This window comes from Burkholderia sp. ZZQ-2 (assembly GCF_050768715.1).
GTDB lineage: Bacteria > Pseudomonadota > Gammaproteobacteria > Burkholderiales > Burkholderiaceae > Burkholderia > Burkholderia cepacia.
Map to the genome: position 1 here is coordinate 56,702 of NZ_LDVA01000260.1, position 57,671 is coordinate 114,372.

At 67.3% G+C, this 57,671-nt stretch carries 44 protein-coding genes, 1 tRNA gene and 2 pseudogenes (1 of these 47 cut by a window edge); 33 read left to right on the top strand and 14 right to left on the bottom strand.

Features of this window, described 5'->3' with window-relative positions; translation table 11 throughout:
• Positions 1 to 109 precede the first annotated feature (109 nt).
• Together ABY44_RS18450 and ABY44_RS18455 are read left to right on the top strand one after the other, a co-directional pair.
• Positions 110 to 601 carry a hypothetical protein gene (locus ABY44_RS18450; RefSeq protein WP_155637962.1) on the top strand — a complete coding sequence of 164 codons (492 nt, stop codon included), beginning with the start codon at positions 110 to 112 and terminating at the stop codon, positions 599 to 601.
• A gap of 524 nt (positions 602 to 1,125) precedes the next feature.
• Positions 1,126 to 1,488, top strand: a complete 363-nt coding sequence (locus tag ABY44_RS18455; protein ID WP_431641551.1) for a hypothetical protein — start codon at positions 1,126 to 1,128, stop codon at positions 1,486 to 1,488.
• A gap of 186 nt (positions 1,489 to 1,674) precedes the next feature.
• Here the strand turns inward: ABY44_RS18455 and ABY44_RS18460 are convergent, their stop codons facing one another.
• Positions 1,675 to 2,298, bottom strand: a complete 624-nt coding sequence (locus ABY44_RS18460; RefSeq protein ID WP_081072856.1) for a hypothetical protein — start codon at positions 2,296 to 2,298, stop codon at positions 1,675 to 1,677.
• 26 nt (positions 2,299 to 2,324) lie between these two features.
• Between ABY44_RS18460 and ABY44_RS18465 the strand changes: the two genes are divergently transcribed.
• The 6 genes from ABY44_RS18465 to ABY44_RS18490 all read left to right on the top strand — a co-directional run bounded on the left by ABY44_RS18465 (position 2,325) and on the right by ABY44_RS18490 (position 8,092).
• Positions 2,325 to 2,684 carry a hypothetical protein gene (locus ABY44_RS18465; protein ID WP_431641553.1) on the top strand — a complete coding sequence of 120 codons (360 nt, stop codon included), beginning with the start codon at positions 2,325 to 2,327 and terminating at the stop codon, positions 2,682 to 2,684.
• A gap of 424 nt (positions 2,685 to 3,108) precedes the next feature.
• Positions 3,109 to 4,227 carry a branched-chain amino acid ABC transporter substrate-binding protein gene (locus tag ABY44_RS18470; protein WP_027789675.1) on the top strand — a complete coding sequence of 373 codons (1,119 nt, stop codon included), beginning with the start codon at positions 3,109 to 3,111 and terminating at the stop codon, positions 4,225 to 4,227.
• 184 nt (positions 4,228 to 4,411) lie between these two features.
• The gene (livH, locus tag ABY44_RS18475) at positions 4,412 to 5,338 is read left to right on the top strand and encodes a high-affinity branched-chain amino acid ABC transporter permease LivH (protein WP_027789674.1); all 927 of its coding nucleotides are present in this window, start codon (positions 4,412 to 4,414) and stop codon (positions 5,336 to 5,338) included.
• An 11-nt stretch (positions 5,339 to 5,349) separates the two neighbouring features.
• Entirely contained in the window at positions 5,350 to 6,621 is a 1,272-nt protein-coding gene (locus ABY44_RS18480; RefSeq protein WP_060086185.1) for a high-affinity branched-chain amino acid ABC transporter permease LivM, read from the top strand.
• Complete coding sequence (livG, locus tag ABY44_RS18485; protein ID WP_027789672.1) at positions 6,618 to 7,391, top strand: high-affinity branched-chain amino acid ABC transporter ATP-binding protein LivG; 774 nt, start codon at positions 6,618 to 6,620, stop codon at positions 7,389 to 7,391. Before ABY44_RS18480 ends, livG begins: the two co-directional genes overlap by 4 nt.
• Positions 7,391 to 8,092 (top strand): ABC transporter ATP-binding protein, encoded by a 702-nt coding sequence (locus ABY44_RS18490; protein WP_011694813.1) that lies wholly within the window; start codon positions 7,391 to 7,393, stop codon positions 8,090 to 8,092. The genes livG and ABY44_RS18490 overlap by 1 nt, the downstream gene beginning before the upstream one ends.
• A 115-nt stretch (positions 8,093 to 8,207) precedes the next feature.
• Here ABY44_RS18490 and ABY44_RS18495 read toward each other — a convergent pair whose 3' ends face one another.
• Positions 8,208 to 9,059, bottom strand: a complete 852-nt coding sequence (locus tag ABY44_RS18495; RefSeq protein WP_060173672.1) for a LysR family transcriptional regulator — start codon at positions 9,057 to 9,059, stop codon at positions 8,208 to 8,210.
• Positions 9,060 to 9,258: 199 nt separating this feature from the next.
• On the opposite strand from ABY44_RS18495, the gene ABY44_RS18500 reads away from it, so the two are divergent.
• Together ABY44_RS18500 and ABY44_RS18505 are read left to right on the top strand one after the other, a co-directional pair.
• Positions 9,259 to 10,182, top strand: a complete 924-nt coding sequence (locus ABY44_RS18500) for a DMT family transporter (protein WP_060173671.1) — start codon at positions 9,259 to 9,261, stop codon at positions 10,180 to 10,182.
• Positions 10,183 to 10,248: 66 nt separating this feature from the next.
• Positions 10,249 to 10,599 (top strand): VOC family protein, encoded by a 351-nt coding sequence (locus ABY44_RS18505; RefSeq protein ID WP_027789668.1) that lies wholly within the window; start codon positions 10,249 to 10,251, stop codon positions 10,597 to 10,599.
• A 27-nt stretch (positions 10,600 to 10,626) separates the two neighbouring features.
• Here ABY44_RS18505 and ABY44_RS18510 read toward each other — a convergent pair whose 3' ends face one another.
• From ABY44_RS18510 to ABY44_RS18520, 3 genes are all read right to left on the bottom strand, one after another.
• Positions 10,627 to 11,034, bottom strand: a complete 408-nt coding sequence (locus ABY44_RS18510; RefSeq protein WP_021161420.1) for a DUF2000 domain-containing protein — start codon at positions 11,032 to 11,034, stop codon at positions 10,627 to 10,629.
• A 44-nt stretch (positions 11,035 to 11,078) separates the two neighbouring features.
• Entirely contained in the window at positions 11,079 to 11,936 is an 858-nt protein-coding gene (locus tag ABY44_RS18515) for an AraC family transcriptional regulator (protein ID WP_060173729.1), read from the bottom strand.
• A gap of 62 nt (positions 11,937 to 11,998) precedes the next feature.
• Entirely contained in the window at positions 11,999 to 12,976 is a 978-nt protein-coding gene (locus ABY44_RS18520; RefSeq protein WP_060173670.1) for an AraC family transcriptional regulator, read from the bottom strand.
• 41 nt (positions 12,977 to 13,017) lie between these two features.
• Between ABY44_RS18520 and ABY44_RS18525 the strand changes: the two genes are divergently transcribed.
• Positions 13,018 to 13,767 (top strand): SDR family oxidoreductase, encoded by a 750-nt coding sequence (locus ABY44_RS18525; RefSeq protein WP_060173669.1) that lies wholly within the window; start codon positions 13,018 to 13,020, stop codon positions 13,765 to 13,767.
• An 81-nt stretch (positions 13,768 to 13,848) separates the two neighbouring features.
• On the opposite strand, the gene ABY44_RS18530 is transcribed toward ABY44_RS18525, so the two are convergent.
• On the bottom strand, positions 13,849 to 15,150 hold the full coding sequence (locus ABY44_RS18530) for an aspartate aminotransferase family protein (RefSeq protein ID WP_060173668.1): 1,302 nt from the start codon (positions 15,148 to 15,150) through the stop codon (positions 13,849 to 13,851).
• 78 nt (positions 15,151 to 15,228) lie between these two features.
• On the opposite strand from ABY44_RS18530, the gene ABY44_RS18535 reads away from it, so the two are divergent.
• Entirely contained in the window at positions 15,229 to 16,113 is an 885-nt protein-coding gene (locus tag ABY44_RS18535; RefSeq protein WP_080981877.1) for a LysR family transcriptional regulator, read from the top strand.
• A 25-nt stretch (positions 16,114 to 16,138) separates the two neighbouring features.
• Here ABY44_RS18535 and ABY44_RS18540 read toward each other — a convergent pair whose 3' ends face one another.
• Genes ABY44_RS18540 through ABY44_RS18555 form a run of 4 tightly spaced genes read right to left on the bottom strand, consistent with a single transcriptional unit; the run spans position 16,139 to position 20,311 of the window.
• Positions 16,139 to 17,590 carry an isochorismate synthase gene (locus ABY44_RS18540; RefSeq protein WP_060173667.1) on the bottom strand — a complete coding sequence of 484 codons (1,452 nt, stop codon included), beginning with the start codon at positions 17,588 to 17,590 and terminating at the stop codon, positions 16,139 to 16,141.
• Positions 17,587 to 17,892 (bottom strand): isochorismate lyase, encoded by a 306-nt coding sequence (locus ABY44_RS18545; RefSeq protein WP_060173666.1) that lies wholly within the window; start codon positions 17,890 to 17,892, stop codon positions 17,587 to 17,589. The genes ABY44_RS18540 and ABY44_RS18545 overlap by 4 nt, the downstream gene beginning before the upstream one ends.
• Complete coding sequence (locus ABY44_RS18550) at positions 17,889 to 18,662, bottom strand: thioesterase II family protein (protein ID WP_060173665.1); 774 nt, start codon at positions 18,660 to 18,662, stop codon at positions 17,889 to 17,891. The genes ABY44_RS18545 and ABY44_RS18550 overlap by 4 nt, the downstream gene beginning before the upstream one ends.
• Entirely contained in the window at positions 18,659 to 20,311 is a 1,653-nt protein-coding gene (locus tag ABY44_RS18555) for a (2,3-dihydroxybenzoyl)adenylate synthase (protein WP_060173664.1), read from the bottom strand. Before ABY44_RS18555 ends, ABY44_RS18550 begins: the two co-directional genes overlap by 4 nt.
• A gap of 217 nt (positions 20,312 to 20,528) precedes the next feature.
• Here ABY44_RS18555 and ABY44_RS18560 point away from each other — a divergent pair, with 217 nt between their 5' ends.
• The 11 genes and pseudogenes from ABY44_RS18560 to ABY44_RS18610 all read left to right on the top strand — a co-directional run.
• A complete protein-coding gene (locus ABY44_RS18560) occupies positions 20,529 to 21,470 on the top strand; it encodes a helix-turn-helix transcriptional regulator (protein WP_021163802.1) in 942 nt (313 codons plus the stop codon).
• Between the two features lie 123 nt (positions 21,471 to 21,593).
• The gene (locus tag ABY44_RS18565; protein WP_060173663.1) at positions 21,594 to 26,003 is read left to right on the top strand and encodes a non-ribosomal peptide synthetase; all 4,410 of its coding nucleotides are present in this window, start codon (positions 21,594 to 21,596) and stop codon (positions 26,001 to 26,003) included.
• On the top strand, positions 26,000 to 31,474 hold the full coding sequence (locus ABY44_RS18570) for a non-ribosomal peptide synthetase (protein WP_060173662.1): 5,475 nt from the start codon (positions 26,000 to 26,002) through the stop codon (positions 31,472 to 31,474). Before ABY44_RS18565 ends, ABY44_RS18570 begins: the two co-directional genes overlap by 4 nt.
• Positions 31,471 to 32,523, top strand: coding sequence for a Gfo/Idh/MocA family oxidoreductase (locus ABY44_RS18575; protein WP_027789652.1), 1,053 nt, complete (start codon positions 31,471 to 31,473; stop codon positions 32,521 to 32,523). Before ABY44_RS18570 ends, ABY44_RS18575 begins: the two co-directional genes overlap by 4 nt.
• The gene (locus tag ABY44_RS18580; RefSeq protein ID WP_431641558.1) at positions 32,520 to 34,241 is read left to right on the top strand and encodes an ABC transporter ATP-binding protein; all 1,722 of its coding nucleotides are present in this window, start codon (positions 32,520 to 32,522) and stop codon (positions 34,239 to 34,241) included. Before ABY44_RS18575 ends, ABY44_RS18580 begins: the two co-directional genes overlap by 4 nt.
• Positions 34,238 to 36,004 carry an ABC transporter ATP-binding protein gene (locus tag ABY44_RS18585; RefSeq protein WP_081072855.1) on the top strand — a complete coding sequence of 589 codons (1,767 nt, stop codon included), beginning with the start codon at positions 34,238 to 34,240 and terminating at the stop codon, positions 36,002 to 36,004. The genes ABY44_RS18580 and ABY44_RS18585 overlap by 4 nt, the downstream gene beginning before the upstream one ends.
• A 113-nt stretch (positions 36,005 to 36,117) precedes the next feature.
• Positions 36,118 to 38,340, top strand: coding sequence for a TonB-dependent siderophore receptor (locus ABY44_RS18590; protein WP_060173660.1), 2,223 nt, complete (start codon positions 36,118 to 36,120; stop codon positions 38,338 to 38,340).
• On the top strand, positions 38,340 to 38,603 hold the full coding sequence (locus ABY44_RS18595) for a hypothetical protein (RefSeq protein ID WP_060173659.1): 264 nt from the start codon (positions 38,340 to 38,342) through the stop codon (positions 38,601 to 38,603). The genes ABY44_RS18590 and ABY44_RS18595 overlap by 1 nt, the downstream gene beginning before the upstream one ends.
• Position 38,604: 1 nt before the next feature.
• The gene (locus ABY44_RS18600; RefSeq protein WP_431641561.1) at positions 38,605 to 40,116 is read left to right on the top strand and encodes a PepSY-associated TM helix domain-containing protein; all 1,512 of its coding nucleotides are present in this window, start codon (positions 38,605 to 38,607) and stop codon (positions 40,114 to 40,116) included.
• Positions 40,117 to 40,138: 22 nt separating this feature from the next.
• Positions 40,139 to 41,383, top strand: a complete 1,245-nt coding sequence (locus tag ABY44_RS18605) for an MFS transporter (protein WP_060173727.1) — start codon at positions 40,139 to 40,141, stop codon at positions 41,381 to 41,383.
• Position 41,384: 1 nt separating this feature from the next.
• Positions 41,385 to 41,462, top strand: a pseudogene (locus tag ABY44_RS18610) (biopolymer transporter ExbD); the annotation flags it as partial.
• Between the two features lie 57 nt (positions 41,463 to 41,519).
• Here ABY44_RS18610 and ABY44_RS18615 read toward each other — a convergent pair.
• On the bottom strand, positions 41,520 to 42,287 hold the full coding sequence (locus ABY44_RS18615) for a hypothetical protein (RefSeq protein WP_155637960.1): 768 nt from the start codon (positions 42,285 to 42,287) through the stop codon (positions 41,520 to 41,522).
• Between the two features lie 232 nt (positions 42,288 to 42,519).
• Here ABY44_RS18615 and ABY44_RS18620 point away from each other — a divergent pair, with 232 nt between their 5' ends.
• Positions 42,520 to 43,302 carry an Lnb N-terminal periplasmic domain-containing protein gene (locus ABY44_RS18620; RefSeq protein ID WP_060173657.1) on the top strand — a complete coding sequence of 261 codons (783 nt, stop codon included), beginning with the start codon at positions 42,520 to 42,522 and terminating at the stop codon, positions 43,300 to 43,302.
• 69 nt (positions 43,303 to 43,371) lie between these two features.
• Positions 43,372 to 44,745, top strand: coding sequence for an HdeD family acid-resistance protein (locus ABY44_RS18625; RefSeq protein ID WP_060173656.1), 1,374 nt, complete (start codon positions 43,372 to 43,374; stop codon positions 44,743 to 44,745).
• A 117-nt stretch (positions 44,746 to 44,862) separates the two neighbouring features.
• Here the strand turns inward: ABY44_RS18625 and ABY44_RS18630 are convergent, their stop codons facing one another.
• Positions 44,863 to 46,206 (bottom strand): helix-turn-helix transcriptional regulator, encoded by a 1,344-nt coding sequence (locus ABY44_RS18630; protein ID WP_027789644.1) that lies wholly within the window; start codon positions 46,204 to 46,206, stop codon positions 44,863 to 44,865.
• A 488-nt stretch (positions 46,207 to 46,694) separates the two neighbouring features.
• Between ABY44_RS18630 and ABY44_RS18635 the strand changes: the two genes are divergently transcribed.
• The 4 genes and pseudogenes from ABY44_RS18635 (at position 46,695) to ABY44_RS18650 (ending at position 52,432) form a co-directional block, all read left to right on the top strand.
• Positions 46,695 to 47,816 carry a glycosyltransferase family 4 protein gene (locus ABY44_RS18635; protein WP_060173655.1) on the top strand — a complete coding sequence of 374 codons (1,122 nt, stop codon included), beginning with the start codon at positions 46,695 to 46,697 and terminating at the stop codon, positions 47,814 to 47,816.
• A complete protein-coding gene (locus ABY44_RS18640; protein WP_060173654.1) occupies positions 47,813 to 48,574 on the top strand; it encodes a polysaccharide deacetylase family protein in 762 nt (253 codons plus the stop codon). The genes ABY44_RS18635 and ABY44_RS18640 overlap by 4 nt, the downstream gene beginning before the upstream one ends.
• A pseudogene (locus ABY44_RS18645) lies at positions 48,574 to 50,393 on the top strand (ArnT family glycosyltransferase). Before ABY44_RS18640 ends, ABY44_RS18645 begins: the two are co-directional and overlap by 1 nt.
• A 143-nt stretch (positions 50,394 to 50,536) precedes the next feature.
• Positions 50,537 to 52,432 (top strand): clostripain-related cysteine peptidase, encoded by a 1,896-nt coding sequence (locus tag ABY44_RS18650; RefSeq protein ID WP_081072854.1) that lies wholly within the window; start codon positions 50,537 to 50,539, stop codon positions 52,430 to 52,432.
• 390 nt (positions 52,433 to 52,822) lie between these two features.
• Here ABY44_RS18650 and ABY44_RS18655 read toward each other — a convergent pair whose 3' ends face one another.
• Entirely contained in the window at positions 52,823 to 54,064 is a 1,242-nt protein-coding gene (locus ABY44_RS18655) for an MFS transporter (RefSeq protein WP_060173652.1), read from the bottom strand.
• A 138-nt stretch (positions 54,065 to 54,202) separates the two neighbouring features.
• On the opposite strand from ABY44_RS18655, the gene ABY44_RS18660 reads away from it, so the two are divergent.
• The 3 genes from ABY44_RS18660 (at position 54,203) to ABY44_RS18670 (ending at position 56,092) form a co-directional block, all read left to right on the top strand.
• Complete coding sequence (locus ABY44_RS18660; protein WP_059686884.1) at positions 54,203 to 55,093, top strand: LysR substrate-binding domain-containing protein; 891 nt, start codon at positions 54,203 to 54,205, stop codon at positions 55,091 to 55,093.
• A gap of 101 nt (positions 55,094 to 55,194) precedes the next feature.
• Positions 55,195 to 55,350: a hypothetical protein gene (locus tag ABY44_RS18665; protein ID WP_155639455.1), complete on the top strand. Its 156-nt coding sequence runs from the start codon at positions 55,195 to 55,197 to the stop codon at positions 55,348 to 55,350.
• A 256-nt stretch (positions 55,351 to 55,606) separates the two neighbouring features.
• On the top strand, positions 55,607 to 56,092 hold the full coding sequence (locus tag ABY44_RS18670) for a hypothetical protein (RefSeq protein WP_060180913.1): 486 nt from the start codon (positions 55,607 to 55,609) through the stop codon (positions 56,090 to 56,092).
• Between the two features lie 383 nt (positions 56,093 to 56,475).
• Here the strand turns inward: ABY44_RS18670 and ABY44_RS18675 are convergent.
• A tRNA-Leu gene (locus ABY44_RS18675) sits at positions 56,476 to 56,560 on the bottom strand.
• 151 nt (positions 56,561 to 56,711) lie between these two features.
• Here ABY44_RS18675 and ABY44_RS18680 point away from each other — a divergent pair.
• Positions 56,712 to 57,671, top strand: the 5' portion of a protein-coding gene (locus ABY44_RS18680) for a leucine-rich repeat-containing protein kinase family protein (RefSeq protein WP_060173726.1). Its footprint extends 366 nt past the window's final position; 960 of the gene's 1,326 nt are visible here — the first part of the coding sequence; it begins with the start codon at positions 56,712 to 56,714; its stop codon lies off the right edge, out of view.

Here is a 57,671-nt window from a genome sequence, read left to right on the forward strand (position 1 = left end):
GGGTGGCTGGAAATCGGTGATCGCGTCACGATTTGAGAATTTTGCATGTTCACGGCGTTCGCCGCTGGTTCGTCATGGTGAAAGATAACGGTTGAGGGAATCTGTTCGAATGAGAAAGGTGAAAATGGAGGAGGTGCTAAATCTCCTGGAGGGTGGGAGGAAGTCGAATCCAGAGAGGGGGGATCTATTTGTTATGCATATAAAGGGAGTCGGATTCATACCTGGCCTCGTTGTGAAGGATGATTTCAAGTATGGTGTGGAACGGCTTTGTATAATCTATCTCTACAATGAAATTTCGGATTCTAAAAAATCGCAATTTATACTGAATAAGGATAATATGATCGCACCTCCCGCGCTTGTCTCGGCAATGGATTGGCGGGAAAAGGGGGGCTTTGAGAACGTAAGGCGCCTTGATGATTCAGATATGGATATTTTCCAGAATCACTGCTTTTATGATAGGCTGAGGAGGCGCTATGTTGATGAGAATAATGAAGTGTGTGAGAGATTCGAGCCGTGTGGAATTCGTTCAATTTCAAATATCGGATCGGAGGCTATCGGTATTTACCGGAAATTAAATCAAGATGTTGAAGTTGTCGAATAATTGCGCTTTCCGATGATGCGAACATCGACTCGACATTAGCATGGCGCGTACAGGCGTGGTGCATACAATGGGTTGGTGAGTGGAAGTTTCAGTGGGATCGGGTGAACGCTAATTGAATCACTCAACAGGATTCGAGTGCGATTCATGGTTTTTAAGGGGGCTCTTGCAACCTGGATACTTGAATACAATAGACAATGCTGCCTGCCGTCACTGCCGTTGAAAGAAGGATGGTGTTTTGACCACCAAGATGCCGACGTTGCAGATATTCATGACTGATGTCGATGAAGTGGTGTTCTCGGGTCTGTTGAAGGCACATATACCAAGTATCAAGTTTATCGACTCATTTCTTTGGAGTTCCCCGGTTCCGGCTGCTCATGACAGCATGGCGGAATGTCATGGACACCCATTCTCAAATGCCGTGATCCTTGACGGAGCGATTTGCACTGTCTAGCGGTACACACGAGAGTTTGTTGCTCCTCACCCGGGAGGCGGTAGTTAAATGGGGGGGAAATGTCGGACCTGGAATGATTCAGGTTCTTCGATCAAGAGAAGCTGGTTATGCCCCTCAATCTCTACGTGACGGAAGGTTGACGGCATCCTATGATCCTAACGCTGAGCCAGTCATGGATGCTTTTGTTAAAGCAGTCTGGAAAATATTCAAGAAATTTTCACAGAAAACATACTTGGTCAACCCCGAGACTGGAGTTGTAAGCGAAGAACCGGAAACCCGCTTTTTTGCCGGGCCAGATGCTGCAGCGCAGTTCGACGGCTCAAGCGGGAACTATCTAACGAACAGTGCATTTGTGTATTTTGTAGCCGAATCCGTCAAATGTGGGGTTCCCCGAAAAGGATGGAACCCAGGCCGGAAAAGTTCTTTCCGTACATGAAGATTGGTGGAATGTGGCTGGTCACCGATGCGTGTTTCGTACCGGGCCGCAAGGCACAGTTCCTGATCGACCCCGGCAGCCTGATCATCACGCAGTTATAAAAGGCAACGCCGCAGGATGCGGCCGCGCTGCGCGAACTCGCGCAGCGCGCTGGGCAGGGCTGCGGCTACCACCCGCTCCGACGCATCACCAGGCAATATTGCAAGACGACCGCGACGTCCCCGCCCCGCCGGTAGCCGTGCAATGCGTCCCCGCTCCATTGTCATAGAACGTCCGCGTCTCCGGCTGCGGCACGGACGGATCGAACGGATTCGGCGCACCATGCGGCCCGCGCGGCGCGTCGTACGGCCGCTGCGCCGCATACGATCCGCCACTCCCCGCCGGCCGTGAGCTATTCGCCCGCAGGTATTCATTCCAGTTCTGTTCACGCTGCTCGTATCCAGGCACCGCGCGACCAAAACTATCGCTGCCACCCGCCCCGAGCGCGACCCGATTCGCGGGCAATACCAAATCGGGTTCGTGTTCCGACGAAGGCGGCGGTGCCACAAGCGCATCGCCCGTTACACGCAACGGACGCGTATCCGGCGTATCGAACGGACTGCGCTCCACGGGTGCGGCGTACTGCGAGCGGCGGCGGTTCATGCGTGCCGTATGTCCATCATCGCGAATGGCAGCGCGCCGCTCGGAACGAAAGACATTGGCACCGGCCGACCGATCGGTCAGCGTATCGCGGCCGGACGCATGGGCGGTAGAAACAGAAAGCGCGCACGCGATCGCGGCGGCGGAGGAAAGGCGAAACGGATGATTCATGAGCGATCCCAATCAGGTGATGTGCAATGAAAAAGACGGCAGATCACTGGCTGGCGGCTGGGCGACGGGCGGGCGTTGAAGTGGCCCTGAAGCGACTGCGAGGCGCGGTGGACGCGTCTCGCAGGAAGGCTGGCTGGATTGCAGAGGCGAATTCGTATTATTTCACATCATTAACAATTACCTTTCCAATTAACGAAAACCGTCGGCAAATAGAAGGCTTGAGCGTCTCCACCCAACGCACTGCAATGGTGCTCACCAAACCAATCATCAGTCGATTGAAGAACGACGATGCGACCCTTTACGGCCCCACCACACCCTACGAAAAATCGCCTATCACCCGATCCCAATCCCGACAAGGCACAGCGCCGAAAAACCTCCGCCAATAGCAACCAGATTGCACTCCCAGCCCCCGCCCCAGCGCCCCGAGGTTGCGCCGTCATTGCTACCGACTGTCACAACCTCTCTACGTGTTTTCCCTCGGTAGACCGGCATTTTTGACAGACGATTTAAAAACGCCCATATAATTTCGACTGCCTTGCCAACGGCTGTCGGACCACCCCTCCGATCAAGCGGTTTGGCAAGCGGGGCAGGCGAAACGCTTGCGCAATGCAAGACGCATCACGATGTCTTTCCGAACCAGACGTCCCCTTCGGGGACTGCAAGAGCCGGGCCCCGCTACGCAACATTCCGCTGGAGTTCCGTCTTCTATGTGTCTCGGGCGTGTCCCATGTCCTCGCCCCGGGTGCTGTTCGATTGCGCAAGTCATGCCGCCTTTGCCCGTATGACTAAACAACATCGAGGAGCTCCCAGATGACGCTGTCCCGTCTTACGTCCATTTCCGTCGCCGCCGTGCTGTTCGCCGCCGGCGCGGCCACCGCGCAAGCGGAAACCGTGAAGATCGCCATCGCTGGTCCGATGAGCGGCTCGGTCGCCCAATACGGCGACATGGTGAAGGCCGGCGCGCTGACCGCGATCGAGCAGGTCAACGCAGCAGGCGGTGCGGGCGGCAACAAGTTCGAAGTGGTGATGATGGACGACGCATGCGAACCGAAGCAGGCCGTCGCTGTCGCCAACAAGATCGTCAGCCAGAAGATCAAGTACGTGATCGGTCACGTGTGCTCGGGGTCGACGATCCCGGCCTCCGACATCTACGAGAACGAAGGCATCGTGATGGTCACGCCGTCGGCCACCGCACCGCAGCTGACGGAAGGCAAGAAGCGTCACTTCATCTTCCGCACGATCGGCCGTGACGACCAGCAAGGTCCGGCCGCCGCGCACTTCATCATCAACAACGTGAAGCCGAAGAAGGTCGCGGTGCTGCACGACAAGCAGTCGTACGGCCAGGGCATCGCGTCGTCGGTGAAGAAGGACCTCGAGGCCGCGAAGATCCCGGTCGTACTGTTCGAAGGCATCAACGCCGGCGATTCGGACTACTCGGCGATCATCACGAAGCTGAAGTCGCAAGGCGTCGATTTCGTCTACTTCGGCGGCTACCACCCGGAAATGGGCCTGTTGCTGCGCCAGGCGCGCGAGCAGGGCGTGAAGGCCACGTTCATGGGGCCTGAAGGCGTGGGCAACAAGGACGTGACGGCAATCGCCGGCCCGGCCTCGGAAGGCATGCTCGTCACGCTGCCGGCCGACTTCTCGGCCGATCCGGCCAACGCAGCGCTCGTGAAGGCGTTCGCGGACAAGAAGCGCGATCCGAACGGCCCGTTCCAGATGCCGTCGTACGCCGCGGTGAAGATCATCGCCGACGCGATCGCCGGCGCGAAGACGACCGACCCGACCAAGGTCGCCGCGTACATGCACAAGACGACGTTCGACACGCCGATCGGCAAGGTCGCGTATGACGCGCAGGGCGACCTGAAGGCGTTCAAGTTCGTCGTGTACACGTGGCACAAGGACGCGACGAAGACCGCCGCCAAGTAATACGGAGTACCCGCCCACGCATCCGCCCTGTCCGAAACCCGGACGGGGCGGGTGTGCATTCGCGCCGCGCGTGTCCCCAGTGCGCGGCCGGCAGGCGGCCCGAGACGACACCGTGCGTTGCGCGCGGCCGAATGCCGTGATCCGGCGCGGTACGCGACACAGCGCCAACGGGAGCTTCCCGCACATGACTGACTTCTTTCCGCAATTCGCCCAGCAGCTGGTCAACGGCCTGACGCTGGGTGCGATCTATGCGTTGATCGCCATCGGCTATTCGATGGTCTACGGCATCATCGGCATGATCAACTTCGCCCACGGCGAGATCTACATGATCGGCGCGTATGTGGGCCTCGTCACCCTCACGGCCATCGGCATCTCCGCCGGTTATCCGCTGCCGCTCGTGCTCGGCGCCGCACTGATCGTGTCGGTGATCGTCACCGGGCTGTACGGTTTCGCGGTCGAGCGCGTCGCGTATCGGCCGCTGCGCGGCGGCCCGCGCCTCGTGCCGCTGATCTCCGCGATCGGCATGTCGATCTTCCTGCAGAACTACGTGCAGATCGGCCAGGGCGCGCGCGACGTGTCGGTACCGGTGCTGATCTCCGGTGCATTCGACATCCATCTCGGCGGCGACTTCGACGTGACGATCCCGTATGCGCGCCTGCTGATCGTCTGCGTGACGGTCGTGCTGATGATCGCGCTCACGCTGTTCATCTCGCATTCGCGGATGGGCCGGGCGTGCCGCGCATGCGCCGAGGACATGAAGATGGCGAACCTGCTCGGCATCGACACGAACCGCGTGATCTCGTTCACGTTCGTGCTCGGCGCGATGCTGGCGGCCGTCGGCGGCGTGCTGATCGGGCTGACGATCGGCAAGCTGAACCCGTATATCGGCTTCGTCGCGGGTATCAAGGCGTTCACGGCCGCGGTGCTCGGCGGGATCGGCAGCATCCCGGGCGCGATGCTCGGCGGTGTGCTGCTGGGCCTCGCTGAAACCTTCGCCGCAGGCTACATGCCGGCCGAGTACAAGGACGTCGTTGCGTTCGGCCTGCTCGTGCTGATCCTGCTCTTCCGCCCGACCGGCCTGCTCGGCAAGTCGGACATCGAAAAGGTTTGAGGGAGACGCAGATGAGTACAGTCATTTCCGTTCGCCGCCCGGCCGCCGACGCTTCGATCGGCCAGGCGCTGAAAAATGCCGTGGCCGCCGCGTTCCTGACGGCGATCCTCACGATTCCGGTGCTCGGGCTGCAACTGAAGCTCGACGGCTATCAGGTGGTGCTCACGCCGCACTGGCGGCCGGTGTGGATCGCGGTCGCGGCCGTGTTCCTGTTCCAGCTGTTCAAGCCGTGGCTCGTGCGCGCGAAATCGGCGGTGAAGCTGCCGGCGATGCCCGCGATGGGCGCGCGGCAGCAGCGCGCGGTCGTATGGGTGCTGCTCGCGGTCGGGCTCGTGTGGCCGTTCTTCGGCTCGCGCGGCGCGGTGGACGTCGCGACGCTCGCGCTGATCTACGTGATCCTCGGCCTCGGGCTGAACATCGTGGTCGGTTTCGCGGGGCTGCTGGATCTCGGCTACGTCGGGTTCTACGCGGTCGGCGGCTACACGTACGCGATGCTGAACCAGTACTTCGGGCTGTCGTTCTGGGAGTGCCTGCCGCTCGCCGCGATCGCGGCCGCGACGTTCGGCTTCCTGCTCGGCTTCCCGGTGCTGCGGCTGCGCGGCGACTATCTCGCGATCGTCACGCTCGGCTTCGGCGAAATCATCCGCCTGCTCGCGAACAACCTGACGAGCCTCACGGGCGGCCCGGACGGCATCTCGGGCATCCCGAAGCCGACCGTGTTCGGCTACGAGATGACGCGCAGCGCGAGCGTCGAAGGCGCGAAGACGTTCCACGAACTGATCGGGCTGGAATACAGCGGCGACCACGTGGTGATCTTCCTGTACCTGCTCGCGCTCGTGCTGGTCGGCTTCACGCTGTTCGTCACGAGTCGCCTGATCCGCATGCCGATGGGCCGTGCGTGGGAAGCGCTGCGCGACGACGAGATCGCGTGCCGTTCGCTGGGCCTGAACCCGACGCGCATCAAGCTGTCGGCGTTCACGCTCGGCGCGGCGTTCGCGGGCATCGGCGGCGCGTTCTTCGCGGCGCGCCAGGGCCTCGTGAATCCTGAATCGTTCACCTTCATCGAATCGGCGCTGATCCTCGCGATCGTCGTGCTCGGCGGGATGGGTTCGCAGCTCGGCGTGATTCTCGCGGCGATCCTGCTGACCGTGCTGCCGGAAGTCGCGCGCGGCTTCGCCGAGTACCGGATGCTGATCTTCGGTCTGGTGATGGTGTTGATGATGATGTGGCGTCCGCAGGGCCTGCTGCCCGCGAGCCGTCCCCACGTGGAGCTGCCGCAATGAGCGCACATGCAGAACTGTTGAAGGTCGCCGGGCTGCAGATGCGCTTCGGCGGGTTGCTCGCGGTGGACGGGATCGATTTCGACGTGCGCCGCGATGAAGTGTTCGCGATCATCGGGCCGAACGGCGCGGGCAAGACCACGGTGTTCAACTGCGTCGGCGGCTTCTACAAGCCGACCGGCGGCGATGTCGTGCTCGACGGCCATGCAATCGCGGGGCTGCCGAGCCACAAGATCGCGTTGAAGGGCCTCGTGCGGACGTTCCAGAACATCCGCCTGTTCAAGTCGCTGACCGTCGTCGAGAACCTGCTCGTCGCGCAGCACCGCAAGGTGAAGGCGGGGTTGCTGCCGGGCCTGTTCTCGACGCCCGCGTATCGCCGTGCCGAGAAGGAAGCGCTCGAGCGCGCGGCGGTGTGGCTCGACCGGATGGGGCTGACGTCGGTCGCCAACCGGCCGGCCGGCACGCTGTCGTACGGGCACCAGCGGCGCCTGGAGATTGCGCGCTGCATGATCACCGAGCCGCGCCTGCTGATGCTCGACGAGCCGGCGGCCGGCCTCAACCCGCAGGAGAAGGTCGAACTGCAGCACCTGATCGACAAGCTGCGCCGCGAGTTCGGCGTGTCGGTGCTGCTGATCGAACACGACATGAGCCTCGTGATGGGTGTGTCCGACCGCATCCTCGTGATGGAGCACGGCCGGCCGATCGTGATCGGCACGCCGGAAGCGGTCCGCAACGACCCGCGCGTGATCAAGGCGTATCTGGGGGAAGAGTGATGCTGAAGCTGGAACAGGTCCATACGCACTACGGCGCGGTCGAGGCGCTCGCGGGCGTGTCGATCGAGGTGAACAAGGGCGAGATCGTCACGCTGATCGGCAGCAACGGTGCCGGCAAGACGACGCTGATGATGACCGTGTGCGGCACGCCGCGCGCATCGTCGGGCCGCGTGCTGTTCGAGGGCAACGACATTACCGCGATGTCGACGCACCAAATCATGCGGCAGGGGATGGCGATCTCGCCGGAAGGGCGGCGCGTGTTCCCGAGCCTGACGGTGCTCGAGAACCTGAAGATGGGCGGCTTCTTCGCGAGCCGTCACGAGATCGACGACGGCATCGAGCACGTGTTCAAGCTGTTTCCGCGCCTGAAGGAGCGCGCGACGCAGCGGGCCGGCACGATGTCGGGCGGCGAGCAGCAGATGCTGGCGATCGGTCGTGCGCTGATGAGCAAGCCGCGCCTGCTGCTGCTCGACGAGCCGACGCTCGGCCTCGCGCCGCTCGTGATCGCGCAGATCTTCGACATCATCCGGACGATCCGCGACGAAGGCGTCACGGTGTTCCTCGTCGAGCAGAACGCGAACAAGGCGCTCGGCGTGGCCGATCGCGGCTACGTGCTCGAAACGGGGCGCGTGGTGCTCGCGGATACGGGCGCGAACCTGCTCGCGAACGACCGGATCAAGCAGGCGTATCTCGGCGGTTGACGCCGGAAAGCCGCCGGCCTGCAACGGGCCGGCGGTCTACGCCTGGCGACGACGCGAAACACCGCTATCGGCAGCGGTTCGGCCTCGACCTCGACCTGCCGATGACTTTTCTACCCTAGCCGATCCTGAACGTACTTTTCAGCACGTCGCGCAAATGCAGCGCGGCGCGATTGCCGTCGTCCGTCAGGATCGTGATCAGGTGCGGCGGAAGATCGGGCAGTGCGATCCCCGCGACGTTGCTCGTCAGGTTGCCGGACACGCGCTCGTGCTCGATGATGCCGACCGCGAGGCCATTCGCGATGCACGCTTCGACCGCAGGCGAACTCGCGCTCTCGAGCAGCAACCGGTGCGCGATCTTCGCCTTCTTCAGCGCGCTCAGCGCGGTGTCGCGGTACGGGCAGCCCTGCAATTGCACGGCGATCGGCAGCGGCGCGTCGGGATTGAACTTGAAGGTCCGCGCGGCCACCCACACCGGATGTGTCTTGCCGAGCAGCTCGCCGTGCGGCGGCGCTTTCGGTACGACGGCGATCGTGATGTCAAGCTGGCCGCGGGAGAACAGCGAGAGCAGCTCGTCGCTGGAACGCGCTTCGACCGTCAGTTCGAGCAACGGCCGATCGGCCGCGAAGCGGGGCAGGAATTCCGCCATGAAGTGCGCGGCGTACGAATCGGGAATGCCGAGCCGCAACTTGCCGGTCAGCATCTGCGGCGACAGCGATTCGACGAGCCGGTCGTGGCTCAGCAGAAACTCCGTGGTGTCGCTCAGCAGCTTGTGGCCGAACTGCGTGAGTTCGACCGCCTGGTTGTTTCGCGTGAACAGGCGCTGCGCGACCATTTCCTCGAGCTTCTGGATCTGCGCGGTGACCGACGACGGGCTGCGATTCACCTGGGCGGCCGCATCCTTGAAGCGGCCCAGCTTCGCGACGGCGTGGAAGGTACGCAGCAGGTCGACGTCCAGGGTACGGGGCATGATTTTGAAATTCCGAATCAGTGATTCAGGTAATGTCGATTGACGGAATTATTGGGCCTGCCTATTCTCGGGTCAACCGACAGGCCAACCGGCAGACAACGGCAGGCAGCCGGTCGGGCGTTGCGCGTATCCGGGGAATGATTCACGTCGATCAAGAACCCGCGCCTGTCCCCGGCAACCTTCCGAGAGCCGTCGCCCCATGCAGCTATTCCTGCTTCAGCTCGTTTTCGTGTTGTCGTGGAGTTCCGGCTTCATCGGCGCCAAGCTCGGCGCGGAGACGGCCGGCGCGTTCAACCTGCTGTTCTGGCGGTTCCTGCTCGTCACGCTGTGCCTGGCGATCGTTCTCAACCGGCAGCTCGGGCGCCTGACGTGGGAGAAGCTCCGCTACCACGCGGTGATCGGCTTCCTGTCGCAGTTTCTCTATCTGGCCTGCGTATACGTCGCGATCCAGCACGGCCTGCCGCCCGGCATCGCCGCGATCGTCGCCGCGTTGCAGCCGCTCATCACGGCCGCGATGACGGCGCTGGAGGGCAGCGAGCGCAGCGGGGCGCGCCAGTGGGCCGGCCTCGTCGTCGGGTTCGTCGGCGTGGGCATCGTGATCGGCGGGCAATATGCGCTGCCGGCCGGATCGGTCGGGCTCGTCATGTACCTGCTGCCGCTGGTGTCCGCGTCGGGGCTGTCGATCGCGACGATCTACCAGCGGCGCCGCGCGCTGACGGTCGCGCGCAGCAACGGGGACGGGTTGTGCCTGCCGCTGTTCGTGCAAGGCTGCGTGAGCCTGGTGCTGTTCGCGGCGAGCGGGATCGTCACGGGCGATCTGCACGTGCCGACCCAGCCGGACGTGTGGGTGTCCGTCGTGTGGCTGACGGTTTTCTCGACCTTCGTGGCCTACCTGTCGTTGTGGGCGCTGCTCAAGCGCATGCCCGCGACGCGCGTGGCGACCCTCGTCTATCTCGAACCGCCGGTGACGCTGACCTGGGCCGCGTGGATGTTCGGCGACAGCATCGCGATGTCGACCTATCTCGGCATCGTCGTCGTCGCGATCGGTGTGTGGCTGGCCGGCAAGCCAGGCGAGCGGGCCACCCGGGCCCGGCGTGCCGGGATGGAAGCGGCCGGGCGCTGATGCGCTGGTTGTGCACGCGATTCCGGTGTAGCGTCGCGGTACTGTCACGACCTGTGAAGGAATCCGATGAAGGTCAAACGGATCGTCGCCAATATCGACACACGATCAATCGACGACGCAAAGCGCTTCTACCAGCGGATCTTCGGCCTCGACCTGCTGATGGACCACGGCTGGATCGCAACCTATGGCAATGCCGAGCAGATGGACGTGCAGATCAGCTTCGCATCGCAGGGTGGGGCGGGTACGCCGACGCCCGATCTGTCGATCGAGGTCGACGACGTCGACGAAGCGCTCGCACGCGTGCATGCCGCCGGGATTCCCGTCGAATACGGCCCGGCTGACGAGCCTTGGGGCGTGCGGCGGTTTTACGTGCGCGATCCGTTCGGCAAGCTCGTCAACGTGCTCGCGCATCGTTGATAGGGGATGCGGGGGCGGCCGGGGTGTTCACGTATGCAGCGCCAGCCCCTTCACGGCCTTGTCGACTGCTTTCTTCGGCCCGCGCAACGCCAGCCCGACGAGGTCGGGATGCTCCGCATCGCCGGCACGAAAGACTTCGCGGTTGGCCGCGTCGTGTCCGGTCGAAAACATCGCGTGCACGTAGGGCACGATCGTGAGTTCGCGCGACAGCGCCTGCCGGTGCGCGGCCTGCAGGCCGTTCAAATCGGCCGCGAACACCAGCATTGGCTGGCCCAGCATGCGGCCGTAGCGGCGTCCCGCCGCATCCTCGTAAGGCTCGCCGAGTGCTTCGGGCGCTTCAGCCGCGACGCCCGTCGCGAGAAACGCGACGACATTGAGTTTCTGCCACGCCGCGAGATCGTCGCGCACGATCAGCGCCACCTTGGTATCGAACATGATTGCTCCTCGTTGAAGCGCACATGATCGGATGCCGCGTGGGATCAGTCTGGAACGTTTGTGCACATTTGCCGGTACGCGGCCGGCGTGATCCGGTATGCGCGGCGGAACCAGCGGCCGAGGTGGCTCTGGTCGGCGAAGCCGACGTCGGCCGCGACCTGCGCGGGTGTGCGGCCGGCGGCCAGCAGGCGGCGCGCGGCGCGTAGCCGCAAGCGCACCAGGTACGCGTGCGGCGACGTGCCGTACGCGCGCTGGAACAGCCGTGTCAGCCGGAACCGGTCGATTCCGGTGAGATCGACGAGTGCGTCGAGGCCGATATCGTCGCTCATGCGCGCATGCAGCAGATCGCGCGCGCGGGCAATCGCGGGCGCGACGGCATTGCCGCCGGTCGCGAGCGGGGCGCGCAATTCGCCGCCCAGCCGCGTCAGCAGGCGGTCGAGCGCCTGGTCGCGTGCGAGCTTGCCCTCGTTGCCGTGGAGCGCGACGAACGCCTGCCGGATCGTGTCGACGAGGCCGCGATCGTCGACCAGCGTGTGGCCGAACGCGGCTTCGACGCCGCCGAGGCCCGGCAGATCCAGCCGGCGTGCCGCTCGCTCGACCCATGCCTGCGGGAGGTACAGCATTCCATACGTGAAGCCGCCCGCTTCGGGCGCGTGGCCATCGTGCAGCGCGCCCGGCTCGATCAGGATCGCACGGCCCGGCACGCTCGTATGCACCGACCGGTGGCACTGGAATTGCTGCACGCCCTGTTCGGTGAAGCCGACCAGCATGTCGTCGTGATCGTGCGCATCGTATGCATGGCCGCTGAAATGCGCATGCAGGCTTTCGATGCCGGTGTCTGCATCGCGCCGAGCGACGAGCCAGTGGTCGCGCGTGTCGCTGCCGTTCGTCGCCGTGTCCATCTCCATCGCTCGTTTCGTGCCGCGTCGTGACGTGTCCTGCAGTGTACGCCGATGCCGCCCGCTCACGCGTCGTTCGCCGCCGCCTGTTCGTCCCGCGCGTATTGCGCCGGCGGCCGCCCGACGTGGCGCGTGAACGCGACCGTGAACGTGCTCGCCGAACTGTAGCCGACGCGCCCCGCGATCTCGGCGATGCGGCCTTCATTGCGCCGGAGCAGGTTCTTCGCGAGCGCCATGCGCCACGTGAGCAGGTATTCCATCGGCGCGACGCCGACCGCGCGGTTGAAGCGTTCGAAGAAAGTCGAGCGCGACAGTGCCGCTTCCTTCGCGAGTTCGACGACCGTCCACGGATGCGCGGGGCGTGCGTGCATCCCGCGGAGCGCGGCCGCGAGCCGGTTGTCGGCCAGCCCGCGCATGAGGCCGGGCGACGCGTTCGTGTCGGTCGTGAACCGCAGCGCCTCGATCAGCAGCACCTCCAGCAGCCGCGCCAGCACGATTTCGCGCGCGGGCCGCTGTGCGCGCGATTCGTCGCGCACCAGTTGCACGAGCGTGGTCAACCGCGGTTCGCCGCGCACGTGCACGAATTGCGGCAGCAGCGACACCAGCAGTGCCGCGTCGGGTGAACCGAAGCTGCAGTTGCCGGCCATCATCCGCGTGTCGACCGGGTTGCCCGGATCGCCGATCCGGTATTCGCCGTTGTCGAGCGCGACCGGCGGCGCGGTTTCGACGCCCGGCGGCGGCGGTTCGAGGCTCGACATCGCGACGCCGTAGGCGGCCGGAATCAGCACGAAATCGCCGGGCAGCAGTTCGATCGGCGCGTGCCCGTCGATCGCGATCCGGCACCCGCCATCGAGGATCGCGCAATAGAACGGCTCGCCGGCGACCGTGCGGCTGATCGACCACGGGCTCGCACCGTGAACGGACTTGGAGTACCGCGCGCCCGGTTGCAGCAGCGTCACGACTTCGGTCAGTGGGTCGATCATTACCGGACGCTCGCAAAAGAAAATCGGATTTCCGATTGTAGCGAATACGGATCCGGCCATCTATCGTACGGACACATGCCCAACACACCTCAGGAGTTCGCATGAAGACCGTACTGATCACCGGCTGTTCCTCCGGCTTCGGCCTCGAGATCGCCCGCCATTTCCTCGCACGCGACTGGCAGGTCGTCGCGACGATGCGCACGCCGGACGCGGCCGTGCTGCCGCCTTCGGCGCACCTGCGCGTGCTGGCGCTCGACGTGACGAACGCGGACAGCATCCGTGCCGCGATCGACGCGGCGGGCCCGATCGACGTGCTCGTCAACAACGCGGGTTTCGGCGCGGCCGCGCCGGCCGAGCTCATGCCGTTCGATACGGTGCGTGCGCTGTTCGAGACCAACACGCTCGGCACGATCGCAGTCACGCAGGCCGTGCTGCCGCAGTTTCGCGAGCGCGGGGCCGGGGTGGTCGTGAACGTCACGTCGAGCGTCACGCTGAAGGTGTTGCCGCTGGTCGGCGCGTATCGCGCGAGCAAGGCGGCAGTCAATGCGTACACCGAATCGATGGCGGTCGAACTCGAACCGTTCGGCGTGCGCGCGCATCTGGTGCTGCCGGGCCGGGCGCCGGACACGCGTTTCGGCGACAACGCGCGTGCGCACATGCATGGCTTCGAACACGACGCGTATGCGGAGTTTGTCGGGAAGGCCGTCGCTCGGATGCTCGATGCATCGGGGCCGATCACCCATGCGCAGGACGTCGCCGAAGCCGTGTGGCGCGCGGCGACCGATCCGTCGAGCCCGATGCGCATTCCGGCCGGCGCGGATGCCGAAGCGTGGGCGGCCGAGGCGCGTTGATCGATCGGAAATTTGTCGCGCCGGTCGGTCGAGCCGGCGCGACGGATTGCGTGGTGCGGGGAAGGGCGTTACCGCGCGCCGTCACAACGCCCGTCCGATCGCCTGCCCCAGCAGCGCCAGGCCGAGGTCGATCTCTTCCTCGCTGACGGTCAGCGGCGGCGCGATCCGGAACACGCCGCCCATGCCGGGCAACTGCACGATGTTCATGCTGAGCCCGAGGTTCATGCATTCGCGCGTGATTTTCGCGCCGAGCCCGTCCGCCGGTTCCTTCGTCCGGCGATCCTTGACGATCTCGACACCGAGCAGCAGCCCGCGTCCGCGCACGTCGCCGATGCAGTCGAAACGCTCCATCAGGTCGAGCAGGCCGCGCCGCAGCCGCTCGCCCATCACGTTCGCCCGAGCGACGAGCCCGTCGCGCTGAACGACGTCCAGCACGCGCAGGCCGACGGCCGCCGGCAGCGGGTCCGACACGTGCGTCGTGTAGAACAGGTAGCCGAGTTCGTGCGCGCGTTCCTCGATCGCCGCGGACGTCACCATGGCCGCGAGCGGCAGCCCGGCGCCGAGCGTCTTCGACAACGTCAGGATGTCGGGCGTCACGCCGTCGCGCTGGCACGCGAACATCGTGCCGGTGCGCCCGACGCCCGTCTGCGCTTCGTCGAGGATCAGCAGCATCCCGCGTTCCTCGCACTTGCGCTTGAGCGCCGCCATATAGCCTTCCGGCAGCTCGATGATCCCGCCCGAACTGAGGATCGGCTCCGCGATGAACGCGGCGAGGTTGCCGCTCGACTGACGGTCGATCAGGTCGAACGCGTAGTCGAGTTCGGCGAGATAGTCGTACGTGCCGTTGCGCTCGAAGCGCGGCCGGTAGGTGAACGGTGCGGGAATCGCGAACGAGCCGACGGCGGCCGGGCCGACGCCCTTGCGGCCGGCGCTGTACGTGGCCGATGCGGCGGCGCCCGTCATCCCGTGCCACGACTGCGCGAAGCCGACGATCTCGTACTTGCCGGTGACGAGCTTCGCCATCCGGATCGCCGCTTCGTTCGATTCCGCGCCGGTGCTGAGCAGCAGCGCGCGATCGAGCCCGTCGGGCGTGATGTCGGCGAGGCGCGTCGCGAGGTCGACGACCGGCCGCGACAGCATCCCGCTGAACAGATGGTCGAGCTTGCCCGCGTATTCGCCGATCACGGAGACGATCTCCGGATGGCTGTGGCCGAGCACTGCGCTCATCTGGCCCGACGTGAAATCGAGGATCGCGCGGCCGTCGGCGTCGTAGACGAAGCTGCCTTTCGCGCGCTCGATGATCATCGGCTCGAACGTGCCGCCATAGCGGACCAGGTGCTGCCTGGCGTTGCGCCAGAAGGTCGGGTCGTCGTTCAGGGACATCGGGCATCTCCGGGTAAAAGGGCAGGGGGCGCTTGCAGTCTAGGCGTGCGTCTGGTTTGATGGAAACGAATAGTTCTTATGCAAGGTAGAAAAGGAGCTAATACCTTGGGGCTTTCGCTTGAAATCGACCTGCTGCGCTCGTTCGTCGTGATCGCGGAGGTGCGTGCGCTCAGCCGCGCGGCCGCGCGTGTCGGCCGCACCCAGTCCGCGCTCAGCCAGCAGATGAAGCGGCTCGAGGAGGCCGTCGACCAGCCGCTGTTCCAGCGCACCGGGCGCGGCGTGGTGCTGACCCATCCGGGCGAGCGGCTGCTCGTGCATGCGCAGCGCATCCTGCGGTTGCACGACGAGGCGATGGCCGACCTGTGCGGCACGGGGTTGTCGGGGACGATCCGCTTCGGGTGCCCGGACGATTACGCGGAGGTGTGGCTGCCGTCGCTGCTGCGGCAGTTTTCGAGCCAGCATCCGCAGGCGATCGTCGAGGTCGTGTGCGGGCCGACGCCGCGGCTCGTCGAACAGCTGGAGAAACGTGCGGTCGACCTGGCGATGATTTCATTGCCGGACGACGGCGCGAACGACGACATCATTCGCCGGGAGCAACTGGTCTGGATCGGCTATCCGGGGCTGGAACCCGGGCATTTCGATCCGCTGCCGCTCGCGTTGTCCGATCGCGACACGCTTGACCACATCGCGGCCTGCGAGGCGCTGGAGCGCGCCGGCCGTCATTACCGCGTCGCCTACGCGAGCAGCAGTCTCGCGGGGCTGATCGCGCTGGTGCGTTCGGGGCAGGCGTTCGCGGTGATGACGCAGACGGCGGTACCGGCCGACCTGGCGATCGTCACCGGCGATCCGCGCCTGCCGCCGTTGCCTGCCGTGGGCATTACGCTGAGGTTCGATCGCAAGCGGCCGTCGCACCTGACGGCGGCGTTCGCCGAGCATATCCGGCTCACGCTGCCGCTGTTGTGATGCGCGCGGCCGCTGCGCCGCGGCGTCACTCGACCGTCGACGAAGCCGACACCCGTGCCGGGTCATGCGCATCCGGTGCCGCCTCCACCCCCGCCTCCACATCACGCACGCGGATCGCCGCCTGCATGCCCGACAGCTTGAGTTCGGTCTCCTGATATTCGTTGACCGGCTCGGAATCGGCGACGATGCCGCAGCCCGCGAACAGCCGGCAGGCCCCGCCGTCGACCAGCGCGGAGCGCAGCGCGACGATGAAGTCGCCGTTGCCGTGCGCGTCGATCCAGCCGACGGGCGCCGCATACCAGCCGCGATCGAATCCTTCATGCGCGCGGATGTGGTCGAGCGCCGCGTCGCGCGGATGGCCGGCCACCGCCGGCGTCGGGTGCAGCGCCGCGATGACCTGCAAGAGCGTCGCGTCCGCGTTCAGCGTCGCGCGGATCGGCGTGCTCAGGTGCTGCAGCCTCGGCAGCCGGTGCAGCGACGGTTCCGGGGGCACGTCGAGCGCGTGCGACAGCGGCGTGAGCGCGGCGCGGATCGCGTCGACGACGAGCGCGTGTTCGAGCCGCTCCTTGGCGGAAGCCATCAGGGCCGCGCCGAGTGCGCGATCGTCGTCGGGCGTGGCGCCGCGCCGGATCGTCCCGGCCAGCGCATGCGTGCGCACGTCGCCGGCCGCGACACGCGCGAGCCGTTCCGGCGTGGCGCCGACGAAGCAGGCGCCTTCACGGCGGACCGCGAACAGGTGCGCGTGCGCGTCGCGCTTGCGCAACCGGCGCAGCAGCGGCGCGATGGCAACGGGCCGCGCGTATTGTTCGAGCACGTCGCGCGCGAGCACGACCTTGCCGAACGCGCCGCCGTGGATCGCGTCCACCGCGCGCCGGACTTCGTGCTGCCATTCGCTCGCCTGCAGCGCCTGCGTGTGCAGCAGATGCGGTGCAGCGTCGTCGCGGGCGGCCGCGAGCGTGCCGAGCGACTCGATGCGCGCGAGACACGCATGCGCGAGCGCGGCAGGATCGTCGTGCGCGGCGACGACGTGCTGGCAGACGGCCCAATGCGCGTCGCCTTCGCGCACGATCAGCAGCGTCGCCACCGTCATGCTGGCGTCGGGAAACGGCGCCCAGTGCGCGCTGCGCGCGCCGCGCGGATCGAACCGGAAGCCGCCGACGGCGCGCGGCGGCTGCGGGCCGGCCGTCACGGCATCGCGAACGAGCGTGCGCCAGCGCGCATCGATCTGCGCGAAGCGCGTGTCGCCGGCGGCGGTCAGTTCGAGCGTGCTGTCCCAGCCGAACAGCGTGACGGATGCATCGCCGGCTTCGTGGAAGAACCACGGCGTGGCCCCGTCGTCCCACGCGGCGATCAGGTCGAAGAAGTCGAGCGGCCGCACCGGCACCGACACCGACGCGAGCGTCGGCGTGCCGGTGTCGGCGGCGCGGCGGGCCGCACGGGCGAACGTGTCGTGCAGCAGCGGGAGGCCGGCGTTCATGCGAGCCCCCGTTGCCGGCGCCAGTGCTGCGTTTGCTGCGCGATGTACCACGCGATCAGGCTGGAGAACAGCGTCTCGACGTAGTCGCCGTCGAGGCCCGCCTGTTCGGCCCAGCGGCGCCGGTCGGGCAGCATCGCGGCCACCCGTTCCGGCGCGGCGATGCTCGCTTCGTCGGGCTTGAAGCGCGATGCGGCCTTCACGTATTGCATGCGCCGGCCGAGCGCGTCGATGATGTCGGCGTCCAGGCGATCGATGGCTTCGCGAATGTCGGGCAGCCCCGTGCAGGCGTCCGGTGTTTTCATGTGTACTCCTTTCCGTAACGAAGGGATTGGTCGATCCGTTCGACCAGATGCGCGATCAGCGCCGGGTACTGGTGCCGCAGGTAGAAGTGGTCGCCGCTGAACGTCTCGATGCGGATCGGGCGCGACGCGACGTCCTGCCACGCGCGCGCTTCGTCGTCGTCGAGCTCGGAATCGGCAAGCGGCAGCATCACGCCGAGCGGCGTGTCGAGCCGCGGCGGCCGGTCGCGGCGATACGTCTCGATCGCACGGTAGTCGTGGCGGATCATCGGCAGGTAGATCGCGCGCATCTCCGGATCGGCGAGCAGCGCGGCGTGCTCGCCGGACAGCCGCGCGACATCGGCCACGAGCGCGTCGTCGGATTGCTGGTGCAGATCGGACAGGCGCTGACGATGCGGCGGCGGCAACGCGGATACGGCCAGGTAAAGCGGTGCCGCGCCGCGCGCCTCGAGCCGCACCGCCACCTCGTACGCGAGCGCCGCGCCGAGGCTGTGCCCGAACAGCACGAGCGGCGCGTGCGCATAGCGTTGCAGCGCGTCGGCGGCGGGGCCGGCGAGGGCGTCGATCGTCGTCAGGCACGGTTCGCCGAAGCGTTCCTCGCGGCCCGGATACTGCAGCGCGAGCAGGTCGACGTCCCATGGCAGCGCGCGGCTCCAGTTGCGAAAGAAATTCGCGGTGCCGCCTGCATGCGGGAAACACACGAGCTGCGCGCGCGGGCACGGCGACAGGCGCAGCTCGCGGATCCAGTTCGAACCGGTCGGTCGCGCGCTCATGCGGCCGCCGCCTGCAACTGGCGGCGCAGCAGGTCGCGCAGCGATTTCTTGCTGGTCTTGCCGATGCCGGTTTCCGGGAAGCGCGGCATGAACTCGATGCGATCGGGAATCTTGAAGGCGGCGAGCCCGCAGTCGCGCAGGTAGCGTTTCAGCACCAGTCTGGACGGCGCGGGTGCGCGTGCGACGACGAATGCGCACGTGCGCTCGCCGAGCAGCGGGTCGGGCATCGCGACCACCGCCGCGTCATGCACTTGCGGGTGCGCGAGCAGCAGGTTCTCCACTTCCTCGGCGGAGACCTTCTCGCCGCCGCGATTGATCTGGTCCTTGTCGCGGCCTTCGACGACGAGGTCGCCGTCGGCGGTGCGCCGCACGCGGTCGCCGCTGCGATAGAAGCCGTCGGCCGTGAACGCGGTTGCATTGTGCTCGGCGAGCCGATAGTAGCCGCGTATCGTGTACGGGCCGCGTACCTGTAGTTCGCCGATCTCGCCGGGTGCGACCGGTTCGCCGGCGTCGTCGACGATACGCACTTCGTCGCCGTCCGACACGGGTCGGCCCTGCGTATGCGCGATCCGTTCGGGCGAATCGTCGAGCCGCGTGCAGCAGATGAGCCCTTCGGCCATCCCGAACACCTGTTGCAGCCGGCAGCCGAGCACGGGCGTCACGCGCGCGGCCGCGTGGTCCATCAACCGCGCGCCGCCGACCTGCAGCACGCGCAGGCTCGACAGGTCGGCCCGGCGTTGCGGCTGTTCGTCGAGCCACAGCAGCGCGAGCGGCGGCACGAGCGCGGTATGCGTGACGCATTCCTGCGCGATCAGCGCGAAGCTCTGTTCGGGCTCGGGCCGCTCGGTCGCGACCACGCGGCCGCCCGCGAGCAGCGCACCGATCGTGCCGGGGCAGCACAGCGTGAAGTTGTGCGCCATCGGCAGCGCGGCGAGGTAGACGGTACCGGCGTCGAATCCGCTCGCGACGCTGCACGCACGCACGTTGTACAGGTATTCGCGGTGGCGGCGCGGGATCAGCTTCGGCGTGCCGGTCGTGCCGCCCGACAGCTGGAAGCATGCGATGTCGTCGGCGCGTGCCGCGCATTCGCGCAGCGGCGGCGCGTCGTACAGCCCGTCGAATGGTGTGAACGCGTGATCGTCGCCGTCCATCACGACGTACTCGAGCGTCGGGCAGTCGGCCTGCAACGCGGCCGCGAGCGGCCGGCAGTCGAACTCGCCGAGTTGTGCCGCGCACAGATACGCGCGCGCGCCGGCGAAGCGGCAGAACGCGCCGATCTCGTAGTGCCGGTGGGCAGGCAGCGCGAGCACCGGCCGCACCCCGAGCTGGAACAGCGCGAAGCAGGTTTCGATGAAGCGTGCGCCGTTCGGCAGATGGACGACGACCGCGTCGCCGCGCGCCAGGCCCAGACGCGCGAGGCCGCCCGCAAGCTGGCGGATGCGCGCCAGCAGGTCGCGATAGCCGAGCCGGCAGGTGCCGTCAACGACCGCGAGCGCGTCGGGCGCGCGCTGCGCTTGCGCGTCGAGCGCCTCGAAGAACGTCGTGTCCTGCCAGTAGCCGGCGTCGCGATAGCGGTGCGCGAAGTCGTCGGGCCAGTCGGGCGCGTCGGCCGGAATGGCCGGCGCCTCGGAGGGAAGGGAAGAGTGCATGCGCTGACCTTGGGTTCCGGCAAGTTGTCAAAAAATGTAAATGAGAGGTATTATCATTTGTAACAAGTGCCGCGATAACGTCGTTTCTTTCGATATCGCGGCAATTTCATTCGATCGGGCGCCTGTCGCGCGGCGCCCGCCCGGCCCGGCCGGAGAATCGGCCGGTTGCCGCCGGCGCGCGCCGGGCCGCGCGTGCCGCCTAACCAACGGACCTCCGATGAGCTCGACCTCCTTCGCTTCGTCACGACGTCACCCGCCGGTGCTCGTGCCCGGCAATCATCCGGGCGTGGTGCACATCGACGCGGGCATGAAACTCATGAGCGGCACGCTGTGCTCGGACAGCCGCGACTGGTACGAGGAGCCGCTCGAAAAAGGGCTGAAGCTCGTCCTCGTGCAGAGCGGGCAGTTGCGCTGCCGCGTGCCGGGCCAGCCCGAGCAGTGCATCAAGGGGCCGGGCCTGTGCGTGATCGCCAACGACGGCGAATTCACGACGCACCAGATCTACGACCGCGACGTGCCGCTGCGCTACACGATCGTGCAACTCGGCCTCGATGCGCTCGACCGCAACCTGAGCCTGTTGCCGGAGAAGATGCTCGCGCCGACGGGCGGCGATCCGCGCATCGTCAGTTGCCCGGCATCGAAGGCGCTGCAGGCGCTCGCGGTACAGATCGCGACGTGCCCGTTCGAGGGCGCGGTGCGCGAGTACTACCTGAAGGCCAAGGCATTCGAACTGACCGCGCTGAGCGCGCAGCTGCTGGCGACGCAGCGACAGTTCGCGCCGGCCGACGTGCGCGTCACGTCGTCGGACGTCGAGCGCGTGTACGCGGCGAGCGACATCCTCACGCGCGAGCTCCAGCAGCCGCCGACGCTCGATGCGCTCGCGGGCCGGGTGGGGATGAATTCGCGCAAGCTGACGGCCGGCTTCCGCAAGGTGTTCGGCACGAGCGTGTATGCGTACCTGCAGGAATACCGGCTGCGGACCGCGCACGCGATGCTGTGCGCGGAGGACGCGAACGTGTCGACCGTGGCGTACCGCGTCGGCTACAGCCCCGCGCATTTCTCGATCGCGTTCCGCAAGCGCTACGGCATTTCGCCGAGCGACATTCGCGCATCGTCGAACGCGATCGACGATGCCGAACTGGAGAGCGCGGCAATCTAAAACAACTGACCGGCCGCCTAAAGCAATCGACCGGGCTCACGGACGTGAATGAGATAGATTCTCATTCACGGGTGGCCGCCGCCGCGCGGATCCGCCATCGAACGACCCATACAAGGCGTGCCCATGAGCCAGACCGCTGTCGATTCAACCATCGATCATTCCGATCCTTCCTGTTTTTCTCCCATTGCCTTTCGCTCGCAGCTCGTCGCGATGATCGCGGCGCTGCTCGACGAGCCCGTCGACGAAATCGCGTCGCTCGACGATGACGAGGACCTGCTGAGCTGCGGCCTCGATTCGATCCGGCTGATGTATCTGCAGACGCGCGTGAACCGGCTCGGCTACGCGCTGACGTTCGATGCGCTCGCGCGTACGCCGACGCTCGGCGCGTGGGCCGAGCTGCTCGCGAATGCGCCGCGCGGCGCATCCGCGGCGCCCGACGTCGAAGCCGCCGAGGGGGGCGATGTCGACGTGCATGCGCCGTTCGACTTGTCCGCGGTGCAGCAGGCGTACTGGCTCGGCCGCGGCGACGGTGAAGTGCTCGGCAACGTGAGCTGCCACGCATTCCTCGAGTTTCGCAGCCGCGCGATCGATCCCGTTCGTCTCGACGCGGCGTGCCGACTCGTGCGCGAACGCCATCCGATGCTGCGTGCGCGCTTTGCCGGCGGCCGCCAGCAGATCGTCGCGGCACCGGAGGCGCCGGTGTTCGCGCATGCGGACTGGCGCGACCGGACGCCCGCCGAAGCGGAAACCGAATGGGAGTCGCTGCGCGCGTCCCGGTCGCACGAATGTCTCAACGTCGAGCACGCGCAGGTCTTCGTGATGGGCCTCGCGCAGATGCCCGGCGGCGAGGATCGCGTGTGGCTGAGCGTCGACCTGCTCGCGGCCGACGTGGACAGCGTGCGGCTGCTGATGCAGGAGATCGGTGCCGCGTATGCCGAGCCGTCGGCGTTGCCCGACGCGCCGTCGACGTGGTTCCCGACCTGGCTCGCGCGTCGCGCGGCCGATACGCGCGATGCGCGGGCCGCGGCGCGCGACGCATGGCAGGCGCGGCTCGCGACACTGCCGGAAGGGCCGGCGCTGCCGCTCGCCCGTGCGCCGGAAACGATCCGCGCGCCGCGTTTCAGCCGCGTCACGCATACGCTGAGCACGGCCGAACTGACGCGCCTGCAGGCGCGGGCCGCGCAGCATGGCGTCACGCTGTCGTCGGTGTTCGGTGCGGCGTTCGCCGCGGTGCTCGCGCGCTGGAGCGGCCGGCAGGCGTTCCTGCTCAACGTGCCGCTGTTCGACCGGCACGGCGATGCGCCCGATCTCGGCCGCGTGATCGCCGATTTCACGACGCTGCTGCTCGTCGAATGCGACATGCGCGCCGACGCGAGCGCGGCCGACACGGTACGCGCGTTCCAGCAGCGGCTGCACGGCGCGATCGCGCAGGCTGCGTATCCGGCGCTCGACGTGCTGCGCGATGCACGCAGGCAGGGCGCGCCGCGCGCGGCGCCCGTCGTGTTCTCGTGCAATCTCGGCGACGCGCCGTTCGTGCCCGACGCATTCGCGCGCGTGTTCGGCGATCTGCACGACATGATTTCGCAGACGCCGCAGGTGTGGCTCGATCACCAGCTCTATCGCGTGCCGGACGGCGCGTTGCTCGCATGGGACAGCGTCGACGGCCTGTTTCCCGACGGGATGGTCGATGCGATGTTCGGCGCGTATGTCGCGCTCGTGCAGGCGCTGTGCGATCGCGACTGGCGGCTGCCGATCGCGGTCGAGCTGCCGTCCGCGCAGCGACGCGTGCGCGATGCGCTCAACGCGGTGCCCGCTCCCGCGCGGCCGCGCACGCTGCATGCCGACTTCTTTGCATCGGCCGCGCGCGAGCCGGCGGCCGTCGCATTGCGGTGCGCCGAGCGCGTGGTGACGCGCGGCGAACTGGCCGCGCAGGCGCTGGCGATCGCGGGTGGCCTGCGTGCCGCCGGCATCGGTCACGGCGATGCCGTCGAGATCAGTCTGCCGCGCGGGCCGGAACAGGTGGCCGCGGTGTTCGGCGTACTGGCCGCCGGCGCGTGCTACGTGCCGCTCGACATTGCGCAGCCGGCCGCGCGCAAGACGCTGATCGAACGCGCGGCCGGCGTGAAGGCCGCGATCGGCGACACGGCGCACGCGGATGCGCCGCTGCCGCGCTTCGATGTTGCGTCGCTGATGAAACATGCGCCGCTGGCCGCGCCGCTCGCGGTGGCGCCGCAGGCCACCGCGTACGTGATCTACACGTCCGGTTCGACGGGCGTGCCGAAGGGTGTCGAGATGACGCACGCGGCGGCGCTCAACACGATCGACGCGATCGATGCACTTCTCGGCGTACATGCGCACGACCGGCTGCTCGCGGTATCGGCGCTCGATTTCGACCTGTCGGTGTACGACCTGTTCGGCGTGCTCGGTGCCGGCGCCGAGCTCGTGCTGCCGACCCAGGACGACGCGCGCGACGCGGCGCGCTGGATCGACCTGATCGCGCAGCATCGCGTGACGCTGTGGAATTCGGCGCCCGCGCTGCTCGAAATGGCGCTGGCGGTGCCCGCCGCGGCCGACGCATGCCGCAGCGTGCGCGCGGCGCTGCTGTCCGGCGACTGGATCGCGCTCGACCTGCCGGCGCGCCTGCGCGAACGATGCGGCGACGCATGTGCGTTCCATGCGCTCGGCGGCGCGACCGAGGCCGGCATCTGGTCGAACGTGCAGACGGTGCGCGACGTGCCGCCGCACTGGCGTTCGATTCCGTATGGCCGGCCGTTGCCGGGGCAGGCCTATCGCGTCGTCGATGCCGACGGCCGGGATGTGCCGGATTACGTGCCGGGCGAACTGTTGATCGGCGGCGACAGTCTCGCGCGCGGCTACCGGAACGATCCCGAGCTGACCGCGCAGCGCTTCGTGCAGCACGCGTCGGGCCGCTGGTATCGCACGGGCGACCGTGGCCGCTACTGGCCCGACGGTACGCTCGAATTCCTGGGGCGCGAGGATCGCCAGGTGAAGGTGCGCGGGCACCGGATCGAACTGGGCGAGATCGAGGCCGCGCTGGCCGCGCATCCGCAGATCGACGGTGCGTGCGCGAGCGTCGTGAATGGCGAAGTTGCGCGCATCGTCGCCGCGTTCGTGCCGGCCGATTGCGGTGCCGCTTGCGGTGCCGATGCCGCGCCGTCGTCGCTCGCGGAGACCGACCTGGCCGATACGGATCAGGCGGAAGCGGCCGTTGCGCGCGCCGTCGCCGATCGGCTGCTCGATGGCGGCGCGGGCCTGCTGTCGTCGTTGCGTGCGCACCGGCACGCGAAAGGCGATGCGTCGATCCCCATCGACGGTGCGCTCGATCGACTCGACTGGTATGCAACCGATCTCGACGATCTGACGGCGTCGCTGCGCGCGCTCGCAGCCGATCCGGATACCGCCGCGCAGCGCGTGCCGCTGGACCCGTGCGTGGCACCGCTTGCGTTCGCGACGCGTTTGCCGGACGGCGCCCGCGCGCTGCGCGAGTTTGCCGGCGCGCTGGAGGCACAGGCCGCTGCACGCACGGGTGTGCTGCGGGTCGCGGTGGTCGACGCCCGCGCCGGGCAATGGTTCGAAGCGGGCCTCGGCGTGCTCGACGACCCACGTTTCGACGTGACGCTGTTCGACGTGTCGCCGGGGCTGCTGCACACCGCACAGGCACGCTTCACCCTTACGAGGCCCGCGCTTCAGACGATGCAGGACGGCTTGTTGCCCGCGCGGCATCTCGGCGAATTCGATTGCGTGATCAGTTTCGCGGCCGCGCATCTGCGCGACGATCCGCGCGATACGTTCCGGATCGCGGCAGCGTTGCTGGCGCAGGACGGCCGTTTGCTGTTCGCCGACGTGCTGCGCGACTCGCCGCTGCGTGAACTCGTCGCGAGCGTGGCGGGTGATGCGTCGTTGCCTCGGCCGTTCACGCCCGATGCGATCGCCGCCGCCGCGCATGCGTGCGGTTTTGCGCTCGACTCCCGAAGCTGGCGTTCGACCGCATTCGCGTGCATCGACGCGCGCCGTACCGGCGAACCGGCCGCGCAAGCGGCGCTGGCCGACTGGCTGCGTGATCGCTTGCCCGACGCGATGCGCCCCGATGCGCTGTGGTGCATCGCGCGCTGGCCGCTCAACGCGAACGGCAAGATCGACCGGCGGGCGGTGGGCGAGGCGCTCGCGCGCGCGCTCGGCGACGCACCGGCCGCCCACGATGCATTCGTGCCGGCCGACGAACGGCAGGCGACGCTGCTCGCGTGCTGGGAGCACGCGCTCGGCCGCCCGGCGAACGCGCGCGATGCGACGTTCTTCGCGCTCGGCGGCGACAGCCTGCTCGCGACGCGCCTGCTCGCGCAACTGCGCGAGCGGCTCGGCGTGCGGGTCGGGATGGCGGCGTTCTACAGGCAGCCGACGCTCGCGGGTCTCGCCGCGCAGCTCGACGAGGCCGCACTGGCCGCGCCGGCCCTGCAAGCCTCGCAGGCCGCCGGCGACACGCCGGTTGCGACGATCGAGGAGGGCGTGCTGTGAGCTTCGATGACGTGCTCGATCTTTGCCGCGAACGCCAGATCGAACTGTGGTGCGACGACGGCGGCCAGTTGCGCTATCGCGCGCCGGCCGGCGCGCTCGATGCGGACCTGGCCGCGCGCATCAAGGCCGAACGCGACGCGTTCGTCCGCTTCCTGCAGGACGGCGCATGGCGCTGCGATCCGGTGCGCCGGCACGAGCGGTTCGCACTGACGCCGGTGCAGGCCGCGTACGTGCTCGGCCGCCACGAGTCGTTCGAGTTCGGCGGCAATGCGTGCCATCTGTACGTCGAATACGGCGAGCCCGCGAATCTCGACTGCGTGCGCTTCGAGGCGGCGTGGAACGCGTGCGTCGCGCGGCATCCGATGCTGCGCGCGATCGTCGAGGACAACGCATGGCAACGCGTGCTGCCCGACGTGCCGTGGCAGCCGCTCACGGTGCACGACCTGCGCGATGCCGATGCGAACGCGTTCGACGCCCACGTGAAGCGCGTGCGCGAGCGTCTCGACCATGCGGTGCACGCGCTCGACCGCTGGCCGGTGCTGCAGCCGGAAGTGAGTCTCGGGCCGGACGGTGCGGTGCTGCACCTGTCGGTCGATTTCACGCTGATCGATTATGCGAGCCTGCAATTGCTGCTCGCCGAATGGCGGCGCCGCTACGACGACCCGCAGTGGCAGCCCGAGCCGCTCGACGCGACGTTCCGCGACTACGTCGTCAATGAAGCCCATGCCGGCACGCGCGCGGATCATGCACGCGACAAGGCGTGGTGGCTTGCGCGCATCGACGATCTGCCGCCGCGCCCCGATCTGCCGGTGGTGCCCGCGATGCCGTCCGGCGCACGGCCGCGCTTCACGCACCGGCATGCGCGGCTCGATCGTGCGCAATGGGCCGCGCTGAGCGGCCACGCGAGCCGCTTCGGCTTGAGCGCGGCGAGTGTCGCGCTGGCTGCGTTCGCCGAAGTCGTCGGCCGCTGGAGCCAGTCGCCCGCGTTCTGCCTGAACCTGACGGTGCTGAACCGGCCGCCCGTGCATCCGCGCATCGACGCGGTGCTCGGCGATTTCACCGCGCTGAGTCTGCTCGCGGTCGACGCGACGCACGGGCGCGATTTCGTCGAGCGTGCCCGCACGATCGGCGCGCGGATGTTCGACGACCTCGACCATCGTGCGTTTACCGGTGTCGACGTGATGCGCGAACTCGCGCGACGGCGCGGCAAGGATGCGGCGCTGATGCCGGTGGTGTTCACGAGCGGCATCGGCAGTGTCGGCCGGCTGCTCGGCGAGCACGCGGCCCGCGCCGAGCCGCCGCGCTACATGATCAGCCAGACGCCGCAGGTGTGGCTCGACTGCCAGGTGACCGATCAGTTCGGTGGGCTGGAAATCGGCTGGGACGTGCGTGACGACCTGTTTCCGGACGGGATGCCCGCGGCGATGTTCGACGCGTACGTCGCCCTGCTGGGCCGGCTCGCCGCCGACGCGGCGTGGTGGTCGCGCGCGGGCGACATCGTGCTGCCGTCCGCTGCGCCCGCCGCCGGGATCCATCCGGATGCGGATACGCACATCGCGGCCGGCTTTGCCGCGCAGGCGTTGCGTACGCCCGATGCGCCGGTGGTGATCGATGCGCAGGGGGCGCGCACGTATCGCGACGTCGCGCAGCACGCGGCGGCGCTGCGGTCGGCGCTCGAGCAGGCCGGCGTCGCCGCGGGCGATACCGTCGCGGTGCTGATGCCGAAGTGCGCGCACCAGCTCGTGGCCGTGCTCGCGATCGTCCAGGCGGGCGCCGCGTACGTGCCGGTCGACAGCCGCCAGCCGGCGCTGCGGCAACAGGCGATCCTGCGCAATGCGCGGGTGCGTGCGGTCGTCAGTGTGCAGGCGCTCGGGTTCGAACACGACGGGTGCGTGCGCATCGATGTCGATGCAGTGCCGGTCGATCCGCAATGGCCGCCGCGCGCCGCGCGCGACATTCCCGGCGACGCACTCGCATACGTGATCTATACGTCGGGCTCCACCGGCGAGCCCAAGGGCGTGATGCTGAGCCACGCGGCCGTGTGCAACACGCTGGCCGACATCAGCGCGCGCCATGAAGTCGGCGACGGCGACGTGGTGCTCGGCCTGGCCGAATTGAGCTTCGACCTGTCCGTCTACGACTTCTTCGGCGCGACCGCGCGCGGCGCGTGCATCGTGCTGCCCGATCCGGCACGCGGCAACGATCCGTCGCATTGGGCCGCGCTGATGGCGCGCCATCGCGTGACGCTGTGGAATTCGGTTCCCGCGCAAGGGCAGATGCTGATCGATTACGTCGAAAGCGAACCGGCGCTCGATGTGCCGGGCCCGCGCCGCGTGCTGTGGTCGGGTGACTGGATTCCGGTGACGCTGCCCACCCGCTGGTGGCGGCGCTGGCCCGACAGCGCGCTGTTCAGCCTCGGCGGCGCGACCGAGGCGTCGATCTGGTCGATCGAGCATCCGATCCGTCCGGCGGACACGCAGCTGGCCAGCATTCCCTACGGCCGCGCGCTGACCGGGCAGACGATGGAGGTGCTCGACGCGCTCGGCCGGCCATGCCCGCCGGGCGTGCGCGGCGAGATCCATATCGGCGGCGTCGGGCTGGCGACGGGTTACGCGAACGATCCCGTGCGAACGGCCGAACGCTTCATCCGTCATGGCGACGGGCGGCGACTCTATCGCACCGGCGATCTCGGCCGCGTGCGCGCCGACGGTTCGCTCGAATTCCTCGGGCGGCAGGACGATCAGGTGAAGATCCGCGGCTACCGGATCGAGCTGGCCGAGATCGACGCGGCGCTGACCGCGCATCCGCTCGTCGGCGCGGCAGCGACGATCGTGCTCGGCGACGGCACGGAGCGCCGGCTCGCGAGCTTCGTCTCGCTGCACGGCGCTGAGCCGCCGCAGCAGGACGACGCGCTGCACGAGATCGCGGCGCACGTGCGCACGGCGTTCGACGCCGCGCGCTGGCCCGCGCATGCGGACGTGGCGCGGTCGGTTGCCCGGCTCGAAGCGGCCTGCGTTGCATCGCTGGCAGCGTGGATCGTGCCGGCAGGGGCGCTGACCGAGGAGCAGGCGACGGACTTCGCGACGTTGTGCGAACGGTTGCGCGTGCCGGCGGCGCGACAGCATCTGCTGCGTCACTGGCTGGCGATGCTCGACCGGCACGGCGTGCTGCACGCGGATGCCGAACGCGGCTGGCGCAGGCGGCCCGATGCCGGCCATGCCGATGCGCATGCCTGCTGGGACGCATTTGCGCAGGATGCGTCGCCCGATCTGTGGCCGGCCGTCCTCGTCGACTACTTCCGCGACAGCGCGGGATGCATCGACGTGCAGGTGGACGGCACCGTGTCGCCCGCCGGTCTGATGTTCCCGGAAGGCGCGTCGCATATCGCCGACGCGATGTACAGCGACGGCGAACATGCGCGGGCCCTGCATGACGGAATGGCACAGGCGGTGCGTGCGATCGTCGCGCGCGAGCCGCAGCGCCCGTGGCGCATCCTCGAGATCGGCGCGGGCACGGCCGCGGCGACGCGGGCGATCGTCGACGCGCTCGCGCCGCTGGTCGAAGCGGGCGCGCGAATCGACTACCTGTTCAGCGACGTGTCGAGCTATTTCCTCGCGGCGGCACGCGAGCGCTTCGCCGCGTATCCGTGGATGCGGTTCGAGCGGTTCGACATGAACGCGGCGCTCGACGCGCAGGGTATTGCGCCGCATTCGATCGACATCACGATCAGCTCCGGCGCGCTGAACAATGCACGCGACACGGTCGCGCTGGTCGCCGGATTGCGTGCGCTGTCGGCGGCCGATGCGTGGTGGGTGATCCAGGAACTGACGACCGAGCATCCGGAGATCAGCATCAGCCAGGGGTTGATGATGGAAACGCCGCACGACGCGCGCGTCGAATCGGCGCGTCTGTTCGTGCCGCGCGCGCAGTGGCTCGAATGGCTGCAAGAGGCGGGCGGCGATCGCGCACTCGGCTGCGTGGCACCCGGCACGCCGCTCGACGCACTCGGCTACGACATCCTGCTCGCGCACGTGAAGCGCGGCGCGGCGCGCATCGCGCCGGACGCGCTGCTGGCATGCGTCGCGGAGCGCGTGCCGGGCTACATGGTGCCGTCGCAATTGCGCGTGCTCGACCGCCTGCCCGTGACCGCGAACGGCAAGATCGATCGCCGCACGCTGGCCGGCATCGCCGACATCCGCGAACCGGAGCCGGCGGCCGCCCGGCCGGCTCACGCGCAGGCCGCCGCCGATCCGCTGCTGGCACGGCTGATCGGCTTGTGGGAAGCCGTGCTCGATACGCGCAACGTCACGCCCGATCAGGACTTCTTCGCCGCGGGCGGCGATTCGCTGCTGATCGCGCAACTCGTGTCGCGGCTGCGCGGCGAGGAACCGCTCGCGCACGCGCATCCGTTCGACCGGTTGTTGCGCTGGGTGCTCGCGCAACCGACGCCCGCCGCGTTCGCGCAATGCCTGCGCGACGCGGATGCGCAGCCGTCGGACAGCGCATCGCCGGTTGCGCCGGCCGCTCCGCGCAGCGCGCACGTTTCGGCGGTCGTCCATGCACCGGCGCCGCGCGTGCGCGCCGGCGTGCGGCCGATCCCGCTCGCGCCCGGCGACGGCGTGCCGCGCGTGATCGTGCACGAAGGGCTCGGCACCGTGCATGCATATCGTCCGATCGTGCCGGCGCTCGCGCGGCTCGGCCCGGTGCTCGGCTTCGCGGTGCGCGACGCGCAGGACTATCTCGACCTGCCGGCGCGCCACCTGAACGCGACGCTCGGCCGGCGTTATGCGGATGCGCTGTGGCGCACCGGCGTGCGCGAGGTCGACGTGCTCGGCTACTGCTCGGGCGGGCTGGTCGCGCTCGAAATGGCGAAGTCGCTGGTGCAGCTCGGCGTCGGGGTGCGCACGCTCGACATCGTGTCGAGCTACCGGATTCCGTACCTGATCGAAGACGAGCGGCTCGTGCTGTTCAACTTCGCGGCGACGCTCGGGCTGCCGCTCGACGCGCTCGGTTTTCCGGAGACGTATGTGCTGGCCGACGCACTCGCCGACGCATTGAAGGCCGACCCCGCGCGTCTCGCGCCCGGCAGCCTGCAGGCCCAGCTGGAGATTTTCGGCGACCGCTGCGAGCCGCTCGACACGTTGCGCCGCCGCGTGCTGCGCGCGGCCGCCGGATTGTCGATGCAGGACGAGGTCGCGCACCCGCTGCTCGACGAGCGCGAACGGCTGTACCGGCTCTTCATGCATTCGGTGCAGGCGAGCCACTGGGCGGGCGACGCGCCGTACGCGGGTGCGCTGCGGCTGTTCGTGCCGGAGCGCTGCAACCCGCTGATTCCGCAGCAGCGCGCGGCGCTCACCGAATACTGGACGGCGCAGGCGCTCGGCGGCATCACGTCCGTCGACATCCCCGGCGGTCATTTCGACTGCCTGGACGCCGCGTTCATCGACACCCGCCTGAAGGAGGCGCAATGAAGGCTCATCCGCTGCCGGTCGTCGTGGCCGGCTCCCGCTTCGGCCAGTTCTATGCGGCGGGCCTCGCCGCGTCCGGCACGTATCGCGTCGCAGGCATCCTGGGGCAAGGCAGCGCGCGTACCGCTGCGCTGGCCGCGCGCGTCGGCGCGCCCGTGTTCGACCGTCCGGAAGCGTTGCCCGACGACGTGCGCGCTGCGTGCGTCGCAGTCGGCGGCGCGGCGCGCGGCGCCGACGGGGCCGCGCTCGCGTGCCGGCTGCTCGAGCGCGGGATCGACGTCGTGATCGAGCATCCGCTGCTGCCCGACGAATGGGACCGCGTGCTGCGCACCGCGTCGCGTCACGGCCGGCGCTGCCTGCTCAACAGTTTCTATCCGAACCTGCCGGTCGTCTCCCGCTTCATCGCCGTCGCGCGACGGCTGCGTGAAACGAGCGCGCCCGTGCATGCAGATGTCGTGTGCTCGGTGCAGGCCAGTTACGCGGCGCTCGACGTGCTCGCCGCGGCGCTGCAGGGTGTGGGCCCGTGGTCGGTCGAGCCGGTCGGGCCGGCACTGTCGTCGATGCGCGAATGCGCGATGGTGCTCGCCGAAACGCCGGTCTCGCTGCGCGTGCATAACGAGATGGCGGCGGCCGACGACGGCCGGATGAGCATGCTGTTCAGCATCACGCTGACGACGGACGCCGGCACGTGGACGCTCGCGTCGCCGCATGGCCCGCTGTGGTGGGCGCCCGCGCTGCGCGAACCGGCGACGGACGACGACGGGCTGTTCCCGATCTTCGGCGACGCGGCGGGCGACGACATGCCGAGCATCCAGATCTGCGACGATGCGCGCGATACGTGGGGCGCGATTCATGCCCGCAGCTGGCCGCAGGCGGCCGTGCGCGCGGTCGATCGGCTCGTGTCGGGCGAAGGGCTGCACGCGTGCAACCAGCGCAGCATCGACGTGACGCGCGTCTGGCAGCAATTGACGATGCAGCTCGGTTTTCCGGAGCAGCCGCCGGGCGACGCGTGCGCGGCCACGCTCGGCATGCTGCTGGAGCGTGCCGCATGAAGGGGCCGTTGCTTTCGATGTTGCGGCCGTTCGCGGCGCCGCTTGCGGCGGCGGTCGTGCTGCAGGCGCTGGCGGGTGTCGCGTCGCTCGTGCCGTGGCTCGCGCTCGGCCGTATCGCCGACGCATGGCGCGCGACGGCACAGCTCGACGCGACGGCGCGCGGCTGGCTCGTCGCGGCCGTGGTGGCCGGCGTGTGCTGGCTGGGCGGCCAGACGGTCGCGCTGCACCTGACCCACCGTGTCGACGCCGATCTCGCCGACCGCTTGCGCAGGCGGCTCGCCGATCATCTGCAACGCTTGCCGCTCGGCTGGTTCGCGCGCGCGGGCAGCGACCGTGTCGCGCGTCACGTCGACCAGGACGTGCGCGCACTGCACCAGCTCGTCGCGCACGCGCCGGCCGACGTCACGCAACTCGTCGTCGTGCCGTGCGCGGCGCTGGCGTGCCTGCTTTACCTGAATCCCGGGCTGCTCGCCTTTGCGCTGGTCCCGCTCGTCGCGGGCGCCGCGCTGTTCCGCTGGATGCGCTCGGCGCGGTTCGTACCGGCCGTCGCGGCGCGCAACGCGGCACTCGAACAGCTGATGGGCGATTACGCGCAGCTCGCGCAGAACCCGGCGCTCGTGCGGCAGTATCCGGGCGCCGGCATCGAGGCGGCCGCGCTCGCGTCGACCGGGCGCTTCGACCAGGCGTTTTCGGCGTGGGTCGGCCGCGTCGGCGGGCCCGGTGCCTGCACGCAGGTGCTGCTCGGCACGCCGTTCCTGCTCGCGTGGGTCGTGTTCGGCGCGACTTGGCTCACGGCCGGCCGCCTGCCGGTCGGCGAACTGTGTGCGTTCGCGCTGCTGATCTGGGCGGTTGCCGCGCCGGTGCGGGCGCTCGGCCACGGTGCCGACGCGTTGCGTGAGGCGCGCGCGGCCGCTGCGCGCCTCGATGCGTTGCTCGCGCAGCCGGGCCTGCCCGAGCCGGCCGATGGCGCGGCGCAGGTGCCGCGCGATGCGTCGATCGAGCTGCGTGGCGTGAGCGTCGACATCGACGGCACGCCGATCCTGCGCGACATCGACGCGACGGTCGCGGCGGGCACGACCACCGCGATCGTCGGGCCGTCGGGTGCGGGCAAGAGCACGCTGCTGATGCTGCTCGCGCGCTTCATGGATCCCGACCGCGGCACGGTGCGGCTCGGCGGCGCCGACCTGCGGCTGCTCGCGCCGGATACGCGGCGCGAGCAGGTGGCGATGGTGTTCCAGCAGGCCGCCGCGCTCGACGTGTCGATCGCCGCGAACATCGCGCTTTACCGGCCCGATGCCGATCACGACGCGATTCGTGCGGCCGCGCGCGCGGCCTGTCTCGACGAACGCATCGAAGCGTTGCCGGGCGGTTACGGCTGCGTGTGCGGGCGCGACGTGCGGCTGTCCGGCGGCGAGCTGCAGCGGCTGGCGATTGCGCGTGCGCTGCTGTCGACGGCGCCGCTGTTGCTGCTCGACGAACCGGCGTCGGCACTCGATCCACAAACCGCGCGTGCATTGCGCAATGCGCTGCGCGGCGACGCGCGCACGCGCGTGATCGTCAGCCACGATCTCGACGCGATCCGGCAGGCGGACCAGATTCTCGTGATGGATCGCGGCCGCATCGTCGAGCGCGGCACGCATGCGGCGCTGCTGGCCGCGTGCGGGCTGTATGCGCGGCTGTGGCGCGAACGCGGTGCCGCGGACGGGGAGGCCGCATGATGATGAAATCGCTCAAACGTTTGCAGTGCCTGCCATCCGGCACACGCCGCGCGCTGTGGCGCGGGGTCGGCTGGGCGATGGCGGCCGCGTTGCTCGACGGCGCTTGCGGATTGCTGCTCGTGCCGTTGATCCGCGCGTGGTTCGCCGGCGCGCAGGCAGCCGTGTTGCACTGGACGATCGCGCTCGGTGCGCTGACCCTGTGCCACGCATTCGTGCTGTACGTCGCGCAGCGCGGCGGCTATCGCGCGGGCGGCGCGCTCGCGGCCGGTCTCGTGGAACGCCTCGTGCGGCACCTGCCGCGCATCGCGTCGTGGCAGACCGTGCGCGACAGTCATCCGGCCGGGCTGCTGCGCGGGCCGGTCATGCAGGCGATGGGGATTCCGGCGCACCTGCTCGGGCCGCTGATCGGCGCGGTCGTGACGCCGCTTGCGGTCGTCGCCGGGCTCGCGTGGATCGACTGGCGCATCGCGCTGTGCCTCGCGGCAGCCGCCGTGTTGCTGTTCGCGCTGCTCGAGCGCGGCGGCACGCGCACCCTTGCGTTCGAGCAGGCGCGCGCGTCCGGCGATCGCGACATGGCCGTGCAGCTTCAGACCTTCGCCGCGCATCAGGGGCTGCTGCGCTTCGCGGGCCGGGAAGGCGACGCGCGCGCGGCGCTGATGCACGCGTTCGACGCGCAGCATCGCCGCACGCGCGCGCTGATGCGCCGCTCGCTGCCGATCGAACTCGGCTTCGCGGGCGCGGTGCAGGGCGTGTTCGTCGCGATGCTGGCCGGCGGCGCATGGGCCGTCTCGGCGGGCCGGCTCGATGCCGCGACGGCCGTGGCGGTGCTCGTGCTGCTCGTGCGTTTCATCGAACCGCTCGCGCAGCTCACGCAGCTCGACCAGGCGCTGCGCAGCGCCTGGCGCGCACTCGACACCGTGCTCGCGGTGCTGCATGCGCCGCGTTTCGACAGCCCCGACCGTGGCACGCCGGTACACGACGCGAGTGTCGACGCGGTGCGCGTCGGCTACCGTTCGCCCGCCGGCGCGACGCTGCTGGATGGCGTCGACCTGCATTGCCCGGCGGGCGGCTTCGTCGCGATCGTCGGCCCCACGGGCGCCGGCAAGAGCACGCTGCTCGGCCTGCTCGCGCGGCTCGACGATCCGGGCGCCGGGCGCGTGCTGCTCGGCCGTGCCGATGTGCGGCACCTGAGCGAGGCGACGCTCGCGGCGACGCGCAACCTCGTGTTCCAGGACAACGGGCTGTTTCGCGGCAGCCTCGCGTGGAACGTGCGGATGGGCCGCCCGGATGCGACCGATGCCGAACTGCGCGACGCGCTTGACGCGGTCGGCCTGCTGCATGACGCCGAGCGCTTGCCGGACGGGCTCGAATCCGACGTGGGGCCCGGCGGCCAGTTGCTGTCGGGCGGGCAGCGCCAGCGGGCGTGCCTGGCGCGCGCGCTGCTGTCGCGTGCGCCGGTGCTGATGTTCGACGAGCCGACCGCGAGCCTCGACGAATCGAGTGCGCGGCGCGTGCGCGACAGCCTCGTCGCGCTGCGCGGGCAGCGCACGCGCATCGTCGTCACGCACCAGCCGGCGCTCGCGGCGGCCGCCGACACGATCGTCGTGCTCGACGCGGGCCGCGTGCGGGCGACCGGCACGCACGCGCAGCTCGTCCAGGCCGACGCGTGGTACGCGACTTTCGCCCGCGCCGGGCAACTGCCCGACAGCCTCGCACCGGCCGAAACGATCGCGGAAGCCCGGCCGGCCGAATCCGAACACTGACGTGAACAATGCGGGCCGGCGTGCCCGGAATCGATAGGAAAAGCCCCTCGATCGAAAAATGGCCTGCCGGTTCTATTTGATAATGAGAATGATTATCAAATACGGGGGCGTGAATGCGGTACGAGGTGCTGGAACCTGGGAGATCGATGACGAAGGGCGCGCGCGTCGCCCGTTTGGGGCGAGGGCGCTGGCGCCCGTCGCTGTATCTCGGCCTGCTGATCGCCGCGCATCCGGCGGCGGCGTTCGCCGATGCGGCGCCGGCGGCCGGCGCGGAAGTCCGGAAGGAGGAAACGACCGCCGTGAAGCCTGCCGCGGGCGAGCTGAAGGCGATTTCCGTGACCGGGTCGCGCGGCGTGGCCGACGATCCGGCCGTGGCGACGGTCGGCAAGATGCCGCTGGCGTTGCGGGAGATTCCGCAGTCGGTCAGCGTGACGACGCGCGAACGGATCGACCAGCAGAACCTGTATTCGCTCGACGAGGTGATGCAGCAATCGGCGGGCGTGACCGTGCAGCCGTACGTGCTGCTCACCACCGCGTATTTCGTGCGCGGCTTCAAGGTCGATTCGTTCGAATTCGACGGCGTGCCGGTGGTGATCGGCGACATGGCGAGCGCGCCGCAGGACATCTCCGTGTACGAACGCGTGGAGATCCTGCGCGGCGCGAACGGCCTGCTGCACGGCTCGGGCAACCCGGCCGCGACGGTCAACCTCGTGCGCAAGCGGCCGCAGTACCAGTTTTCCGCGAACGCGAGCGTGAGCGTCGGCAGCTGGGACCGCTACCGAGCGGAAGCCGACATCGGCGGCCCGCTCAATGCGGCCGGCACCGTGCGCAGCCGGCTCGTCGCCGCATACGAGGATCGTCATTTCTTCTACGACCACGCGAAACAGGACACGCGCTCGATCTACGGCATCACGGAAGTCGACGTGACGCGCGACACGCTGCTCACGTTCGGCGCGCAGTACCAGACGACGCGCTCGGTGCCCGACATGTCCGGCGTGCCGATGGCGCGCGACGGGTCGAGCCTCGGCCTGTCGCGCTCGACGTTCCTCGACACCGCGTGGGGCCACTTCGACTGGGACACGACGCGCGCGTTCGCGTCGGTCGAGCAGAAGCTCGGCGCCGGCTGGAAGGCGAAGGTCAGCGGCGAATACCAGAGCGTGCGCTCCGACCTGAAATACGCGGGCTCGTACGGCGCGATCGATCCGGCGACCGGTGCGGGCGGCGTGCTGACGGGCGGCGCGTACCGGTTCAGCAGCTACAGCCGCAGCATCGATGCGAACGTGCAGGGGCCGGTGCATGCGTTCGGGCTGACGCACGACCTGCTGTTCGGCGTGACCTACGCGAACAGCAGCAGCGGGCAGATGTCGGCGCAGCTGCTCGGCAACGTGGCCGGCATGCCGGTGAACGTCTACCGCTGGAACCCGAGCAGCGTGCCCGAGCCGGGCGTCGGCCCGTACCAGCAGTCGCAGCAGAACGACGTGTCGCAGAAGGGCGTGTATGGCCTCGGCCGCATCAAGCTCGCGGAACCCGTCACGCTCGTGCTCGGCGGCCGGATGAGCTGGTGGAACCAGGACAGTCTCGGCGCGCACTACAACACCGGCCACCAGTTCACGCCGTACGGCGGGCTGATCTGGGATTTCGCGCGCGACTGGTCGTGGTACGCGAGCTATGCGGAAGTGTTTCAGCCGCAAACCAAGTCGATGTGGGGCGGCGGCATCCTGACGCCGGTGAAGGGGCGCACCTACGAGACGGGCGTGAAGGGCGAACTGGCGGGCGGCAAGCTGAACGTGTCGCTCGCGGCGTTCCGCATCGATCTCGACAACAATCCGCAGGTCGATCTCGCGCATCCGTGCGCGGGGCCGAACTGCTACTACGTGAACGGCGGCAGCGTGCGCAGCCAGGGCTTCGAGTTCGAGGCGAACGGCCGCATCACGCCGTGGTGGAGCGTGTGGGCGAGCTATACGTACGACACGATGCGCTATGCGGACAACCTCGCGAACGCGGGCACGTTCGCGCCGCTGCTGAACCCGCGCCACCTGTTCCGGCTGTGGACCAACTACGACCTGCCGTGGCAGGAACGGCGCTGGAGCGTCGGCGGCGGCGTGCAGGTGCAGAGCAATTACTCGGCGCAGGCGAACGGCGTCACGATGAGCCAGGGCGGCTACGCGCTCGCCAGCGTGCGGCTCGGCTATCGCTACGACAAGCACTGGAGCGCGGCCGTCAACGTGAACAACCTGTTCGACCGCAAGTACTACCTGAGCCTGAGCCAGCCGGGCTGGAACAACCGCTACGGGGAGCCGCGCAACGTGATGCTGACCGTGCGCGGGCAGTTCTGATGGCGGGCGGCTGGGGGACGCGGGCGGCGCTCGCGATCGCAGGCGTGCTGCCGGGCGCGGTCGCGCTGGCGCTCACGCTGACCCGTCATTACCCGGCCGACGGCCTGAACCGGCTTTACGCGGCGGTGCTGCTGTCGCTGGCCGCGGGTGTCGCCGCGCTGCTGTGGGTGCTCGTCGCGCCGGGGCGGCGGCAGGCCGCGTGGCGCGCCTGCCTGTGGCTCGCGGTGCTCGTGCCGTGCGCGATGTTCTGGGGAGGGCGCTGACATGGACGCTTCATCGCGTTCGCGCTGGCGCGCGCTGCATCGCGGCGCCGGTGCGCTGTTCGGCGTGGTGCTGTTCGTCGTGCTGTTCAGCGGCACGTGGAGTCTCGCGACCGATTCGATGCAGGGCTGGTGGCGGCCGCCTCCGGTCGCCGTCGCGCGGCCGGCACTGCCGCTCGATACGCTCGTCGCGCGCGCGGCGGCGCTCGGCGTGCCGTTGCGCGATGCGCGCATCGTGCTGCCGCAACCGGACGATCCGGCGATCCGTTTCTGCGACGCACGCCAGGCCTGCACGCTGGCGCTCGACCCGGCGACGGGCGAGCGGCTGGCCGACGGCGGACGCGCGGCCTTGCTCGTCACGCTGCACAAGACGCTGTTCGCGGGCTTTCCCGGGCGGATCTTCGTCAGCCTGTGGGGGATCGTGCTGCTCGTGCTCATCGTCGCGGGCCTGGTCGTGCATCACCGGCGCTGGCCTGCTGCCGCGCGCATCCGGCGCGGCAGCGGGTTGCGCGCCGCGCTGTTCGACCTGCACGCGTGGATCGGCCTGTGGGGCTCGCCGTGGCTCGTGCTGTTCGCGTTCACCGGCGCGTTGTCGGGGCTGGGCGCGCTCGGCACGGTGTCGCTTGCGGGCGTCGCGTATCCGGGGCAACCGCAGCGCGCGTTCGCCGAGCTGCTCGGCGGGCCGCCGCCGACTGCCGCCGGCGGCGCGTGGCAACGCGCGCCCGATCTCGAGGCGCTGCTGCGGCGCGATGCGGCGCGCACGCCGGATTTCCGGCGCGAAGCCGTCGTGTTGCATCGGTGGGGCGACGTGAACGCGCGTGTCGAGATTGCCGGGACGACCGCCGGCCTGCCGAGCACGGCGCTGTTCGAGCGTCACCTGTATCGCGCGGTGGACGGGCAATGGCTCGCGGACGCCACGTCGCGCGGCCGAGGCTTCTGGTTGCGCGCGTTCATCGCGGTGCAGCCGCTGCATTTCGCGCAATACGGCTGGGTCGGTGCGATGGGCGGCGTGCTGCGCGTGCTGCATTTCCTGATGGGACTCGCGGCGTGCGCGCTCTGCGCGACGGGGCTGCATCTGTGGATCGAGCGTCGGCGGGCGCAGCACGACCGCTCGGCGAACGTGCTGGCCGCGGTCGCCGTCGGCGCCTGCGGCGGGCTGGTGCTCGCCGGCGGCGTCCTGCTGCTCGCGGGGCGTGCGCTGCCCGCCGGCGTGCACGTCGACCATGTGCTCGCGATGCAGTTCTGGGCCGTGTGGGGCGGCGCGCTCGCGCTCGCGGCCTGCGTGGCCGATCGCGCGGCCTGGCTGCGCACGCTGATGCGTGCGGCCGGCGCCGCTTACGGGCTGGCAGGGGCGACGCATTGCGCGATCGCGCTGCTCGGCGCGGGCGAACCCGTGTACTGGCCGATCGACGCGGCCCTCGTCGCGTTCGGCGCATTGCTGCTGCGTGCCGCGCGCCGTCCGCGCCGCGATGCGATACGGCCCGCGCGCGTGCCGGCCGGTGCCGAACCTTTTTAATTTCATGCAACTGGAGACTTCGATGCGCGATCTGCTCGAACATCGCCGCCTGGTCATCACGATCACGCTGCTTTACCTGTCACAGGGAATCCCGATCGGCATCGCGATGGATGCGATGCCGACCCTGCTGCGCCACGACGGCGCACCGCTTCATGCACTGGCGTTCCTGCCGCTCGTCGGTTTGCCGTGGGTCGTGAAGTTCCTGTGGGCGCCCGTCGTCGACAACCGCTGGTCGCCGCGCATCGGCCGGCGGCGCAGCTGGATGCTGCCGATGCAGACGCTCGTGGTGCTCTGCCTCGGCAGCCTCGCGCAGATCGGGATGACCGTCGCGACGGCCGGATGGGCGGTCGGCCTGCTGGCCGTCGCGTCGCTTGCGAGCGCGACCCAGGACATCGCGAACGACGGGATGGCCGCCGAACACTTCAGCGGCGACACGCTCGCGAAGATCAACGCGATCCAGATCGCGGGCGTGATGATCGGCTTCTTCGGCGGCGGCGCCGGCACGTTGACGCTGATCGGCCTGTTCGGCCAGCGGGCCGCGTTTCTCGCGCTGGCGGCCGTGCCGCTCGCGAGCCTGGTTTGCGTGCTGTGGGTGTTGCCGCGCGATGCGGATCGTGCGCGCGCGAAGCCCGAGCATGATGCGAGCCTCGTACGTTTCGCGAAGCGGCCGCGCTCGTGGTCGCTGCTGTCGCTTGCGCTGCTGTCGGCGATGACGGCCGTATCGGGCTTCGGCCTGTCGAAGCTGTTCCTCAACGACGCGGGCTGGACGCTCGACGCGATCGGCAAGCTCGGCATGGCCGGCGGCATCGTGACGGTCGTGCTCGGTTGCGGCGGCGGTGCGTGGCTCGTGAGGCGGCTCGGGTTGTGGCGTGCGTTTACGGCCGGCGTGAGCTGTGCGGGCGCGGCCGCGCTGCTGTGGTTCGCGCAGGCGGGCGGGTGGCTGCCGGTGTCGCCGTCGTGGGCATGGCTGTGCACGGTACTCGGTTCGCTGGCGACCGGGATCACGTCGGTGTCGATCATGACGGCCGGCATGCGCTTCGCGGGCGGCAGCGACCAGGCCGGCACCGACGTGACGGCCGTGCAGAGCACGCGCGACCTCGGCGAGCTGATCGCGTCGTCGACGATTCTGTCGCTCACCGCGAAGGTCGGTTATACGGGCGGGTTTCTCACGGGCGCCGCGCTGGCGGTGCTCGCGGCGCTGATCGCGATGCGGCTGAAGCGGCGCGAGTCGGCGTATGCGGTGAAGGGGGATGATGTGCTGGCGTGACGCCGCGGTACTGGCGTCGGCGCAACGCGTAGGCGCGACGAAGATCGGGCTGACGGGTAACGAGCAGTATGTGCAGTAGCGGAGTGTAGGCGGCGGGTGCCGGAATGTGTTTCCGGCGCAGGCCGGGAGTGTTCCGTCACCGAGAGCCGGCAGGCTGCACGGGGCGCGTCGAGAGGCCAACATGTGGGCCGCCGATTCCATCGGAATCCGTGAGAACGTGATTCGTTCGCTGGGGATGATCGTCTGGTCCGGGTATTCGCCTGGCTTTCTCCACCCTTTGCACCGCATTGCGTTTTGAACTGGAATCGATATAAATCGCGGAAAAGGTGCCGCGACGCATACTCAAGATTGCTCGCAGTCGCGGTAGCGTGTGATGAACGGCAGGATCAAGGTCGGACGGATACGCATCGGTGCGATATGCGCCGCATGCAAAGGCATCAAATATGTCCCACGCAAAAAGCGATAGATCAAGGTTTGCCAGTCGAACCAGTCGTTTCAGAAATGCGAAGCTGACGGCAAGGTCTAACCTGCCGTTGAGGAAGAGCCACGCGATGTCGTGAGCCAACTCATCAACGATATCGCGGGAGGCTCGAAATCCGGAGGCCTCGTCGGTCTCGACGCAATGTTCCGCCGAGCGTCGCGCCGTTTGACATCCACGAATGGCCTTGTGCATGAATGATCCGATTCTGTCGGGGCAGTGGAATTGTCGTCGGAGTGACGGGGGAACGGCTTGTCGTACTGCAGGAGACGCCGGGAGTCTCTCCGGCGAAACTTCGTCATGCTCGTGGCGCACGGCCTGATTGTTCAGCCGCGATCGATCGGAATTTTTCAAAAAATCGAGAATATTTAACGAAACTCCTTCGTCGGGTGGCGGCATAAAATGGGCCGCCTGGGTATCGATCATTGAGGGCTGAATCGAACGCCACATCGTGATGTGCGGATGAGTCGTTCAAGGCGAGGCGCGGTTTCGGCTATCGGGAAGGATGGGGGCGACCGTATATCGATTGTATTGACATGACTGGTTCGACGACGACTTTCCGCCCATTCGTGCCGTTTTCAGTGGGCCTGCGCACTCACGTGGCGTTTTCCGGGAGCGGCGGCGGGTTACCGCGGCCGGTTGCCGTGACGGAACGGGAATGAGTCCGCTGTCGTCGCTGCTGCGCGTTGCGCGCGCGCCGGCCGTGTGGGCGCCGGAGTACGCGCGTGCCGCCTGGATCGAATGGGGTGGGGCGCAGGTCACCGTGCGCGATGTGCGGAACTTCAGATATCGCACACGCGACGACTGCATGCCGGCGTACTACGACGCAACGTTCGCGCTCGAATCGGTGATGACGGTCGACCTTGTCGTGTCGCGCTGGACCAACGAAGCGATTGCCCACGCGTTCCTGAGTTTCGGCCTGAGCGGCGGCCGTTATATCGCGATCTCGATCGAGACGCGCCGGCGGCACGGGCAGCGCTACTCGCCGTACAAGGGTTTCTTGCCGCTGTACGACCTCGTATACGTCGTTGCCGACGAGCGCGATTTGATCGGCGTTCGCACCGATGTGCGCCGGGAACGCGTGTACTTGTTCCGTGCGCGCGTCGCGTCCGAGACCGCACGTGCATTGTTTGAGGATTACCTGCGGCGCGTACATACGCTCGAACGCCATCCGGAGTTCTACAACACGTTGCTCAACAATTGCACGACGAATATTTTGCACCACGTCAGATCGGTTGCCCCTGACGTCGGATACAGCTGGAAGGTGTTGCTGAGTGGTTATGCGGACCGATACGGACATGAGCTCGGCCTGCTCGACGATTCCATACCGTTCGATGCGCTGAAGTCGGCAAGCCTGATTCAGCGCGCTCCCGGCGCGATGATCGATGGCGATTTCTCGGCGGCGATCCGCGCATCGCTACCGCTCGCACGGAACAAATGAACCCATGCCTGGCCACCGGCCTGCGACGACTCGCGCGCACCGTGGCCGGCGACGACGAGGGAGCGGAACATGGTGAGACTGGTCATGCTGTTGCTGGGCGTGGACTATCTGCGCAAGCGCGCGAAAGGAATTGTCTGGATCGGCATCGTATGGGTCATCGCGGGGCTCGTCGTGTTCGTCGATGCGCTCGACGGCGCAATGCACTTTCCGGTCACGCTCTTTGCGTGGTTGTGCCTGCTCGAAGGGGGGGCGACGCTGGCCGTCGCATGGACCGGCGTCGGCGGGCAACGCGCATTGCGCTACGTGAAGGGAGTCGCGGTCGTGGCCGCGTCGATGCTGATCTTCGCCGGACACCATCACGGGAACCTGATCCTGTCGATGATTTTCGGCGCGTTGTTCCTGGTCGACGGGGCACTGCAGTGCGTATCCGCGTGGATCGTCCGGTATCGTCGCTGGAGGATCGCACTCGGTTGGGGGGCAGTCGAGATCCTGATCGCGGTGTTTTTCTTTCAACCGTACCCGACCCACTACGTGGGCACGTTGCCGTACTGCCTTGGCCTGTTCCTGATCTTCGGCGGCACGAACATGCTGGCGCTGGCGGCCCGCGTGCGGCGTCTCGAACGCAATCCGGCATTCAGCGTGTCACGCTGGTCTGCATTGTTTCCCGACGTCGCATCGGAGGCACGCACGAGCCCGTTCGATCGAACCGAATGGGACGGCCCGCCGGCCGATCACGAGCGTGCGCTGACCGTGCATGTGTGGACGCCGACGGGTTCGTCGAAGGCGCCGGCACAGCATCATCCGGTGGTCGACCGCTACATCGCCGCGGTCGACGTCAACGGCAACATTTCGACCGGGCATGCGGCGCTCGAGTCGCCCGAGGGAATCTACATCAGCCTGTATCCCGCCGCCGAAATCGACCGTTCGCCATCGGAGTTCGGCCGTATCCTGCGCGCAACACGCGAAAACGACGTGCCCGGCACGTTTCAACCGGACTATGCAACGGAGTCGCGCGCGTGGTGTCCTTCCACGATACGCGTGCGGATCCGCAATTACGATCCGGCGAAGTTGCGCGCGTTCTGGGAGCGTTACCGGATCGATACGACGTACAACCTCACTCACCGTAACTGCTCGAGCACCGTTGCCTATGCGCTCGAGGCGGCGATCGACGGTGCGGTGGGCCGACTGCACGGCGGCAGTACGGGGTGGGGCAGTTTTCTGCGAGTGCTCGTCACGCCCGAACTGTGGGTTGCCGCGCAGATTCGCAAGCGTGCGGTGACGATGGCGTGGACGCCGGGCCTCGCGCTCGACTATGCGCGTGCACTGAGCATGCTGGCCGATCCGCGTCCGTTCGCGTGGTGGAAGGCAGCAGGGGTTGCCGCAAGCCGGCTGTCGCAACAGCGACGTGCATGGCGTGCGCAGGACGCGGGCGCCGCGCAATGATGCGGCATACGGATTGCGCTCCGGCCACGCCTGGGAAAAAACATAAGGATTCCGCCGAAATGCGCGCGACTCGCGATGTTCGAATGGCGTGGTGCCGTGACGGCGGTGCGATGCGATTTATCGGCTGTCGTCGTCGCCTGCCGGTACGTGACCCGACAGTCGAAGTTGACGCGGCGTGACGCCGTAGTACCGCTTGATCTGCGTCGTCAGATAGCTCTGGCTGCCGAACCCGCAATCGAGCGCGATCGACAGGATGCTCGTCGACGTATGGCACAGCAGCCAGCGTGCGCGTTCCAGGCGGCGTTCGATCACGTACTGCATCGGTGTACGTGAGAATCGCTCCTTGAACGCCGCGATTGTCGCGTGCTCGCTCAGGCCGGTGTATCGGGCGATGTCGGCAAGGCTGATCGATTTGCCGAGCGAGGCATCGATCCAGCGATTGATGGACGTTTCATAGAGGATGTCCGGACGCTCGCGGATGTTTCGACTGACGTCCTGAGCGCTCGGATTTCGACGGTACGTTGCGCTCGGTGGCTCTCCGAATCGCCGGTGGTACAGGCGAACGAAGCGCAACGACGGCGCAAAGCCGTATGCACGCAGCACGCCGACAAAACCGGTGCCGATATCGACGGCCAGCGCGCGGTGAACGGCGCGAAGACGTGCGTCGAGGATGATGTCCCTCGAATGTTTGCCGGTCAGGCGCCGGATGCCGTTTTCCAGCGTGTTCGTTGCACATCCCAGCGCATAGGCAACCGTACTGAGCGTTGCCCAGCGTGTCGGGTCGGCTTCGATCGTCGCAACCGCGGTACGCGCGAGGTGTTCGGGCGCATGGCGATCGCTCAGGACGACGTCGCTGTAGTTGTTCTTGTGGCCGGTCACGACGAGCTTGAGCATGTGCTCGTACAGCGAGCGTATCGCGATATCAGGGGATGGCGACATCAGCATCATTCGACGCAGGCAATCCGCGGACGCGTTCCATTGCGTGGCGAGATCTTTGGCCAGCGGCGACAGGTCGAACTGGATGAGTTCGTCGAGCGGGTGGCCGAGCCAGTGTCCGACAAATTCGTTGACCTCGGTGACATCGAGGATCACGGCAATGTGGTGCAGCCCCTCGGGTCGTGACAGGCACGTTGCGTCGCTCGCGGACGAAACAGGCATCACATCGCCGATGGCGCATTGCGCGACCGAATTCCCGCTCGAGTAAGTCGATCCGCCGTTGATGCACGACGAGAAGAGATAGTTGGGGCGGGGGCCGCCCGACTGAAAATGAAACGGTATTTCGAAATTGCCATCGTAAACCGCGAGCCCGTTCCATTGCTGGCCACTGACAGTGACGTCCCGATTGCTGGCGTGACATGCACGAAAGCGGTTCTCCGTATAGGTCGCCACGAGAAAATCGGAAACCTCATCCGGGTCATTACTGTGAAAGCGATGCGTTTGGATTGGCGATTCACTCATCATGATGGCCAGTTCGAATGTTTTTTCTTGATTGAATATTAATGGGGGTCAATCAGTGTCGGGAGCAATGCGGTTTCCGGCCGACATCGTAGGGAAAAGCCGGTCGCTCGATAAGCTGCCGCGCTGTATACGGGGTATATGACCGGTTACGCCGACTATGCATACGGAACCTGCGTGTGGTGAAACAAGGTGACCGGGCAGAAATGAAAAAAATGAAGGCCCGAACACCTTACACCCGGATGCTTATTTTTTAGAGAAATTCCGTCGATATTCCGGAATAAATAATCTTACAGAGTCAATACAATCGTGTGACCGATGCGGTTTATATCGGACACGTTTCCCTCGGGAAATCCTGAATTATTCGATTGCGAATCGTGCGGCGTTACGCGGCGCAACTGGGTGAAACCGGTCCTTGCATCCGCGTGACAGAGGGGCATGCCTGTCGATAAATGCGGGCGCACGTGCGTGACACCGTCTGAAGAATACAAGCGATGAAAATTCTCTATACCAACTTTCATGGCGGAAATGGTGGTGGGCATGACACCTATATCTATCACCTTGCGGCCGGTCTGGGCCGTCGGTATCGCGTCGCGGTCGCATCGCCGGCCGGCAGTCGCCTGTCGCGCATGGTCGATACGCTACCGGGCGTGCGCATCGTCGACATGCAGTTCAAGCCGTGTTGGCGCACATTTCTCCCCGAGTTGGTGCGGCTGCGGCGCCTGATCCAGCAATCCGCGTTCGACATCATCCACGTCAACGGCTCGGCCGATCACCGGCAGGTCATGCTCGCACTCGTGGGCTGTCGCACGCGACCATCGGTCGTTTTTACGAAACACAACACCTATGCGGCCGGCAGCATCGGTAATTTTTTGCGGGCGCGGTTCGCGACGGACACGACGATCGCCGTCAGTGACTACGTCCGGCTGATGCTCGAGCGGCAGTCACCGTACGGCGACATCACGGTAATCAAGCATGGCGTGCAGTTGCCGCCGCATACGGGCGGGCAGGCCGAGATCCGGCGTCGGCGAATCGGGTATTTCGGCGAAGCCGGTGCGGACGCCATCGTGCTCGGCAGCGTCGCCGGCACCGGGCCGCACAAGGGGTGGAGCGATTTGGTCAGCGCGCTTGCGCAATTGCCGGATGCATTGCGCGCGAAGTTTCGCGTGCTGCTTGCAGGCGACTGGCCGTCGAAGGAGCAGCGCGAATTCGTCGCGCATTGCGGCGTGGCCGCGAACGTCGCGTTCGTCGGTCCGACGGATCGGACGCATGACATCCTCGCGACCTGCGACGCATCGTTCGTGCTGTCATATCACGAAAGCCTGTCGTTTGCGTGCCGCGAAGCGATGTCGATGGGCCGTGCCGTGATCGTGACCGATGTCGGCGGCTTGCCGGAGAACGTCGACGACCGGATCGACGGCTGGATCGTTCCGCCGCGATCGCCCGAAGCGATCGCCGCCGTCCTGCGCGAGATTGCCGAACATCCCGAACGTGTTCCCGAGATGGGGCGCGCCGCGCGCGCAAGGAGCGAACGCGAGTTCAGTTTCGCGCGGTTCATCGACGAAACGAGTTCGGTTTACCGCGCGTCGATCCGCGGGACGGCGGTGTCTGCATGACCGGTGTTCCGACGCAACCGCCGGTCACGCCGCAGGAGCGGCCGTCGGCAAAACGCGCCGCGTGCGTCCCGATTCTGATGTATCACCAGATTCGCCCGTTGCCGCCGCATTCGGACGTATTGCGCGGCCTGAGCGTCGATCCGCGCGCGTTTCGGCGCCAGATGCGTGTGCTGAAGGCGCTGGGCTATCGCGGCATGTCGGTCACCGACTTGCAGCGGCGGCTGCCGCAGGCGCGGCGCGAGAAGCTGTTTGCCATCACGTTCGACGACGGTTTTCGCAACGTGGCCGAGCATGCGCTGCCCGTGCTCGATGCGCTCGGCTTTACCGCGACCTGCTACTTCGTGTCGGGCAGGCTGGGCGGCAGCAATGATTGGGATCGCAGGCTCGCGACGGCCGAGGGCGCGTTGATGGATCTCGGCGCGCTGCGCGAATGGCACGCGCACGGGCACGAGGTCGGCGCGCATACCGTCGATCATGTTGTGCTGTCCGACGTGCCTTCACCGGCTGCATGGCGGCAGATCGCGCATTCGAAGGCGCAACTCGAGGATGCGGCCGGATGCCCGATCGTGTCGTTTTGTTATCCGTATGGTGCGCTCGACGCGAACGTGCGGCGACTTGTCATCGAAGCCGGCTTCCAGAACGCGACGACGACCGTGCGCGGACGTGCTGATGCGCGTACCGATCCGTTTCTGCTGCCGCGTATTGCCGTGCCGGGCGGGCGTGGCGTCGCGCGCTTTCTCGGGAGGTTCTTCCGGTGATGCGCGACAGATCCGCCGCAAACGCCGGACGGCTTTGCCGTGCGGGCCCGCTGCATGCAGGGCGCGGCACACCGTCCGGATTCGACGCGGATTGGGTCGCGCGGCCGATAGTGCGCGTGCTGCTGTTCGTCGCGCTGGGAATCGCGTATCTGGCGCCGGGCATCATTGGCCACGACCCGTGGAAACAGGACGAGGCCTACACGTTCGGGATCATTCGGCACATGCTCGATTCCGGCGACTGGATTGTGCCGGCCAACACCGGTACGCCGTTTCTCGAGAAGCCGCCGCTGTACGACTGGGTCGCGGTCGCGTTCGCGCGCCTGCTCGGCGCGATCTTGCCGTTGCATGACGCGGCGCGGCTTGCGAGCGCATTTTTCGCGGCGCTGGCGTTCGGCTTCACCGCGCGTGCGGCGCGCGTGGCAACCGGCTCGACATGCTGGTTCGAGCTGCGCGTGCTCGGTCCCGTCGCGCTGTGCGCCGGGACGCTCGTGGTGCTCAAACACTCGCACGACATGATGACGGACGTTGCGCTGATGGCCGGCGCGGCGATCGGTTTCTGCGGTCTGCTCGAACTTGTCGCGGGGCTCTTGCAAGGCGGCCATGCCGATTACTGGGCGGCCGCGCGGCTGGGCGTCGGCATCGGAATCGCGTTCATGTCGAAGGGCCTGTTCGTGCCGCTCGTGTTCGGCGCGACCCTCGGTGTCGCGCTCGTGCTTTATCCGGCGTGTCGCACGCGTGCCTGCGCGCGTGCGCTCGCGATGGCCGCGCTCGTCTGCGCACCGTTCGCGTTGATCTGGCCGACGGCGCTCTATCTGCGTTCGGAAACGCTGTTCGCCGTCTGGTTCTGGGACAACAATGTCGGCCGCTTCTTCGGTTTCTCGGTGCCGATGCTCGGCGCCGAGAACGACAAGCTGCTGTTCATCTGGCGTGCATTGCTGACGGTCGGGTTTCCGGTTGGTCCGCTCGCGGTCGTGGCGATCGCCGGTGGTGTGTTGCGCGGCTGGCGCAATCCGTCGATCGCGCTGCCGGTCGCATTCGCCGCGATCGGGCTGATCGTGCTCCACTTTGCTGCGACGTCGCGGCAACTCTACATCCTGCCGTTTATCGGGCCGCTGTCGCTCATCGCCGCGCGCAGCGTCGAGCGTATGCCGGCTCGCGTGCATGTCGCGTGGGATTACGCGAGTCGCGGCCTGTTCGGTGCATGTGCGGTGCTGGTGTGGTGCGTCTGGCTTGCGATGACGCACGACACGCTGCCGCGCGACCTCTTCGGGTGGTTGGGGGGCTGGCTGCCGCTTGACTGGACGATTCCTCTGCAACCCGCGGCGATCTGCGCGGCGTTCGCGCTGAGCGTCGGCTGGCTCGCCGCGTTGCTGTTGCTGCGCGGAGCGGGCCCGTGCGTGGTGCGTTGTCGTGGGCCAGCGGCGTGGTGCTCGCCTGGGGCCTTGTCTACACGCTGTTGCTGCCCTGGCTCGACGTAGCGAAAAGTTATCGGTCGGTGTTCGACGACCTGAAGATCCAGCTTGCACGCGAGTGGCGCGCGGGCGATTGCATCGCGAGCCCGGGGCTCGGCGAATCCGAGGCGCCGATGCTCGATTACTTCGCCGGACTCCGCTACGTACCGATGGACGAGCCGCGTGCGCGCGCGTGCCGCTGGCTCGTCGTACAAGGCATGCGCGGTGCGGTGCCGGATCCAGGGGCGTCATGGGCGCCGTTCTGGCATGGCGCGCGCCCCGGCGATACGCGCGAGGCACTCGTCGTTTATCGCGCGGTGAACGGTGAGTGGCCGAGTGCCGGGTCGAATTTGCCGGAGCGCAGATGACGACGCGCAGCGGACGCCGCGGTTGTTGGCTCGCGATACTGGTGATCGGCGCGTTGATGTTGCTCGTCGCGGAACTGATCGGAATCGTTGCTTCGCTCGTCGGTCAGGTGTGAGGGGGCGAGGCGTGATGCGAAGGACAACGGATGAGTACATTTCAGGAGAAAACAATGGGAAAGCGCTGGTGCATGACGTGGAGGCGGATCGGACGGCTGCTCGCGGGTTTCGCGCTGGCCGGATTGATGAGCGCTTGCGGATCGGGAGACGATTCGATAACGGCGACGGCCGAGCGTACGGTGCTCGTTTATCTTGTCGGTTCGGATTTGACATCGGACCTTCAATCCGATCTTGACACGATGACCAAGGCCACGGCCGGTACGAACGTGAATATCCTGGTTACGACCGGCGGCGGAGACCAGGTGCAGAAGGACGTCGACTGGACTCGGACTCAACGTTGGCAGCTCTCGCAGGGGCGGCGAACCAGGCTGGCCGACCTCGGAGGGCAGGACATGGCGGCATCGGCCACGCTGAGCGATTTTCTCGAATGGGGTATCCGGCAGTATCCGGCGAAGCGGGTCGCGGTCATTCTGGGCGATCACGGGGGCGGCCCGAATGGCGGCTTTGGTTATCGGACGACGACGAAGGCCGAGCGCGATGCGGGGGACCTCCCGCGTTTGTCGTTGCGGGACATGACCCAGGCGTTTCAGCGCGCGACCGCGGCCACGGGAAAGCGCTTCGATCTGGTCGGATTCGACGCATGCCTGATGGCCAGTGTCGAGGTTGCCGCCGCGTTTCGCCCGTATGCGGACTATCTGGTCGCATCCGAGGATCTTGAATTCGGCGGGTGGGATTACGCCAGCGTATTGGGCGGTCTCGTCGCACAGCCTGGTATGAATGCCCGAGACCTGGGAACGCTGATCGTCAACAGCTATGCCGGCTTGCGCGCGGGAGACAATCCGGATTTCACGGTTTCGCTCGTCGACCTGGGGGCGCTGGACAGTGTCATCGGCGTGGCTGACGCACTGGGCCGCGATCTCTATGCCAACGGAAACAGCGTGGAGGACATCGCACGTGCACGCGTCAACGCGCGTTCGTTCGATACCGACTGGACGAGAGTCACCGATATGGTTGATCTGGTGCAGTTTTCAAGGGCGCTCGAGCTTGCGGCGCTGCCGAGGCCGACGGTCGCGAGCAGTGAGGTCGAAAAAGCGCTGAATCAGGCCGTCGTCGTCAAGCGGGCGGGAAGCAACCGGTCGCTGGCGAAAGGATTGACGATTTTCATGCCGGCAGGCGCTGCGTACGACACCGCCGTCATGAAGACATACGACAGCCTGGATTTCAGTACGTCCTACCGGCGTTTTGTCGGCGAATACGGCGCGGCATTGCGGGCGGCGCTCGATGTACTCGTCCAGATCTCGCCGCCAGTCGCGACCGGCGATGATGTTCAGGCTTTCGCGTATTCCCCGAAGCTCTGGCAGGAAGAAGTGCCGATGGCTGCGCTTGAAGACAGCGTCGGGCAAATCGTGGCAGTTCGTCCTATCGGACCGGCGTCACCTGCCACGGCCGGGGATGCGAATTTGGGCGGCGATTTCCGCAAGCTCTCGACCAAATTGTCGGAGCCATGGTACGCGCTCAATGGTTGCATCGTGTCGGTGATTCCGGGCGTAACTGGCGATACCGAAACATCGTTCGTGATCCCGGTATCCTACCGCGAGGAGACGTCCACCACAGAAGTCACCGGCTTCTTGCTGGCGTCGGGAGAGCCGGGTGGTGACATGACTCTGAAGGGGTTCGTGCCGTTACTTGGCACGGCAGTCGGTCATGTGACGCCGATCGGCTCAACGTGGACATTGACGCCGCAGCTTTGGAGGGCGGACCTGTCGGCATGGACCATTCCCGACCCGGAGACTGTCGTATGCAAGGCGGCCGTGGCGCAGGACGGAAGCTGGAAAATCGGAAGGACCGGGAAGCCCGACTCGTATCGATTCCGGTTCGCCGTAGCAGACCTGGCGAACCGCTTGCGTCTGTCTCCCGAGATGTGACGAAGAACCCTGTTCCCCTCGGAGAGGAGCAGGGTCCTGGAACGACCGGGGCGCGCTCCGGCTCATGTTCGATCTTTCCGATTCGCTCGAAGTACTCGACCCGACCGGCAGTGCGTTCACCGTGCAGCCAGACGACCTGCCGGGCTTGCCGCAGTCGCCGGCAAGCCGTTCGGCACGGTGCCGGAAGCGGTAGCGCCGGCCGATCGGGGTGTTGCGGGCGTTGTTTGGGCATTGCTCGCGTGTGAGCAACAACGCGGTGAAGCGGCAGAATGGGCCGGCATCCTGATCGATGCGCGACTATCCCGATGCGTGGCGTACTTGAAGCAGGCCACGGGGGACCGGATCGCGCGCGACCCGCGCCGCACCCGTGATGTGCCCATTACGTACCCACTACGCCCGTGCCAGCCGGCGCGCAGCCAGCAGCCCGAGCACGAGCAGCACCGCGACGTAAGCGGCGACGCCCGTCCACGCGCCGTGTTGCCAGAACGTGCCGCCGATCGACCCGAGCACGCTCGACCCGAGATAGTACGCAAGCAGGTACAGCGACGCGGCGTGCCCTTTCGCGGCCCCCGCGAGGTAGCCCACCCAGCCGCTCGCGACCGAGTGGGCAATGAAGAAGCCGATCGTGACGAGCACGATGCCGACGACGATCGCGGCGAGCGAATGCGACAGCGTCAGCACGAGGCCCGCCGCGAACACGAGCACGCCGCTGACGAGCACCGGTGCGCGTCCGAGACGGTCGGCGAGCGCGCCGGCGCTCGATGACGACACCATCCCGAACAGGTAGGCGCCGAAGATCAGCCCGCACGCGGTCGCACTCAGGTTGAACGGGGCCGCGGTGAGCCGGAAGCCCGCATAGTTGTAGATCGTCACGAACGCGCCCATCACCAGGAAGCCGATCGCGAACACGAACGGGAGCCGCGCGTGACGCAGTTGCTCGCCCCACAGCCGGACGTGATGGCGCAGCGTCAGGTCGGTGCGCTTCACGAAGCGCCGCGACGGCGGCAGCAGGATCACGAACGCGGCCGCCGCGACCAGGTCGACGACGCCGATCGTCAGCATCGCCGTGCGCCACGAGAAGTGCTCTTCCAGCATGCTCATGCCGATCCGTCCGACCATGCCGCCGAACGCGGTTCCGCCGACATAGAGCCCCATCGAGAAACCGAGCCCCTCCGACGCGATTTCCTCGGCGAGATACGCCATCGCGACAGCCGGGACGCCGCCCAGCGCGAAACCTTCCAGCGCGCGCCAGACCAGCAGCAGGTTCCAGTCGGGCGACAGCGCGGCGAGCACGTTGAACAGCGCGGCGAGCGTCATCGACGCGAACATCAGCCCGCGCCGCCCGACGCGTTCGGACAGCGCGCCGGCGCACAGAATGGAGATCGCCAGCATCCCGGTCGACAGCGACAGCGAGAGCGAACTCGAGGCCGCGCCGAGGCCGAACTCGCGTGCGAACGCGGGAAGCAGCGGCTGGACGCAGTACAGCAGCGAGAACGTGGAAAAACCGGCAAGGAAGAGCGCCAGAGCGATGCGCTTGTAGGCGGCCGAGCGCGGGGAAACGCCGGCGGGCAGCGCATCGGGCGTGGCCTGTTGCGCGCCGGGCAGGGCACGGGAAAGCGAAGGGGAGGACATGACTGCGCTCGATGTGCGAAGGAACGCCTGAATTCTTGCGCACGGTCATATATATGTCCAATATATGAAAGTAACCGCAGCGATATGTTTAACCACTGGCTGGTGAACCCACCCGGCACACCGTGAGAGCACGTACGAATGGAACTCCGGCATCTCCGTTATTTTCTGGCCGTGGCGGCCGCGTCGAATTTCACCAAGGCTGCCGAGGCGCTCGGCATCGGGCAGCCGCCGTTGAGCCAGCAGATCAAGGCGCTCGAAAGCGAGCTCGATGTGGAACTGTTCAGGCGGACCGCGCGCGGCGCCGAGCTGACGCTGGCGGGCGAGGTCTTCGCGCAGGAAGCGCGCCGCGTGCTCGACGCCGCCGAGCGTGCGGTGCGCGCGGCAAGGCGGGCCGCGCGCGGGGAAACCGGGCATCTGCGCGTGGGTTTCACCGGGACGGCGGCGTTCAATTCGAAAGTGTCGGACCTGATCCGGCGCTTTCGGGAAGCGTTTCCGGATGCCGAGCTGACGTTGCAGGAGGCCGCGTCGCGGATGCTGCTGGAGGCGCTGGAGGCCGGGCACCTCGACGTCGCGATCGTGCGGCCGGCACGCCGGGCCGCCGCGACGTTGCGGATGCTCGACTGGGACGACGAACCGATGTTCGTCGCGCTGCCCGTTGCGCACCGGCTGGCGCAGCGGCGGCGGATCGATCTGGTGGAGCTGGCTGACGAGTCGTTCGTGCAGGTGCCGAGGGAGGCCGGCGGCGCGCTGTTCGACCATATCGTCGCCGCATGCAATGCCGCCGGGTTCGAGCCGCGCATGGCGCAGCCTGCGCCGCAAATGGCGTCCGCGGTGACGCTGGTTGCGGCCGGGCTCGGCGTGTCGGTCGTGCCGAAGGCGATTACGCAGGTGCAGGTTGCCGGAGTCGTCTATCGGCCGTTGGCGGGGGATGCGTTGCGGGCGCGGCTCGCCATTGCGTCACGATGCGATGAATCGTCGGCGGTGGTCCGGAATTTCCTGTTGCTGGCGGGGGAGGATGGGGCGGCGTGAGGGCCGTGGAAACAAAAACCGCGAAGCCATGTGCCGTCGCGTTTTTCGAACATGCTTGAAGAGCGATGATGTTGTATTCGACGGGATGTTGGCCTTCGCATTTGAATGACTTCAATATCGACGAAGAAGTACTTTTGTTAATTGGCGTGCGCTGCCGTCTGCAATCTGTCGATGTTGATCGCGAGATCAAAATGAAGGATGGATTCTGGAATTTTCAATCGATGATCGTCGTGACCGGTTGGGGAGCTTGTCGGTGAGGAATTCACTATTCATTCGCTACGCCACGCAGAAGAGGGTTGCCTGCTTGCACATCGCCAGCCCCTATGATGCCCCCGAGGGGGCCGTGATCGTCTACGATACGACCGATGGATCGACTCATGGTCACGCCGAGGTCGTACTGCCCGGACCGCTTTTCGCGAGTGATTACATCAGTCCGAATAGCAGGGTGATGCGCAAGGGCGAGAAACCCACGTTGATCGGAAAGGGTAGAAAGGTAACGGGAGTCTGGATCAAATGAAATGGAATGCCTGGTTTTTGATTTCTGGCGCAGTGCTTTCTTGCTGGGGGGCGACAGTTCTGGCCGATCAAGGCAACGCCGATCCGTTCGTCGCGTTTCAGCAGCGGTTCGGCGGCAATCAGGAGTTCGTTTGCACGGCAAAGGGAGGGAAGAAACTTTCCGTCAATGTGGGCGTGCCTCAGGCGGATGCCGATCAGATGAAGGTGGTGCCCCGCCAGGAGTGGGGCAATACCCTGTCGGTCTACCTCTCCGCTGGCGAGGGGAAGCCGATTGATTCGTCATGGGGAACGCCGGCATTCGATCAATCGATGAAGTTCATGTCGATACGGTTGCGGAACGGCAAGACGCTCGTTTTCGAGCGATTTCGAAATATCCCCGATCCCGATGCGGACGAAAAGCATCTTGATCGCAAACCGTACTTCAATCTGACGATCGATAGCGGAGCAAAGCTGCCTTGCAGTCAGGTCTTCAACGTGTCCTGACGCGTGGCCGGTGGAATCGGATTGCAGGGTCGGCGGCGCGTCATCGGTACGCGGAACGATATGAATGCCGCATAGAAGTCGACCGGACATCGGTCATTTGCTTCTCTCGGATCGCGGAGAGGGGCTGCGCCGTCAGTAAAGAGCGACGCACAGCGTTCCCGACAGCGTCCGATCGAATGGACTTCAAGCTGGAAAGGGGAACGTGCGGTTATCGATGTGGGCCATGCTCCGACAGGTCTTGTCGGCCGGTAATTGGCACATGCCGCGCCAGGCGGGCGATGAGCAAGGAACCACGACGAAAACCTCGTTGCGAGGCGGCTGGATCGTCGGAGCCTTGACGCAAGGCGGGGACTGCTGAACTCGAAGCGCGGTAAAACCGCTTCTGGTGCCGACGGCGAGACTCGAACTCGCACAGCTTTCGCCACTACCCCCTCAAGATAGCGTGTCTACCAATTTCACCACGTCGGCACTGCATAGCACTGCAAGGGGCGCAATTGTAGCGTCACATTTCGCGTTTGTGAAGAGGGTGTGACACGATGGGCGGATGCGCGAAAGCGATCCCGGTAGAATTCGGACGATCGACCCGATGGCCGCCGCAACCGCAACCCGTTTTCTCTGCGTGACACATACCCTCGAACAACTGCAGGCCGGGCAACTGGCCGGCGCACGGCAACTCAAGCTCGCATGCGGGTTGACGGCCTTTCCGCGCGAGATTTTCGATCTCGCCGACACGCTCGAAGTGCTCGACCTGACCGGCAATGCGCTCACCGCGCTGCCGGACGACCTGCCGCGCCTGCATCGCCTGCGCATCCTGTTCGCGTCCGGCAACCGCTTCACCGCGTTCCCCAACGTGCTCGGCGCGTGCGAACAGCTCGACATGATCGGCTTCAAGGCGAACCGGATTCAAACCGTGCCGCGTGGATCGCTGCCGCGCGCATTGCGCTGGCTGATCCTCACCGACAACGCAATCGACGAGTTGCCCGCCGATATCGGCGATTGCTCGCGCTTGCAAAAGCTGATGCTCGCCGGCAACCGGCTGCGCACGCTGCCGGCCGGGCTGGCCGCCTGCCGCGCGCTCGAACTGGTGCGCCTGTCGGCGAATCACCTGGACGAACTGCCGGACTGGCTGCTGCGGATGCCGCGGCTCGCGTGGCTTGCTGCCGCCGGCAATCCGTTCGGTGCGGCACCGGAAGCCGCGGCGTCGGCGGAGCCGGATGTCGCGGACGTCGATTGGGCATCGCTCGCATGCGGGCAGAAGCTCGGTGAAGGCGCATCGGGCGTGATTTACCGCGCGCAATGGACGGCGGATAACCGTGCGCCGCGCGCGGTCGCCGTCAAGCTGTTCAAGGGCGCGGTGACGAGCGACGGCCTGCCCGATTGCGAAATGGCCGCATGCCTGCATGCCGGCCGCCACCCGAACATGATCCCGGTGATCGGCAAGGTGCGCGGGCACCCGGACGGCACGCACGGCCTCGTGATGGAACTCGTCGATCCCGCGCTGACGAATCTCGCGGGGCCGCCGAGCTTCGCGACCTGCACGCGCGACGTGTATGCCGACAGCACGGGATTCGAGCCTGCC

Coding starts and splice junctions, on each gene's coding strand:
- ABY44_RS18450 (WP_155637962.1), top strand. CDS start 110: ATGAGAAAGGTGAAAATGGAGGAGGTGCTAAATCTCCTGGAGGGTGGG.
- ABY44_RS18455 (WP_431641551.1), top strand. CDS start 1,126: ATGATTCAGGTTCTTCGATCAAGAGAAGCTGGTTATGCCCCTCAATCT.
- ABY44_RS18460 (WP_081072856.1), bottom strand. CDS start 2,298: ATGAATCATCCGTTTCGCCTTTCCTCCGCCGCCGCGATCGCGTGCGCG.
- ABY44_RS18465 (WP_431641553.1), top strand. CDS start 2,325: ATGAAAAAGACGGCAGATCACTGGCTGGCGGCTGGGCGACGGGCGGGC.
- ABY44_RS18470 (WP_027789675.1), top strand. CDS start 3,109: ATGACGCTGTCCCGTCTTACGTCCATTTCCGTCGCCGCCGTGCTGTTC.
- livH (WP_027789674.1), top strand. CDS start 4,412: ATGACTGACTTCTTTCCGCAATTCGCCCAGCAGCTGGTCAACGGCCTG.
- ABY44_RS18480 (WP_060086185.1), top strand. CDS start 5,350: ATGAGTACAGTCATTTCCGTTCGCCGCCCGGCCGCCGACGCTTCGATC.
- livG (WP_027789672.1), top strand. CDS start 6,618: ATGAGCGCACATGCAGAACTGTTGAAGGTCGCCGGGCTGCAGATGCGC.
- ABY44_RS18490 (WP_011694813.1), top strand. CDS start 7,391: ATGCTGAAGCTGGAACAGGTCCATACGCACTACGGCGCGGTCGAGGCG.
- ABY44_RS18495 (WP_060173672.1), bottom strand. CDS start 9,059: ATGCCCCGTACCCTGGACGTCGACCTGCTGCGTACCTTCCACGCCGTC.
- ABY44_RS18500 (WP_060173671.1), top strand. CDS start 9,259: ATGCAGCTATTCCTGCTTCAGCTCGTTTTCGTGTTGTCGTGGAGTTCC.
- ABY44_RS18505 (WP_027789668.1), top strand. CDS start 10,249: ATGAAGGTCAAACGGATCGTCGCCAATATCGACACACGATCAATCGAC.
- ABY44_RS18510 (WP_021161420.1), bottom strand. CDS start 11,034: ATGTTCGATACCAAGGTGGCGCTGATCGTGCGCGACGATCTCGCGGCG.
- ABY44_RS18515 (WP_060173729.1), bottom strand. CDS start 11,936: ATGGACACGGCGACGAACGGCAGCGACACGCGCGACCACTGGCTCGTC.
- ABY44_RS18520 (WP_060173670.1), bottom strand. CDS start 12,976: ATGGCCGGATCCGTATTCGCTACAATCGGAAATCCGATTTTCTTTTGC.
- ABY44_RS18525 (WP_060173669.1), top strand. CDS start 13,018: ATGAAGACCGTACTGATCACCGGCTGTTCCTCCGGCTTCGGCCTCGAG.
- ABY44_RS18530 (WP_060173668.1), bottom strand. CDS start 15,150: ATGTCCCTGAACGACGACCCGACCTTCTGGCGCAACGCCAGGCAGCAC.
- ABY44_RS18535 (WP_080981877.1), top strand. CDS start 15,229: ATGCAAGGTAGAAAAGGAGCTAATACCTTGGGGCTTTCGCTTGAAATC.
- ABY44_RS18540 (WP_060173667.1), bottom strand. CDS start 17,590: ATGAACGCCGGCCTCCCGCTGCTGCACGACACGTTCGCCCGTGCGGCC.
- ABY44_RS18545 (WP_060173666.1), bottom strand. CDS start 17,892: ATGAAAACACCGGACGCCTGCACGGGGCTGCCCGACATTCGCGAAGCC.
- ABY44_RS18550 (WP_060173665.1), bottom strand. CDS start 18,662: ATGAGCGCGCGACCGACCGGTTCGAACTGGATCCGCGAGCTGCGCCTG.
- ABY44_RS18555 (WP_060173664.1), bottom strand. CDS start 20,311: ATGCACTCTTCCCTTCCCTCCGAGGCGCCGGCCATTCCGGCCGACGCG.
- ABY44_RS18560 (WP_021163802.1), top strand. CDS start 20,529: ATGAGCTCGACCTCCTTCGCTTCGTCACGACGTCACCCGCCGGTGCTC.
- ABY44_RS18565 (WP_060173663.1), top strand. CDS start 21,594: ATGAGCCAGACCGCTGTCGATTCAACCATCGATCATTCCGATCCTTCC.
- ABY44_RS18575 (WP_027789652.1), top strand. CDS start 31,471: ATGAAGGCTCATCCGCTGCCGGTCGTCGTGGCCGGCTCCCGCTTCGGC.
- ABY44_RS18580 (WP_431641558.1), top strand. CDS start 32,520: ATGAAGGGGCCGTTGCTTTCGATGTTGCGGCCGTTCGCGGCGCCGCTT.
- ABY44_RS18585 (WP_081072855.1), top strand. CDS start 34,238: ATGATGATGAAATCGCTCAAACGTTTGCAGTGCCTGCCATCCGGCACA.
- ABY44_RS18590 (WP_060173660.1), top strand. CDS start 36,118: ATGCGGTACGAGGTGCTGGAACCTGGGAGATCGATGACGAAGGGCGCG.
- ABY44_RS18595 (WP_060173659.1), top strand. CDS start 38,340: ATGGCGGGCGGCTGGGGGACGCGGGCGGCGCTCGCGATCGCAGGCGTG.
- ABY44_RS18600 (WP_431641561.1), top strand. CDS start 38,605: ATGGACGCTTCATCGCGTTCGCGCTGGCGCGCGCTGCATCGCGGCGCC.
- ABY44_RS18605 (WP_060173727.1), top strand. CDS start 40,139: ATGCGCGATCTGCTCGAACATCGCCGCCTGGTCATCACGATCACGCTG.
- ABY44_RS18615 (WP_155637960.1), bottom strand. CDS start 42,287: ATGATCGATACCCAGGCGGCCCATTTTATGCCGCCACCCGACGAAGGA.
- ABY44_RS18620 (WP_060173657.1), top strand. CDS start 42,520: ATGAGTCCGCTGTCGTCGCTGCTGCGCGTTGCGCGCGCGCCGGCCGTG.
- ABY44_RS18625 (WP_060173656.1), top strand. CDS start 43,372: ATGGTGAGACTGGTCATGCTGTTGCTGGGCGTGGACTATCTGCGCAAG.
- ABY44_RS18630 (WP_027789644.1), bottom strand. CDS start 46,206: ATGATGAGTGAATCGCCAATCCAAACGCATCGCTTTCACAGTAATGAC.
- ABY44_RS18635 (WP_060173655.1), top strand. CDS start 46,695: ATGAAAATTCTCTATACCAACTTTCATGGCGGAAATGGTGGTGGGCAT.
- ABY44_RS18640 (WP_060173654.1), top strand. CDS start 47,813: ATGACCGGTGTTCCGACGCAACCGCCGGTCACGCCGCAGGAGCGGCCG.
- ABY44_RS18650 (WP_081072854.1), top strand. CDS start 50,537: ATGAGTACATTTCAGGAGAAAACAATGGGAAAGCGCTGGTGCATGACG.
- ABY44_RS18655 (WP_060173652.1), bottom strand. CDS start 54,064: ATGTCCTCCCCTTCGCTTTCCCGTGCCCTGCCCGGCGCGCAACAGGCC.
- ABY44_RS18660 (WP_059686884.1), top strand. CDS start 54,203: ATGGAACTCCGGCATCTCCGTTATTTTCTGGCCGTGGCGGCCGCGTCG.
- ABY44_RS18670 (WP_060180913.1), top strand. CDS start 55,607: ATGAAATGGAATGCCTGGTTTTTGATTTCTGGCGCAGTGCTTTCTTGC.